At 60.3% G+C, this 44997-nt stretch carries 44 protein-coding genes and 2 tRNA genes (1 of these 46 cut by a window edge); 21 read left to right on the forward strand and 25 right to left on the reverse strand.

Translation table 11 applies throughout. The features are described 5' to 3' along the window. On the reverse strand, window positions 1-431 hold the 5' portion of the coding sequence (locus ACR0NJ_RS02245; RefSeq protein WP_480815496.1) for a hypothetical protein. The gene continues 94 nt to the left of window position 1, outside the view; 431 of the gene's 525 nt are visible here — the first part of the coding sequence; it begins with the start codon at window positions 429-431; the stop codon falls past the left edge of the window. 140 nt (window positions 432-571) lie between these two features. Between ACR0NJ_RS02245 and ACR0NJ_RS02250 the strand changes: the two genes are divergently transcribed. Beyond that, window positions 572-982, forward strand: coding sequence for a SufE family protein (locus ACR0NJ_RS02250; protein WP_480815497.1), 411 nt, complete (start codon window positions 572-574; stop codon window positions 980-982). Window positions 983-995: 13 nt separating this feature from the next. Here the strand turns inward: ACR0NJ_RS02250 and ACR0NJ_RS02255 are convergent, their stop codons facing one another. Both ACR0NJ_RS02255 and ACR0NJ_RS02260 read right to left on the reverse strand, forming a co-directional pair. Continuing rightward, window positions 996-1664, reverse strand: coding sequence for a DUF1638 domain-containing protein (locus tag ACR0NJ_RS02255; RefSeq protein ID WP_480815498.1), 669 nt, complete (start codon window positions 1662-1664; stop codon window positions 996-998). Between the two features lie 85 nt (window positions 1665-1749). Further along, window positions 1750-2448 carry a corrinoid protein gene (locus ACR0NJ_RS02260; RefSeq protein WP_480815499.1) on the reverse strand — a complete coding sequence of 233 codons (699 nt, stop codon included), beginning with the start codon at window positions 2446-2448 and terminating at the stop codon, window positions 1750-1752. Window positions 2449-2759: 311 nt separating this feature from the next. On the opposite strand from ACR0NJ_RS02260, the gene ACR0NJ_RS02265 reads away from it, so the two are divergent. Both ACR0NJ_RS02265 and ACR0NJ_RS02270 read left to right on the forward strand, forming a co-directional pair. Continuing rightward, on the forward strand, window positions 2760-3827 hold the full coding sequence (locus tag ACR0NJ_RS02265) for a PA0069 family radical SAM protein (RefSeq protein ID WP_480815500.1): 1068 nt from the start codon (window positions 2760-2762) through the stop codon (window positions 3825-3827). A 156-nt stretch (window positions 3828-3983) separates the two neighbouring features. After that, entirely contained in the window at window positions 3984-4259 is a 276-nt protein-coding gene (locus ACR0NJ_RS02270; RefSeq protein ID WP_480815501.1) for a hypothetical protein, read from the forward strand. A 115-nt stretch (window positions 4260-4374) separates the two neighbouring features. Here ACR0NJ_RS02270 and gltA read toward each other — a convergent pair whose 3' ends face one another. Beyond that, window positions 4375-5670 (reverse strand): citrate synthase, encoded by a 1296-nt coding sequence (gene gltA / locus ACR0NJ_RS02275; protein WP_480815502.1) that lies wholly within the window; start codon window positions 5668-5670, stop codon window positions 4375-4377. A gap of 123 nt (window positions 5671-5793) precedes the next feature. Continuing rightward, window positions 5794-7194: a glutamate--tRNA ligase gene (gene gltX / locus ACR0NJ_RS02280; protein WP_480815503.1), complete on the reverse strand. Its 1401-nt coding sequence runs from the start codon at window positions 7192-7194 to the stop codon at window positions 5794-5796. A gap of 78 nt (window positions 7195-7272) precedes the next feature. Between gltX and ACR0NJ_RS02285 the strand changes: the two genes are divergently transcribed. After that, window positions 7273-9324, forward strand: a complete 2052-nt coding sequence (locus tag ACR0NJ_RS02285; protein WP_480815504.1) for a ComEC/Rec2 family competence protein — start codon at window positions 7273-7275, stop codon at window positions 9322-9324. Here ACR0NJ_RS02285 and lexA read toward each other — a convergent pair. The 6 genes from lexA to ACR0NJ_RS02315 all read right to left on the reverse strand — a co-directional run bounded on the left by lexA (window position 9318) and on the right by ACR0NJ_RS02315 (window position 14143). Further along, window positions 9318-10016, reverse strand: coding sequence for a transcriptional repressor LexA (lexA, locus tag ACR0NJ_RS02290; RefSeq protein WP_480815505.1), 699 nt, complete (start codon window positions 10014-10016; stop codon window positions 9318-9320). The two genes, ACR0NJ_RS02285 and lexA, sit on opposite strands and share 7 nt — an antisense overlap. 78 nt (window positions 10017-10094) lie before the next feature. After that, window positions 10095-11267 (reverse strand): molybdopterin molybdotransferase MoeA, encoded by a 1173-nt coding sequence (locus tag ACR0NJ_RS02295; RefSeq protein WP_480815506.1) that lies wholly within the window; start codon window positions 11265-11267, stop codon window positions 10095-10097. After that, window positions 11264-11737 (reverse strand): cyclic pyranopterin monophosphate synthase MoaC, encoded by a 474-nt coding sequence (gene moaC, locus ACR0NJ_RS02300; RefSeq protein WP_480815507.1) that lies wholly within the window; start codon window positions 11735-11737, stop codon window positions 11264-11266. Before moaC ends, ACR0NJ_RS02295 begins: the two co-directional genes overlap by 4 nt. After that, window positions 11737-12549, reverse strand: a complete 813-nt coding sequence (gene trpC, locus ACR0NJ_RS02305) for an indole-3-glycerol phosphate synthase TrpC (RefSeq protein ID WP_480815508.1) — start codon at window positions 12547-12549, stop codon at window positions 11737-11739. The genes moaC and trpC overlap by 1 nt, the downstream gene beginning before the upstream one ends. Beyond that, window positions 12546-13565, reverse strand: coding sequence for an anthranilate phosphoribosyltransferase (gene trpD / locus ACR0NJ_RS02310; RefSeq protein WP_480815509.1), 1020 nt, complete (start codon window positions 13563-13565; stop codon window positions 12546-12548). Before trpD ends, trpC begins: the two co-directional genes overlap by 4 nt. After that, the gene (locus ACR0NJ_RS02315; RefSeq protein ID WP_480815510.1) at window positions 13562-14143 is read right to left on the reverse strand and encodes an anthranilate synthase component II; all 582 of its coding nucleotides are present in this window, start codon (window positions 14141-14143) and stop codon (window positions 13562-13564) included. Before ACR0NJ_RS02315 ends, trpD begins: the two co-directional genes overlap by 4 nt. A 196-nt stretch (window positions 14144-14339) precedes the next feature. Between ACR0NJ_RS02315 and ACR0NJ_RS02320 the strand changes: the two genes are divergently transcribed. Further along, complete coding sequence (locus tag ACR0NJ_RS02320; RefSeq protein ID WP_480815511.1) at window positions 14340-15773, forward strand: divergent polysaccharide deacetylase family protein; 1434 nt, start codon at window positions 14340-14342, stop codon at window positions 15771-15773. A 57-nt stretch (window positions 15774-15830) separates the two neighbouring features. On the opposite strand, the gene trpE is transcribed toward ACR0NJ_RS02320, so the two are convergent. The 5 genes from trpE to fabI all read right to left on the reverse strand — a co-directional run bounded on the left by trpE (window position 15831) and on the right by fabI (window position 21837). Beyond that, window positions 15831-17342 carry an anthranilate synthase component I gene (gene trpE / locus ACR0NJ_RS02325; protein WP_480815512.1) on the reverse strand — a complete coding sequence of 504 codons (1512 nt, stop codon included), beginning with the start codon at window positions 17340-17342 and terminating at the stop codon, window positions 15831-15833. Window positions 17343-17354: 12 nt separating this feature from the next. Next, window positions 17355-19196: a peptidyl-prolyl cis-trans isomerase gene (locus ACR0NJ_RS02330; RefSeq protein WP_480815513.1), complete on the reverse strand. Its 1842-nt coding sequence runs from the start codon at window positions 19194-19196 to the stop codon at window positions 17355-17357. A 79-nt stretch (window positions 19197-19275) separates the two neighbouring features. Continuing rightward, window positions 19276-20451 (reverse strand): aminotransferase, encoded by a 1176-nt coding sequence (locus ACR0NJ_RS02335; RefSeq protein ID WP_480815514.1) that lies wholly within the window; start codon window positions 20449-20451, stop codon window positions 19276-19278. 65 nt (window positions 20452-20516) lie between these two features. Further along, window positions 20517-21026 (reverse strand): xanthine phosphoribosyltransferase, encoded by a 510-nt coding sequence (gene gpt / locus ACR0NJ_RS02340; RefSeq protein ID WP_480815515.1) that lies wholly within the window; start codon window positions 21024-21026, stop codon window positions 20517-20519. Between the two features lie 4 nt (window positions 21027-21030). Beyond that, window positions 21031-21837, reverse strand: a complete 807-nt coding sequence (fabI, locus tag ACR0NJ_RS02345) for an enoyl-ACP reductase FabI (RefSeq protein ID WP_480815516.1) — start codon at window positions 21835-21837, stop codon at window positions 21031-21033. A 136-nt stretch (window positions 21838-21973) separates the two neighbouring features. On the opposite strand from fabI, the gene pdxH reads away from it, so the two are divergent. The 4 genes from pdxH to ACR0NJ_RS02365 all read left to right on the forward strand — a co-directional run bounded on the left by pdxH (window position 21974) and on the right by ACR0NJ_RS02365 (window position 23821). Further along, window positions 21974-22579, forward strand: a complete 606-nt coding sequence (gene pdxH, locus ACR0NJ_RS02350; RefSeq protein WP_480815517.1) for a pyridoxamine 5'-phosphate oxidase — start codon at window positions 21974-21976, stop codon at window positions 22577-22579. A gap of 142 nt (window positions 22580-22721) precedes the next feature. Beyond that, complete coding sequence (locus ACR0NJ_RS02355) at window positions 22722-23228, forward strand: cold-shock protein (protein ID WP_480815549.1); 507 nt, start codon at window positions 22722-22724, stop codon at window positions 23226-23228. A 5-nt stretch (window positions 23229-23233) separates the two neighbouring features. Next, entirely contained in the window at window positions 23234-23701 is a 468-nt protein-coding gene (locus ACR0NJ_RS02360; RefSeq protein ID WP_480815518.1) for a DUF192 domain-containing protein, read from the forward strand. A gap of 43 nt (window positions 23702-23744) precedes the next feature. Then, window positions 23745-23821: transfer RNA gene (locus ACR0NJ_RS02365), tRNA-Pro, on the forward strand. A 6-nt stretch (window positions 23822-23827) separates the two neighbouring features. On the opposite strand, the gene ACR0NJ_RS02370 is transcribed toward ACR0NJ_RS02365, so the two are convergent. Next, the gene (locus ACR0NJ_RS02370; RefSeq protein ID WP_480815519.1) at window positions 23828-24265 is read right to left on the reverse strand and encodes a hypothetical protein; all 438 of its coding nucleotides are present in this window, start codon (window positions 24263-24265) and stop codon (window positions 23828-23830) included. Between the two features lie 533 nt (window positions 24266-24798). On the opposite strand from ACR0NJ_RS02370, the gene ACR0NJ_RS02375 reads away from it, so the two are divergent. Together ACR0NJ_RS02375 and ACR0NJ_RS02380 are read left to right on the forward strand one after the other, a co-directional pair. Further along, window positions 24799-28416 carry a vitamin B12-dependent ribonucleotide reductase gene (locus tag ACR0NJ_RS02375; protein WP_480815520.1) on the forward strand — a complete coding sequence of 1206 codons (3618 nt, stop codon included), beginning with the start codon at window positions 24799-24801 and terminating at the stop codon, window positions 28414-28416. Window positions 28417-28946: 530 nt separating this feature from the next. Continuing rightward, window positions 28947-29192 carry an EF-hand domain-containing protein gene (locus ACR0NJ_RS02380; protein ID WP_480815521.1) on the forward strand — a complete coding sequence of 82 codons (246 nt, stop codon included), beginning with the start codon at window positions 28947-28949 and terminating at the stop codon, window positions 29190-29192. 46 nt (window positions 29193-29238) lie between these two features. Here the strand turns inward: ACR0NJ_RS02380 and ACR0NJ_RS02385 are convergent, their stop codons facing one another. Then, on the reverse strand, window positions 29239-30783 hold the full coding sequence (locus ACR0NJ_RS02385; protein WP_480815522.1) for a trimethylamine methyltransferase family protein: 1545 nt from the start codon (window positions 30781-30783) through the stop codon (window positions 29239-29241). A 426-nt stretch (window positions 30784-31209) separates the two neighbouring features. Between ACR0NJ_RS02385 and ACR0NJ_RS02390 the strand changes: the two genes are divergently transcribed. After that, a complete protein-coding gene (locus ACR0NJ_RS02390; protein WP_480815523.1) occupies window positions 31210-31728 on the forward strand; it encodes an outer membrane protein in 519 nt (172 codons plus the stop codon). A gap of 6 nt (window positions 31729-31734) precedes the next feature. On the opposite strand, the gene ACR0NJ_RS02395 is transcribed toward ACR0NJ_RS02390, so the two are convergent. Together ACR0NJ_RS02395 and ACR0NJ_RS02400 are read right to left on the reverse strand one after the other, a co-directional pair. Continuing rightward, on the reverse strand, window positions 31735-32922 hold the full coding sequence (locus ACR0NJ_RS02395; protein WP_480815524.1) for a pyridoxal phosphate-dependent aminotransferase: 1188 nt from the start codon (window positions 32920-32922) through the stop codon (window positions 31735-31737). A 57-nt stretch (window positions 32923-32979) separates the two neighbouring features. Next, on the reverse strand, window positions 32980-33324 hold the full coding sequence (locus ACR0NJ_RS02400; protein WP_480815525.1) for an MmcQ/YjbR family DNA-binding protein: 345 nt from the start codon (window positions 33322-33324) through the stop codon (window positions 32980-32982). 206 nt (window positions 33325-33530) lie between these two features. On the opposite strand from ACR0NJ_RS02400, the gene cysS reads away from it, so the two are divergent. From cysS to ACR0NJ_RS02415, 3 genes are read left to right on the forward strand one after another with little or no spacing between them, the layout of a single operon-like run. Beyond that, entirely contained in the window at window positions 33531-34928 is a 1398-nt protein-coding gene (cysS, locus tag ACR0NJ_RS02405; protein WP_480815526.1) for a cysteine--tRNA ligase, read from the forward strand. Continuing rightward, a complete protein-coding gene (gene cimA / locus ACR0NJ_RS02410) occupies window positions 34928-36562 on the forward strand; it encodes a citramalate synthase (protein WP_480815527.1) in 1635 nt (544 codons plus the stop codon). The genes cysS and cimA overlap by 1 nt, the downstream gene beginning before the upstream one ends. After that, window positions 36559-37341, forward strand: coding sequence for a squalene/phytoene synthase family protein (locus tag ACR0NJ_RS02415; protein ID WP_480815528.1), 783 nt, complete (start codon window positions 36559-36561; stop codon window positions 37339-37341). Before cimA ends, ACR0NJ_RS02415 begins: the two co-directional genes overlap by 4 nt. On the opposite strand, the gene ACR0NJ_RS02420 is transcribed toward ACR0NJ_RS02415, so the two are convergent. Beyond that, the gene (locus ACR0NJ_RS02420) at window positions 37342-38568 is read right to left on the reverse strand and encodes an MFS transporter (RefSeq protein ID WP_480815529.1); all 1227 of its coding nucleotides are present in this window, start codon (window positions 38566-38568) and stop codon (window positions 37342-37344) included. A gap of 96 nt (window positions 38569-38664) precedes the next feature. Between ACR0NJ_RS02420 and ACR0NJ_RS02425 the strand changes: the two genes are divergently transcribed. Genes ACR0NJ_RS02425 through ACR0NJ_RS02435 form a run of 3 tightly spaced genes read left to right on the forward strand, consistent with a single transcriptional unit; the run spans window position 38665 to window position 40450 of the window. Then, window positions 38665-39297 (forward strand): DNA-3-methyladenine glycosylase family protein, encoded by a 633-nt coding sequence (locus tag ACR0NJ_RS02425; RefSeq protein WP_480815530.1) that lies wholly within the window; start codon window positions 38665-38667, stop codon window positions 39295-39297. After that, complete coding sequence (locus tag ACR0NJ_RS02430; RefSeq protein WP_480815531.1) at window positions 39294-39959, forward strand: alpha/beta hydrolase; 666 nt, start codon at window positions 39294-39296, stop codon at window positions 39957-39959. Before ACR0NJ_RS02425 ends, ACR0NJ_RS02430 begins: the two co-directional genes overlap by 4 nt. 2 nt (window positions 39960-39961) lie before the next feature. Then, window positions 39962-40450 (forward strand): N-acetyltransferase family protein, encoded by a 489-nt coding sequence (locus ACR0NJ_RS02435; RefSeq protein ID WP_480815532.1) that lies wholly within the window; start codon window positions 39962-39964, stop codon window positions 40448-40450. Here ACR0NJ_RS02435 and ACR0NJ_RS02440 read toward each other — a convergent pair. Both ACR0NJ_RS02440 and ACR0NJ_RS02445 read right to left on the reverse strand, forming a co-directional pair. Next, on the reverse strand, window positions 40447-40872 hold the full coding sequence (locus ACR0NJ_RS02440; protein ID WP_480815533.1) for a VOC family protein: 426 nt from the start codon (window positions 40870-40872) through the stop codon (window positions 40447-40449). The genes ACR0NJ_RS02435 and ACR0NJ_RS02440 overlap by 4 nt on opposite strands. 32 nt (window positions 40873-40904) lie before the next feature. Continuing rightward, the gene (locus tag ACR0NJ_RS02445) at window positions 40905-41510 is read right to left on the reverse strand and encodes an rRNA large subunit pseudouridine synthase E (RefSeq protein WP_480815534.1); all 606 of its coding nucleotides are present in this window, start codon (window positions 41508-41510) and stop codon (window positions 40905-40907) included. A 213-nt stretch (window positions 41511-41723) separates the two neighbouring features. Here ACR0NJ_RS02445 and ACR0NJ_RS02450 point away from each other — a divergent pair, with 213 nt between their 5' ends. Then, window positions 41724-42308, forward strand: coding sequence for an HNH endonuclease (locus ACR0NJ_RS02450; RefSeq protein ID WP_480815535.1), 585 nt, complete (start codon window positions 41724-41726; stop codon window positions 42306-42308). On the opposite strand, the gene ACR0NJ_RS02455 is transcribed toward ACR0NJ_RS02450, so the two are convergent. Both ACR0NJ_RS02455 and ACR0NJ_RS02460 read right to left on the reverse strand, forming a co-directional pair. Then, the gene (locus ACR0NJ_RS02455) at window positions 42305-42769 is read right to left on the reverse strand and encodes a disulfide bond formation protein B (protein ID WP_480815536.1); all 465 of its coding nucleotides are present in this window, start codon (window positions 42767-42769) and stop codon (window positions 42305-42307) included. The genes ACR0NJ_RS02450 and ACR0NJ_RS02455 overlap by 4 nt on opposite strands. Continuing rightward, window positions 42766-43344: a YqaA family protein gene (locus tag ACR0NJ_RS02460; protein ID WP_480815537.1), complete on the reverse strand. Its 579-nt coding sequence runs from the start codon at window positions 43342-43344 to the stop codon at window positions 42766-42768. The genes ACR0NJ_RS02455 and ACR0NJ_RS02460 overlap by 4 nt, the downstream gene beginning before the upstream one ends. Before the next feature lie 145 nt (window positions 43345-43489). Between ACR0NJ_RS02460 and ACR0NJ_RS02465 the strand changes: the two genes are divergently transcribed. Further along, a tRNA-Leu gene (locus tag ACR0NJ_RS02465) sits at window positions 43490-43575 on the forward strand. Between the two features lie 297 nt (window positions 43576-43872). Continuing rightward, window positions 43873-44841 carry a TAXI family TRAP transporter solute-binding subunit gene (locus tag ACR0NJ_RS02470; protein WP_480815538.1) on the forward strand — a complete coding sequence of 323 codons (969 nt, stop codon included), beginning with the start codon at window positions 43873-43875 and terminating at the stop codon, window positions 44839-44841. The last annotated feature ends 156 nt before the right edge of the window (window positions 44842-44997 follow it).

Raw genomic sequence — 44997 nt, forward strand, 5'->3', positions numbered from 1 at the left:
GACACCATGCGTGTCCGCTCGGACCCCTGCGCGGTCTGATAGTTGGGGTAGTTCACGCGGAATGTGTATTCCAGAACGCCGTTCTTTTCGTTCTCTTCCGACGGCACCAGAACCAGCCGTGCGTTATAGGCCCCCTGACGCTGCGCGGTGCCCGAGACATAAACGATCGCGCCCGTGGGCGTTGGATCAATGCGCAACTCGTCAATCTTGGCAATCGGAATGCTTGTGTCTTCCGCGTCGGGTCGCGTAAACAAGCCGCCGCCCTGGCTTTGCTGGGGCACAAGCAGGTTTGGATCGTCGGGCGATACTTCGACCGGCGCAGAGGTGCTTGAGCCGAACCAGTTTGACGGGTTCACCCGCGAGTCGCGCCAGCCGCTGCAGGCAGATAGGGTCAACGTGGCGAAAACGAGAACAGAAACAGATTTTTGCATGGACCCACGGCTATTGGCACTCATTCAGGCAATGGGTTAGCGCATATTCCGTGCCTTGAAAAGCCACGCCAGGGGCTGGACAGGGGGTGATCCTAGGCATAGGTCACAAATTGTGAACGAAACGGAAGGACCGCCGCATCATGGCAACGCCCGCCTTTGAAGACATCGTAGAGGATTTCGAGTTTCTGGAGGACTGGGAAGACCGGTACCGCCACGTGATCGAGCAGGGCAAAGCGATGGAGCCGCTGGACGATGCCTTCAAAGTGCCGGCCACCAAGGTGCATGGCTGCGCCAGCCAGGTCTGGCTGCATCCGGTGATCGAAGGTGGCGAGTTCCGCTTCGACGGCGACAGCGACGCGCTGATCGTGCGGGGGCTGATCGCGGTTCTGAGGTCGCTTTACAATGGCCTGCCCGTGGCCGAAGTGCCAAAGGTAGATGCCGGAGGCGAACTGGCGCGGCTTGGACTGAATGATCATCTGTCCGCGCAGCGCTCCAACGGGTTGCGTGCCATGATCGAACGCATTCGTGAGGTGGCGCAGGAAAACGCCTGATCCTGCACTCGGGTCAGTCCTGAGCGCCGCGTGTGGCCCAATCCGCCAGAGTGACCTCAAGATCGCCATACCCTGTCAGCCGACGTTCAAAGGCAAGACCCATCCGATCCGCAATCTCTTCTGCCCGCGCAGTTAATTCGGGGTCATCTAGCTGCGCCTGATAGACCACTTTGGTGTAATTGCCGAAATACATATCCCGCAGCTCGGGGTGCCGGTCCAAGCCCATCGGTTTCCAGACAAACGCATCGAACTGCCGGGCGAGAAAATCCGTAAGGTAGAAGGCGGTGATTTCGTCTTCCCCACGGTCCGCGAACGCCTCGTTGCCCTCGAAGAAGGAATAGCAGTGCGGGCCTTTGATCATCTCGACCCCCAGACGTTCACACGCGTTTTGCAACAGTCCTCCGGTGCCGCAATCGGCGTAGACGACGAAGATCTGATCGTACTGGTTGCGGTGCTTTTCCACGGCCTCTTCCACGGCCTGGGTAATCTTTTCTGGGTGGATATGCAGGATCGCGGGAAGGCAGGTCAGCGCCATGTGATCCCAGCCGTTACGCTTTTTGATATCCAGAATCTCACGCGCCAGAGCGCCACAGGCCAGCAACAGGATCTGGCCTTTCTTGCCCTGTTCCTGAAAACCATCAGTCGTCAGGCTGGCGTCATCCGGCAAGTGGTCCTGTGGCATTTGAACGTCCTCTTTCTGGTCGCTTGCGCGGAAACGAAAAAGGCCGCCCGGTGACGAGCGGCCCTTGAACGACTTTTGCGTACCGTCAGCCCGCCAGTTGGTTGTGCTTGCGCGACACGAAATCCTTTGCCATTTCCACCGCCACAGCGGCGTCACGGCAATACCCGTCGGCACCGATGGCCTTGCCGAATTCTTCGTTCAGGGGCGCGCCGCCTACCAGAACGATATAGTCATCCCGCAGGCCCTGTTCGACCATCGTGTCGATCACGACTTTCATATAGGGCATGGTGGTGGTTAGCAGGGCGGACATGCCCAGAATATCGGGTTGTTCGGCTTCCAGCGCTTCCAGATAGTTTTCGACGGGATTGTTGATGCCCAGATCGACGACCTCGAACCCTGCGCCTTCCATCATCATCGACACAAGGTTCTTGCCGATGTCGTGAATGTCGCCCTTAACGGTGCCGATCACCATCTTGCCGACACGCGGCGCGCCGGTTTCGGCCAGCAGAGGCTTCAGGATCGCCATGCCGCCCTTCATCGCGTTGGCGGCCAGCAGAACCTCGGGCACGAAAAGGATGCCGTCGCGGAAGTCATGGCCAACAATCGTCATGCCACCAACCAGCGCCTTGGTCAAAACATCGTAGGGCATCCATCCGCGTTCCAGCAGGATGTTCACGCCTTCTTCGATCTCTTCTTTCAGGCCATCATAAAGATCGTCGAACATCTGTTCGACAAGTTCTTCGTCGTTCAGTTCGGACAGGACGATGTCTTCTTCTTCAGACATGGGCATTTCCCTGAGCTGTGCGGGCCATAGCCCGTGGTGGCATTTTTTCCGTTTTGGCCAAAACGTCGCAGCCTGACTGTGACGATTGCGACCTCGGCGGTTTCGGGACCGACCTATACGTTACTTTATTTGGGCATTCGATGGAAACATATGCATGATCATCCTGCATTTGGCTCAGGATTCATCAACTTTCCGGGAAGGGTGGCTATTTGCACCGGACCCGCCGCGTGTTCTGCTGACCCCCGTTGAACCCCTTGTGCGATAAGCCGATTTCGCTTACCGTTGGACGAGAACAAAAAGCGAACATATAAATGACCCAACAGCCCAATATCCGTGGCCGGGGCACGGCGTCCAACGATGCTGGCCGGTTCGAACGGTTTGCCACCATCGCGGCGGATGACGGCTGGGATCTTGAGGAGGATCTGCCCCCGCTGCGCACCGAGGTTCGGGATGAAGTCGCGCGCAGCCTGATCACCTATAACCGCTCACCGGACCTGCCGTTCGACCGGTCGATCAATCCGTATCGGGGGTGCGAGCATGGGTGTGTTTATTGTTTCGCCCGACCAAGCCATGCCTATCTTGGCCTGTCCCCCGGTCTGGATTTTGAAACCCGCCTGATCGCACGACCAAACGCCGCCAACATTCTACGGAAGGAATTGTCAGCCAAATCCTACCGCGTCGCTCCCATCGCGTTGGGGACGAACACGGACCCGTACCAGCCGGTCGAGAAAACCCAACTGATCACAAGGTCATGCCTTGAGGTTTTGCGCGCTTTCAACCACCCAATTGCGATCGTGACCAAAGGCGCGCTGATCGAGCGGGATCTGGATATCCTCGCCGATATGGCCGCCAAAGGTCTGGCGCGGGTTGGGATTTCTCTGACAACACTGGATGCGGGCCTGTCGCGCCGGATGGAGCCGCGCGCGCCGTCGCCGCAGCGTCGATTGACCATGATCCGACGCTTGACCGGGGCAGGGGTGCCGGTCCGCGTGATGACCTCACCCATTATTCCGGGGCTCACGGATCATGAGCTGGAGGATTTGCTTCAGGCCGGAAAAGACGCCGGCGCAGATGCCGCCAGTTGGATCATGCTGCGCTTGCCGCGCGAGGTCTCGGCCCTTTGGCAGGAGTGGCTAGCAGCGCACGAACCGGCGCGCGCGGAAAAGGTCATGTCCCGGTTGCGCGACATGCATGGCGGGCGGGATTATGACCCGCGCTGGGGTCACAGAATGCGGGGCGAGGGCGAGTATGCCTGGATGGTCGCCAAGCGTTTCAAACTGGCGGTGAAACGGTTTGGACTGGCCACAAAGTCTGACCCTCTGCGGTGTGATCTGTTCGCGAAACCGCCGCAAACCGGAGATCAACTCAGCCTGTTCTGAAGTAAGAAGATCAAGGCCGCCCCCTGGTCAAAGCCTTTGCTTTTTCATGTTTTTCTAAAACCTGATTAATTTTTATCCGTTCGTGAACTCAATCACAGTTATTGCGGGCACGCTGGTTTACACCCCGAGGCAGAGGTAACTTGTAAGGAGAAAAAGATGGGGACCCCTAAGCAAATCGAAGCAGCAGCGAAGAAGATGCAGGCAGCAACGGCGGCCTATCACAAATCGCAGCAGGAGCTGGAGAAGGCCAACCGGGATTTGGTGAAATACGATTCCATCATAAAGGGCGGGAATATCTCGCAGATGGCCCCTGCGACAATTGAACTGTCAAAGATCGCGACCAAGCTCGGAACTCTGCACAAGAAGGTCATAGACAATAAGAAAAAGATGGATGAAGCGATCAAGGCGCTGTCCAAGGTTATGCCCAAATAGACAGTTTTTCTGCCAGAACGCGCCTGCCGCTCACGGGCCGTTGCAGGAACTCACACTAACCGTGGAAACAAAAAACCCCGCCGAATGGCGGGGTTTTGCGTTGCCTCTGATTGTGTCAGCGGTTTTCGATATCGACGTAGTCGCGCAGCGTCTCGCCCAGATACAACTGGCGCGGACGGCCGATCTTGTTCTGCGGATCGGCAATCATCTCTTTCCACTGGCTGACCCAGCCAACCGTACGCGACAGGGCGAAGATCGGCGTGAACATCGAGGTCGGGAAGCCCATCGCCTCAAGGATGATACCCGAGTAGAAATCGACATTCGGGAACAGCTTCTTCTCGGCGAAATACGGATCTTCCAGCGCTTCGCGTTCCAGTTCCTTGGCGACCTGCAGCTTGGGATTGTCCTCGATGCCCAGCAGATCGAGCACTTCGTCCGCCGATTGCTTCATCACCTTGGCGCGCGGGTCGAAGTTCTTGTAAACCCGGTGGCCAAAACCCATCAGGCGGAACGGATCGTTTTTGTCCTTGGCGCGCGCAATGTACTCCGGGATGCGATCGACGCTTCCGATCTCTTCCAGCATTTCCAGACAGGCCTGGTTGGCACCGCCGTGAGCCGGACCCCAGAGGCAAGCGATACCGGCCGCGATACAGGCAAACGGGTTCGCACCCGAGGACGACGCCAGACGCACGGTCGAGGTCGAGGCATTCTGTTCGTGGTCCGCATGCAGGGTAAAGATGCGGTCCATCGCGCGGCTGAGGATCGGATTAACCTCGTATTCCTCTGCCGGGACGCTGAAACACATGCGCAGGAAGTTCGACGCATAATCCAGATCGTTGCGGGGATACACGAAGGGCTGACCGGTGTGATACTTATAGGCCCAAGCCGCAATGGTCGGCATTTTCGCGATCAGCCGGTGCGAGGCGATTTCGCGCTGGCGCGGGTCGGCGATATCGGTCGAGTCGTGATAGAAGGCCGACATTGCACCGACGACCCCAACCATGATCGCCATCGGATGCGCGTCGCGGCGGAACCCGCGATAGAAATACTGCATCTGTTCATGCAGCATGGTGTGGCGCGTGATGGTGGTTTCGAATGTTTCCAGGTCCTTGGCGACCGGAAGCTCTCCGTACAGCAACAGATAGCAGACTTCGAGGAAATGAGACTTCTCGGCCAGTTGGTCGATCGGATAGCCCCGGTGCAGCAACTCTCCTTTTTCGCCATCGATATAGGTGATGGTGCTGTCGCAGCTAGCGGTCGAGGTAAAGCCGGGATCGTAGGTAAACACGCCCGCGTCGCTGTACAGCTTGCGGATATCAACAACATCAGGGCCAGCGGTCGGTGAGTGGACCGGCAACTCATACTCTTTGCCATGAACGGTCAGAGTGGCTGTTTTGTTGCTTTCAGTCATGGTTGTCCCTTCTTCATTCATGCGCAGTTCGGCACGCTGTCCGACCTAGCGGGCAACGGCTGCGCGTTTGACGCGCAGTCCGGGTGTTATTGGAGCAGCGTTACCCGATTATGAAGATTGGGTTTAATTCGCTGCGTCAGAAAGACGGGCCAAGGTTTCATCCCGACCCAGTACTAGCATCATGTCAAACACCGAAGGAGTAACCGCGCGTCCCGCCAGCACAGCCCGAAGTGGCCCCGCCAGCTTACCGAACTTTAGCCCCTTTGCCTCGGCAAAGGAATTCAAGGCCTCCTCCAGTTCGTTCCGAGACCAGCTAACATTTTGCAACTGCGGCGTCAATTCTTCCAGTATACCGTCGGATACTGAACCAAGGGCCTTAGCCGCCTTCTCATCCGGGGCGAGTGGGCGTTCTGTCAGTGCAAAATGAGCCTTTTCAAGCAGTTCCGGGAAAGTGCGCGCGCGATCCTTGAGGCAATACATCGCACGTTCCAGATCACCGGATTGTGTCTGTGTGAGAGGCGGCAGGTTCGCTGCAGCCAGGTATCCTTCGATTTCCTGCCGCAATGCAGCATCATCCGAGATCGCGATATGCTGGCCGCACAGGTTTTCCAGCTTTTTCAGATCGAAACGCGCGGGGCTTTTGCCGATTCCCCCCAGGTCGAACCATTCTTTGGCTTGCTCGTCGGTGAAGAATTCCTCGTCACCGTGGCTCCAGCCCAATCGCGCCAGATAGTTGCGCATACCAGCGGCGGGATAGCCCATGGCCTGATATTCCTGCGCGCCCAAAGCTCCGTGACGTTTGGACAGCTTCTTGCCGTCAGGCCCGTGAATCAGCGGGATATGTGCCCAGACGGGGACGTCCCAGCCCATCGCCTGATAGATCATCATCTGACGCGCGGCGTTGTTCAGGTGATCGTCGCCGCGGATCACATGGGTCACCCCCATGTCGTGGTCGTCCACTACAACGGCCAGCATATAGACCGGCGTTCCGTCCGAGCGCAGCAGGATCATGTCGTCGAGTTGATCGTTGCGGATGGTCACATCGCCCTGCACCTGATCGCGGATGACGGTCGCTCCGTCTTGCGGGGTTTTTATGCGGATCGCGAACGGGGCATCCGGATGCGTTAAAGCATCCGCATCGCGCCACGGGCTGCGGAACAGGGTGGATTTCCCCTCGGCGCGCGCTTGCTCGCGGAACGCCGTGATTTCTTCCTGTGTCGCAAAGCACTTGTACGCCTTGCCCTCGGCCAGCAACTGATGCGCGACCTCGGCGTGACGCGCGGCACCTTCGAACTGAGAAATAACGTCGCCATCGTGATCCAGACCCAGCCACGCCATGCCCTGAAGGATGGCGGTAGTGGCCTCAGGCGTTGAGCGTTCCCGGTCGGTGTCTTCGATCCGCAGCAGGAATTTACCGCCGCGCCCGCGCGCATAGAGCCAGTTGAACAGAGCAGTGCGCGCGCCACCGATATGCAGAAAACCGGTGGGCGAGGGGGCAAAACGGGTGACGACCTGATCGGACATTGTGTTGATTAACCTTTTGGTAACCGCGTTGGGCATAGTTTGGCGACTATCTAACCAGCCCGAAAGACGGGGGCAACCATGCGTGTTCTGGCACGGGTCGAGACCGCGCTTTTGTATCAGGCCGGGTATCTGTTTCCATGGTCCCCGGTCTGTCTGGCCATCGGCATCGGACTGTATTTCGGCGTGCGGTTCGAGCCGGATTGGCTGGTCTACGCTGGTCTGGTTGCACTTGCGGTGGTGTTCATCGGCCTGCGCTTTGTTCTACCGTCAGGGTGGGGCTCGTTGATGATCGGGGGCGCTCTGGTCATCGCCGGGTTCGCTCTGGCAGGCGCACGGGCGCATCAGATGGCAGAACCGGTTTTGTCATGGCGATACTACGGCCCGGTCGAGGGGCGGGTCGTTGCCATTGACCGCTCCGCCTCGGATGCTTTGCGACTGACGCTGGATCAGGTGCGCATTGGGGATGTCCCGCCGGACCGCAGGCCGCAGCGAGTTCGATTGTCGGTTCACGGCGGCTCGGGGCCGATCAGCCCGGGCCAAAGGATCATGACAACCGCCCACCTGTCGCCACCGCAGGGGCCGGTCGAACCCGGCGGGTTCGATTTCCGCCGTCATGCCTGGTTTCAGAGACTGGGCGCGTTGGGATACTCGCGGGTGCCGATCATGACTGTCGCACCGCCCGAGAATGGGATCGAGGGTGTCCGGATCACAGCATGGCGCATGGCCATCTCGCACCGGGTGCGCGAGGTGCTTCCGGGCGAGGTCGGGGGCTTTGCGGGCGCGGTCACCACCGGAGACCGCAGCGGCATGGGGCAGGAGACGCTGAACGCACTTCGGGTTTCGAACCTTGCCCATTTGCTGGCTATTTCGGGCCTGCATATGGGCCTGCTGACCGGGTTCGTCTTTGTCGCCTGCCGGATTGGCCTGTCGGCGATTCCTGCATTGGCCCTGCGCGTGCCGGTGCGCAAGATCGCGGCCGTCTGCGCTTTGATCGCTGCGGTCATTTATCTGATGCTGTCCGGCGGCAATGTAGCGACCGAGCGCGCGTTCATCATGGTCAGCGTCATGTTCGCAGCGATCCTGATCGACCGCCGTGCGATATCATTGCGGGCGGTCGCCGTGGCCGCACTGATCGTTCTGTTTCTAAGGCCCGAATCCCTGCTCAGCCCGGGGTTCCAGATGTCTTTTGCCGCCACAACCGCGCTGGTCGCCGTGTTCGGAGCGCTGCGCGACTGGGGCCCCGCGCCCGGCCCGAAATGGTTAAAACCCGTCATTGGCGTTCTGATGTCCTCGGCCATCGCAGGGCTGGCGACGGCCCCAATTGGGGCTGTGCATTTCAACACCATGTCGCATTTCGGCTTGCTGGCAAACATCCTGTCCGTGCCGGTGATGGGCAGCATTGTGGTCCCCTCTGCCGTCCTCGCCGCGCTCTTGGCACCGTTCGGGCTGGAGGCGGTGGCCCTGACCCTCATGAGCGTCGGATTGCGCTGGATTCTCTTTGTGTCCGAGTGGGTTTCTGGCCTGGACGGCGCGCAGGGCTTTGTCGTCAGCCCGCCGTGGTTTGTCTTGCCGGTCCTCGTGATGGGGGGCTTGGGGCTGGCGCTGTGGCAGGGCCGGGCGCGGTGGGTCGGGGTTATGCCGGTGATTGGCGCGCTGCTGCTGTGGCAGCCAACCAGCCGGCCTGATGTTCTGGTGGCAGAATCCGGTGGGCTGGTCGGGGTCATGACCCAGCAGGGACGGGCGCTGAGCAAGGAAAAAGGCAGCGGCTTTGTTGCAACCGTGTGGCTTGAGAATGACGGTGACGGTGTTGACCAGACGCAGGCCTCGCAAAGATGGCCGCAAGAGGATGGGCTGGTTCAGCGCTTTGCGTTCAAGGGTAAAGAACTGGTCCACATCACCGGAAAGCGGGCGGCGCGCGGGTTCGATGAATGCCGCGAGGATCAGATCATCGTGTCCTCAGTATCATTGAACCTGCAGGGCAAATGCGGGTTGTTCGACCCCGAGCGCCTGCTTGAAACCGGCAGTCTGGCGTTTTCAGGTGGAAAGCTGACGACAAGCGCCCAGATGACGGGGCACCGTCTGTGGTCTCCAAAATCCCCGGCGGTCCGACGTGGGAAACAGGATCAGTAGGTGCGGATCAGGCCCACCAGTCGCCCCTGAACCTTGACCTTATCCTCGGGTAGTACCCGCGTTTCATAGGCTGGGTTCGCGGCTTCCAGCGCTATGGCGTTGCCACGGCGGAAGAAGCGTTTCAGCGTGGCTTCCTGATCCTCGACCAGCGCGACGACGATATCGCCATTATCGGCAACGCCGGTTTCGCGGATCACCACCACATCGCCATCATTGATCCCGGCGTCGATCATCGAGTCGCCGCGCACCTCAAGCGCGTAGTGCTCCCCTTTGCCCGACACCATGGTACCCGGCACGGCAACCCGGTGCGAGACATGGCTGATCGCCTCAATCGGAACACCGGCGGCGATCCGGCCCATCACAGGCAGTTCCATCGCATCCACCGAAACCGGCTCAAAATTGGCGGGGCGCGGGCCAGAGGGCTTGTCGCCTTCGATCACACGCGGGCTGAATCCGGCTGTGGGTTCGCCACCCAGACTTTCGGGCAGCTTCACAATCTCGATGGCGCGGGCGCGGTGGGCGAGGCGGCGGATAAAGCCGCGCTCCTCCAGCGCGGTGATCAGCCGGTGAATTCCGGATTTCGAGCGCAGGTCCAGCGCCGCCTTCATTTCATCAAAACTGGGCGGAACACCGTCCGCCTGCACGCGTTTGTGGATGAATTCCAGTAAATCCAACTGCTTCTTGGTCAACATCGCTCATACCTCGTCGCTCATGCGTTTTCTTTTGTTCTACGCATGTTCACGTTTTGTGTCAACGGATTTGGCGCGATGTCAAATTGGTAGGTATGAAACCTGATCCCCGACCTTTAGCGGCGGATCATTCGGGGGACGCACCAGCAGCGCACCGGCCTGCGCCAGCACGCTTAGCAGCGAGCTATCCTGATCCGCACAGGCGCGGATGCCGTTTTCGTCCAGGTTGGCGCGCATATAATGTTCACGCGGACCATTTGCATCCAACGGTTCCGACAGCACAGCCTGCTGAAGTGGCGGCAGTACCTGAGTCAGCCCCAGGATGCGACGCACCATAGGCGCAAGGAACAAATACCCGCAAATCATTGCACTGACAGGATTTCCGGGCAGTCCAACCATCGCCGTATCGCCCATCCGACCCGCCATCAGAGGTTTGCCGGGGCGCATACGGACTTTGTAGAAGGACCGCTCCATCCCCAAACTCTGCGACACCTCCGAGACCAGATCGTAATCACCAACCGAAGCCCCACCAATTGTCACCACCAGATCGGCACCTTTTGCCAGACCAAAGGCCGTTTCCAGCGAACTGATCGTGTCCCGCGCAATCGGCAAGACCCTGACATTGGCCCCCAAACCTTCTAGCAAGGCCTGAAGGCCAAAGGTGTTTGATGCGATGATCTGATCGGGGCCGGGCGTTTCGCCGGGCATCACCAGCTCATTCCCGGTCGAGATCAAGGCAACGACCGGCTTTCGCGTCACGGGGACTTGCGGGATGTTCATCGCCGCCATCAGCGCAACATCCTCAGCCCGGATCAGACGCGGGGCCCGGACGCGTGTGCCCTTGGTAAAATCCACACCAGCATGCCGGATATTGGACTTGGCACTGGGCGTTTCGCTGATTGTGATCAGATCGCCCTTTTGGTCCACGTTTTCCTGAATGACGATGAAGTCCGCGCCTTCCGGGACGGGGGCCCCGGTGAAGATGCGAACAGCTTGCCCTGCACCCACGGCCCCGTCGAACCTGTGGCCCGCCGTCGCCTCGCCTATGACTTTGAACATGGCGTGCAGTTCGACCTCGGCCGCCTTGACGGCATATCCGTCCATTGAAGACGCCGCGAACGGAGGTTGATCCAGCGTCGCCATCACGTCTTGCGCCAGAACGCGACCGGTGGATTTCTCCAGCGGAACATGTTCAACCGGCAGGGGTGACGCCAGATCGAACAGCAGCGCGCGGGCTTCTTCTACGCTAATCATGTTGCCTCGTAACGTCCTGATTTTCCGCCGTCTTTCAAAAGAACGCGGATACCGCCGATCTCCATCGCTTTGTCCACGGCCTTGGTCATATCATAAACCGTCAGCGCAGCAGTCGAGGCTGCTGTCAGCGCCTCCATCTCAACCCCGGTTTGGCCCGAGGTTTTGACCGTTGCCTCGATCTGCACGCCGGGAAGGTCGGGATCGAGGGTCAGCTCGACCGCAACCTTGGTCACCGGCAGCGGATGGCAGAGCGGGATCAGATCCGGCGTCTTTTTTGCACCCATGATGCCCGCCAGGCGCGCAACACCCAGAACATCGCCCTTTTTGGCGCGGCCTTCCGAGATGAGGTCAAAAGTTTGCTGTGCCATTTTGATGTGCCCTGCGGCAACGGCCACACGATCCGTAAAGGCCTTATCCGAAACATCCACCATATGCGCCTGTCCTTGCGCGTCGAAATGGGTCAGCGGCATCACATCACTCCGGGTATCAGGGGGTTAGTCAGCAGGTGCCGGGTCGCCGAGGTGACATCGTCCTGCCGCATCAAGCTTTCACCGATCAAGAAGCAGCGGGCACCGTATCGAGCGATATCCGAAAGATCCTCGGGCGTGCTCAGGCCGCTTTCGCAGACGATGGTCCGGTCGCCTGGGACCAGTTTCGACAGCCGCCGCGTGGTATCAAGAGTGGTCTCGAACGTCTTGAGATTACGATTGTTTATCCCGATCAAGGGGCTTTTCAACTGTGTCGCGCGCTCCACTTCGGCCTCGTCATGAACCTCGATCAGAACATCCATGCCCCAGTCAAAGGCGGTTTGTTCCAGTTCGGCGGCCTGTTCATCCTCGACCGAGGCCATGATGATCAGGATGCAGTCTGCGCCCAATGCGCGGGCCTCCACCACCTGATAGGGGTCGTACATGAAGTCCTTGCGCAGCGCGGGTAGCGACGTTGCCGCGCGGGCCTGGGTCAGAAAGTCCTTGGCCCCCTGGAAACTGGGCGTATCGGTCAGAACGGACAGGCAGGCCGCGCCGCCTTCTTCGTAGGCTTTTGCCAGTACGGGCGGATCAAAATCGGGGCGGATCAGACCTTTGGAGGGGCTGGCTTTCTTGACCTCGGCAATCAGGCCGTACCCCTGACGGGAAGCAGCCTGCAGCGCCTTGGCAAACCCGCGCACTTCGGATGCGCTGCGGGCTTCGCCTTCGACCTCGTCCAGCGATTTCTGCGCCTTGTCCGCCGCAACTTCTTCCAGCTTGTAGGCTTTGATTTTGTCCAGAACAGTCTCGGTCATGCGGCTTCCTGTGTGATGCGGGCCAGGGCGGTGATCTTCTCTTTGGCCTTGCCGCTGTCTATGCTTTCTGCAGCTTTTGCAACACCTTCGCGCAAATCGTTTGCCGCTTCTGCAACGACCAGAGCCGCCGCCGCGTTCAGCAATACAGCGTCCCGATAAGCCGAGGGTGCGCCGTCCAACAATGCGCGGAAGGCTGCGGCGTTTTCCTCGGGAGTACCGCCGACGATGTCGTCGAAGGGATGAACCGGCAATCCCGCGTCTTCCGGGTGCAGTTCCACCTCTTTGACCCTACCGTCTTCTAGCGCGGCGACCCAACTGACGCCGGTGATCGTCAACTCGTCCGTACCGTCCGAGCCATGCACCAGCCACGCGCGGTCCGAGCCCAGCAAGCCCAGCGTTTCCGCCATCGGGCGTATCAACTCGCGGCTAAAGGCCCCGGTTAGTTGGCGTTTCACACCCGCCGGGTTGGTCAGTGGCCCGAGAATATTGAAGATCGTGCGTGTGCCAAGTTCCTGCCGCGAGGGCATCACATGGGCAATCGCCGGGTGATGCATCGGGGCCATCATGAAGCAGATCCCCGCGTTGCTCAGCGCCTTTTCCACGGTCTCAGGGCCGACCATCACGTTGATGCCCATCTGCCCCAACGCATCCGCCGCCCCGGATTTGGAACTGAGGTTCCGGTTGCCGTGCTTGGCAACGGTGACGCCCGCGCCGGCCACCACAAAGGCAGTCGCGGTCGAGATGTTCAGCGTACCCTTGCCATCGCCACCCGTGCCCACGATATCCATCGCGCCGGCCGGGGCCGAAACCGCGTTGCACTTGGCACGCATCACAGCGGCGGCTGCGGCGTATTCATCCACCGTTTCACCGCGCGTGCGCATGGCCATCAGCAGACCGCCGATCTGGCTGGGGGTGGCCTGGCCGTCGAACAGAATGCCAAAGGCCTGTTCGGCCTCGGCACGGGTCAGGGGCCGGTCGGCGGCGGCTCCGATCAGCGGTTTCAAAATGTCGCTCATGCGGGGACTTTCAGTTCTTGCAGGAAATTCTTGAGCAGGGCGTGGCCGTGTTCCGAGGCGATGGATTCCGGGTGGAACTGGACGCCGTGGATCGGAAGCTCTTTGTGCTGCAGGCCCATGATCGTGCCGTCTTCCAGCTCTGCCGTGATCTCAAGGCAGTCGGGCAGGGTTTCGCGTTCGACGATCAGAGAATGATAGCGCGTCGCCTCGAACGGCGAGGGAAGGCCAGCGAACACGCCTTTGCCGGTGTGATGCATCGTGCCCATCTTGCCATGCACGATCTCATGGCAGCGGATCACCTTGCCGCCAAAGACTTGACCGATGGTTTGATGGCCAAGGCAGACGCCCATCAGCGGCGTTTTGGTCTCGGCTGCGGCTTCGGTCAGGGCCAAGCAAATCCCGGCCTGATCCGGGTCACAGGGGCCGGGGCTCAGCAGGATGCCAGCGGGGTTCATCGCCATCGCTTCCTGCACATCCAGCGCATCGTTCCGGCGAATGACCATTTCGGCGCCAAGTTCGCCCAAATAATGTACCAGATTGTAGGTAAACGAGTCGTAGTTGTCGATCAGCAGCAGCATTTGGGCACTTATCTCGGCTTGGGCATTTCGGGCTGGCGGTACAGCCCCGGGCCACGGTATAATGTCGGGACATACATGCTCAGGCTTGTGCGGCAGCGTCAAGAGGACATCCCCCTTCGACGCACCATCAGGTCGAGCGTCGCGGGAGACGGCGCAGGGATGAGCAGAGCAGTAGATGAGGCGAAAGGCAAAAGTAATGGGCGGATTTATCGGAGGAATGATCGCTGGCGCGGTCGTTGTTTTGATTGCGGGCGCGGTTTTGTCACTGAACACTCCGCTGAACAGCAAACCCCAGATCGCAACGAAAGCGCCTGAACCTGCGCCGGTCGAACCGGCAGAGGTGCCGGATGAGGTCGCAGCGGCTGGATCAGACGCCGATCTGGTCGAATTGCCGCCCCGTGGGCCAAAAGTCGCCGAAGAGGAAACCGATGATCTGGCCGATCTGGCCGGGGTCGAAAAGGCCCCCGACAGCCAACCCGCGCTGGAGAATGAGGTTCAGGCGCTTGACCAGCCTGACTTGGCCGAGACGACCGAGGTTGCCGTTGCCACCGACGCGCCCGTAGCACCTCCGGCCCCGGTTGCGGTTCCGGCTTCTCTTGAAAAAGAGGTGGAGCCGGTTGTCATCGATCAGGCACCTGAGCCGCCCGCGCCGGAAACGACCGAGATTGCCTTGCTTGAGCCTGAGCCCGAGCCGCAGCCGGAACCCGTCGCGTTGCCCGAGGTTTCGGAACCCACGCAGGAGCCCGAGGAAGAGAACCCGTTCGAGAACAGCCCGATTGCGGTTGAAGGCGACGAAGACGCGCTGCCGCGCAAGCTGCCCCGGATCGCCGCTTTGCCGCAGATTGGTGGAGAGCAGGCTGCCGAGGGCAGTTCCACCGTTGGAACCCGGGTGGTTCCTCTGACGGAACGGGACGAAGAACCGATCACCACCGAAGCACCTGCGGAAGTGCCGGTTGGCAAACCGATTGAAGCGTTCGCCGCGTCATTCCAGAACCCCGAAGCCAAACCGCTCATGTCGATCATTCTGATTGACGACGAAGGCGCGTTCGGGGCCGAGGCGCTGCAGGATTTCCCATATCCGATCAGCTTTGCTGTCAGTCCGTCTGACCCGGCCGCCGCCGAAAAGATGGCCCGCCACCGCGCCGCCGGTTTCGAAGTTCTGGCGATGGCCGACCTGCCCGAGGCCGCAAGCGCACAGGATGCCGAGGTGTCGATGGCCGTCTGGCTGGACACTCTGCCCGAGACGGTCGGAATTCTGGAAGGGACCAGCACCGGTATTCAGGGCAACCGCAAACTGGCCGATCAGGTTGCTGCGATTGCCGGTGGAACCGGGCGTGGCCTGATCACGCAGGACAATGGTCTGAACACGGTGCAAAAGCTGGCGGCCCGCAACGGCGTGCCCTCGGGCGTGGTGTTCCGCGACATTGATGGCGCGAGGCAGGATCCGAAGATCATGCGTCGCTTTTTGGATCAGGCCGCGTTCCGCGCTGGTCAGGAGGGGACGGTCGTGATGCTGGGCCGCGTGCGCCCCGAGACCATTTCGGCCCTGTTGTTGTGGGGTTTGGAAGATCGCGGCAGCCGGGTGGCGATGGCCCCCATCTCGGCAGTCATGATGCGGGAAATTCAGTAGTACCGACTGCGAAAAACAGTTTGAGGGCGGTGGTCAGCGAACCTGCCGCCCTTTTTCTTAGCTGTTGCCCGAGCCGGTAAACCGCGCCGCATCCGCAGCAGCGCGGCGGATGGCGTTGGATTTGTGCACTGTCTCCATATACTCAGCCTCGGGGTCGCTGTCATACACAACGCCTCCACCGGCCTGAATATAGAGCTTGTGATCCTTCACGATGGCCGTGCGCAAGGCGATGCACATATCCATGTCGCCGCCCGCGCTGAAATAGCCGACACCGCCGCCATAGACACCACGCTTTTCGGGCTCTAGCTCGTCGATGATCTCCATCGCGCGGACTTTCGGCGCGCCTGATACGGTGCCCGCAGGCATCCCGGCAAAGAAGGCATCCAGCGCGTCTTTATCCTCAGCCAGTTCGCCCACCACGTTGGACACAATGTGCATGACGTGGCTGTAGCGCTCGATGATGAATTCCTCGGTCGGGCGCACCGTTCCGATCTTGGCCACGCGGCCCGTGTCATTGCGGCCAAGGTCAAGCAGCATCAGGTGCTCGGCCAGTTCCTTTTTGTCGGCCAGCAGATCGACCTCGTTCGCCTTGTCCTCTTCCGGCGTTGCACCGCGGGGGCGGGTGCCTGCGATGGGGCGGATGGTGACTTCGTTGCCGAAAACGCGCACCAGAATCTCGGGGCTTGCGCCCACGACCTGAAAACCGCCGTGATTGAAATAGAACATGAACGGAGACGGATTGGTCCGCCGCAGCGAGCGGTAGAGCGCAAAGGGCGGCAGCGGGAAATCTTGCGTCCAGCGTTGCGCTGGCACGACCTGAAAGATATCGCCTGCGCGGATATATTCCTTGGCCCTTTCAACCGCCTCCATATAGCCCGGTTTGGTGAAGTTCGACACCGGCGGCGCGACCTCAGAGGCATCACCCAGATCGCGGGTTTCGGCGGGCATCGCACGTTCCAGATCGCGCACGGCGTCCATCACCCGTTCAGCGGCCTGAGCATAAGCCGCCTTGGCCGACTGCCCGTCACTGACCCAGGCGGGGGACACGACCGTGACTTCGCCCTTCACCCCATCCAGCACCGCAACAACCGACGGGCGCAGCATGATCGCATCGGGCAGGCCCAGCGGGTCGGGGTTGACGTCCGGAAGATGCTCGACCAGCCGCACCATGTCATAGCCCAGATAGCCAAACAGCCCCGCCGCCGCCTGAGGCAGATCGTCTGGCAACTCGATCCGGCTTTCGGCCAGCAAAGCGCGCAGGTTGTCCATCGGGTTGCCGTCCTGCGGCGCAAACGCGTCAGCGTCGAACCGGGCCGAGCGGTTCAGTTCCGACGTCTCACCCCGGCACTGCCAGATCAGGTCGGGCTTCATCCCGATGATCGAATACCGCCCGCGGACCTCGCCGCCTGTGACGGATTCCAGCATGAACGCGTCTTTCTGCGCGCCGGTCAGCTTGAGCATCAGCGAGACCGGCGTGTCCAGATCGGCCGCCAGACGAGTGTAAACGACCTGATTTTCGCCCGCCTCATAGGCGCGCGCAAACGTGTCGAAATCGGGGGTCAGCGCCATGTGGGCCTCGTGTTAATAGCTCGCCTGCACGGCGTTCAGGGCCTGCTGGTCGATGACCGGGCGCGCGCGGGTCTGGGCATCGCGGACATAGGCGTCGAAGATGTTTTGCGCCAAGGCCTGATCCAACTGGGCGGAAAGCGCCTGTTGCATCTGGCGCAGTTCGTCGGTTTCGGCGGGGGGCAGAATTTCGTCCAGACGCACGATCATGGCCGCGCCGTTGCCGCCAATTACGCGCAACTCGCCGGGCTCCATCTGAAAGACCTCGGTCATGAAGTTCGGCGGAACATCGTCAAGGAACGCGGTCCGTGTCAGGGCGTTTTCAACACGGAAGGGCAGACCGGTCTCTGCGAAGTCCCCATCTGTAGCCAGTTGTGTCAGAACGGAATTCGCTTGCTCCTGCAACGCCTTGCCGGTTTCCTCCTGCACCCAGGCGGCGGCAACGCGGTCGCGAGCGCTGTCCAGCGGTTCGGGACGGCGGGGCAGGGTTTCGTTCAGACGCAGCGCGAAGATCGAGCCGTCTTCGAGGAAGCCAATCTCGGGGAAATCTCCGTCCCGCACGGCTTCGGCAGCGGTGCGGAACCCGTCATAGGCGGCAACACCGTCCGAACTGTCGCGGGTCCAGTCGATTTGGCCCAGTTCCATTTCGGTCTCGGCGGCCAGTTCTTCCAACGTTGCGCCACCGGCCAGCATGTCGTTTATGTCCTCGGACTGCGCCTCGATCAGACGGCGGGCGCGATCAGAGGCGAGTTCTTCGCGCAGGGCGGGTTCGGCTTCCTCAAACGGCACGTTGTTTGCGGCCAGCGAGCCGTTGATGCGGAACAGGGCGGGGCCGAAGACTGAAGGAAGCGGGCCGACGACGGCATCAATATCGGCGGCAAACACCGCGTCCGCAGCATCGCCAAGGTCTTCCCGCGTCACATCGCCCAGATCAATATCGCTGAGTTCCAGGTCCCGGTCGCGCACCAGTTGTTCAAAGGTTGTACCGCCGACCTCTAGCTGGGCCTTGGCGTCGTTTGCAGCCGCTTCATCGGGGAAGTTCAGGCGCTCGACCAGGCGGCGTTCCGGCTGCTGGAATTCGGCGATGCGCTGGTCATATAGACGGCGCAGCGAGTCCTCGTCGACCTCGACCGTGTCAACCAGCATCTCGGGCGAGAGAAGGGTATAGGTCAGGCGTTTGGTGCGGGGCAGGGTGAAGCGATCCGTGTTTTCGTCGTAAAAGGCCTGAACTTCGGCGTCGGTGGGGTCGGCGACGGGCGTGGCCAGTGCATCGGCACCGACTGTCGCAACGGTAAAGCTGCGCCGTGCGCCGATGTAATCGGTCAGAGTGTCTGTCAGCGTGGCAGGCATCGTCACCCCGCCCATCAGTGCACTCTGAACGATGGTACGGGCCGATTCCTTGCGCAGATCATCCTCGAACTGGGAATCGGTCATCCCAGCCTGTTCAAGTTGGAAGCGATAGGTTTCGCGGTCGAACGTTCCGTTGACGCCCTGAAACGCAGGGATCGAGACGATTTCGTCTTGCAGGTTTTCGTCGCCAATCGAGATACCAAGCTGCGCGACCTCATTATCCAGAGCTGCCACCGCTGTCAGCCGCGACAGGGCGAGTTGTTCAAGGCCCAGTTCGCGCGCCTGTGACATCTGCATGGTCTGGCCGGTCTGTGCCTCAACCGCGCGGATTTCGCGCTGCAACTCGCGTACATAAGCGTCGACGGACACACTTTCGTCCCCAACCTGCGCAACCGTGCGGATGGTGCCGGTCAGGCTGGTCGCACCAAATCCGGCAAGGCCCAGAAACAGAAGGCCCATCAGAATCCAGACAAAGGTTTTCGAAAGACTTTTAACGCCTGCGGCCATGGTGCCCTCTTGTTTATTGGCAGGTTGCTGCCCTGTCGGTTGCGGCCCTGAATACGATGCGCGCCGCCGAGGGGCAAGCTTAGAAGGACAGCGCCTGCAAACGGTCAAACAATTGGTCGATGCCCGCACGATCAAGGTTGGCAAACGCAACCCGGACCTGACGCTGTCCCGCCGGGTCGTGGTCCGGCATGAACATGGTGCCGGGCAGCAGCAGAATACCGGCCTCGGCCACCAAGCGCCGCGCCAGTTCGTCCGAGGGTATGTCGTAAGGGTGTTCCAGATAGGCGAAGTAGGCGCCAAGCCCCAGCAACCGCCAGCCCTTGGCGGTCAGCTTTGGCATGCCGTCAGCAATCGCCGCGCGCCGATCGAGGATTTCGTCGCGCTCACCAGCCACCCATTGCGACAGGTTTTCCATCCCCCAGAGCGCTGCGTACTGCCCGATCTGGCCGGGGCAGATGGCGACGGTATCAAGGAATTTCTCGACCTCAGCCAAAAGCGCGGCGCTTGTGGCGATGGCCCCGACGCGGTGCCCGGTCAGGCGATAGGCCTTGGAGAAGGAATAGAGGTGAACCAGCGTCTCGTCCCAGCCCGGTTGCTGGAACAGTTCGTGCGGCGGGCCGCTGCGGCTGTCGAAATCGCGATAGGTTTCGTCCACCAGCAACCGGATGCCGGTTTCGCGTGCCAGATCGTAGAAGGCTTTGACGAGGTCCGAGGGGTACTCGACCCCGCCCGGATTGTTCGGCGTGACCAACGCAATGGCGCGGGTTTTGTTAGTGATCAACTGCCGCGCGGCTTCGGGGTCGGGCAGAAGGTCATCGCCGGTCGGCAGGTCCACGGTGTGAACACCGGCCATATCCAGCCACATTTTGTGGTTGAAATACCATGGTGTCGGCAAAATGACCTCATCCCCTTCGTCGGTGAGGGCAGAGATGACCGAGGCAAATGCCTGATTGCACCCCGAGGTGATGCCGATCTGTTCTGGCGCAATCTGCGCGGCGTAATGCACGCCGATCTGCTGTGCCAGCGCTACGCGCAGGTCGGAGTTGCCCAAAACAGGGCCATAGAGATGCGCGCTGTCTTCGTTCACCGCGAAGTCGGCCATGGCCTGCCGCAGCGCCAGCGGCGGCGGATCGACCGGGGCTGCCTGGCTGACATTGATCAGCGGGCGGTCGGCAGGGAAGGTGACGCCTTCGAGCCAGCGCCGTGCCTCCATCACCGGAGGGGGAAAGGTGGCGCTGGTGCGGGTCTGGGTCATGAGGGGGCTTTTGCGAGGCTCTGCCTCGCGCTCCGAGGTATTTTTGAACAGAAGAAGTACTGAGGTCAGTCCGTGCCCCGGTAGGGCTCGACATATTGCAATGCCATGTCCCACGGGAAGAAGATCCATGTATCTTGGCTGACCTCGGTAATATAGGTGTCGACCATCGGGCGGCCTTTGGGCTTGGCGTAGACGGTGGCGAAATGGGCTTTGGGGTACATGTCGCGCACCAGTTCCAGCGTTTTGCCGCTATCGACCAGATCGTCGATGATCAGGACACCCTCACCGTCGCCCATCAGATCGGCGTTGGGCGCTTTGAGCACCTCGGCCTCACCCTGTGCCTGATGGTGGTAGGATTTCACGCTGACCGTATCGACGGTGCGAATGTCCAACTCGCGGCTAACGATCATTGCCGGGGCCATGCCGCCGCGGGTGATCGCGACGACGGCTTTCCATGCGCCATCATCCGGGCCTTGGCCATCCAAGCGCCAAGCGAGGGCGCGCGAGTCGCGGTGAATCTGGTCCCAACTGATGTGGAAGCCTTTTTCGTGGGGCAGTCGGTCCTTAGCGCTCATGATCTTAGCCCTTTTCGACGTCAGGCGCGTCAACAGCTTTCATGCCGACGATATGATAGCCCGAATCTACGTGCAGGTTTTCCCCGGTGACGCCGCTACTGAGGTCGGACAGCAGGTACAAAGCCGATTTGCCCACGTCATCGATGGTCACGTTGCGGCGCAGGGGCGAGTTATATTCGTTCCACTTCATGATGTAACGGAAATCGCCGATGCCGCTGGCGGCCAGCGTCTTGATCGGACCGGCCGAGATCGAGTTGACGCGGATGCCGTCCTTGCCCAGATCCTCGGCCAGGTATTTGACCGAAGCTTCAAGCGCGGCCTTGGCGACGCCCATGACATTGTAATGGGGCATGACCTGTTCTGCGCCGTAATAGGTCAGCGTGACGGCGCTGCCGCCCTCGGACATCATTTTCTCGGCGCGCTGCATGACGGCGGTAAAGGAATAAACCGAGATATCCATCGTCAGCTTGAAATTCGCCCGGCTGGTGTCGACGTAGCGACCGCGCAGCTCGTTCTTGTCCGAGAACCCGATGGCGTGGACGACAAAATCCAGCTTGCCCCATTTTTCCTCGAGCGATGTGAACAGCGCATCAATCGATGCTTCGTCGCTTACATCGCAGGGCAGTACGATTTCGCTGCCCAGTTGCGCCGCCAGCGGATCAACCCGCTTTTTCAGCGCATCGCCCTGATACGAGAAGGCCAACTCGGCCCCCGCGTCGGACAGGGCGCGGGCAATGCCCCATGCGATTGATTTGTCATTGGCCAGTCCCATGATGAGGCCGCGTTTCCCGGCCATCAACTGATTTGACATGTTTGGTTCTCCGCCTGTCCTTCGCGATGTGTTGCGTTGGTTTATGCCATTGGATGCGCTGCATCAAGGCCGTGCGCTCTTGCCCGCAGCGGGTTATCGCCTTAGGCTCCGGTTCAGGACGTTCCAGGGGATGGAAATGGGCGAACGCGATGGCATCTTTGCCGGCACCGATCCGTTTGAAATAGCGGCACGGTGGCTGGAAGAGGCCGAAAAGACGGAACCGAATGACCCGAATGCGATTGCACTGGCGACCGTTGATTCTGATGGTATGCCAAATGCGCGGATGGTTTTGCTGAAGGAAATCGAGCCGGGCGCGTTTGTGTTCTACACCAATTACGAGAGTGCCAAGGCGGCCGAGTTGGACAGCGCTGGTAAAGCTGCATTTGTAATGCATTGGAAATCTTTGAGACGCCAGCTACGTGTTCGTGGTACAATCACCCGCGAAAGTGGACCAAAGGCTGATGAGTATTATGCATCGCGGTCGCTCAAAAGTCGTTTGGGGGCGTGGGCTTCACGCCAGTCACAACCCCTAAGCAGCCGGACAGCCCTTATGGCCGAGGTTGCCAAAGTGACGGCGAAACTGGGTGCCAATCCACCGCGTCCCCCATTCTGGGGCGGGTACAGGTTGACGCCGATTGAAATCGAATTCTGGGCCGATGGTGCGTTTCGTTTGCACGACCGGTTCAGGTGGCAAAGGGATGCGCCAGGTTCCAAGTGGCAGGTACAGAGGTTGAATCCATGACGTTCACGTGTCGCGAAATGCAGTGGTCGGAAAACAAAAGATTTTTTCAGCTTGAATTTGCCTGCCATTCCCATAAACAACAAACCCTTAACGAAACGATAAAACTCGCGATGGGACAACCGTGCCTGACGATATGAACAGCATGTACCGCGTCCGTGGACACGTTAAATGGTTCGATCCCGCCAAGGGGTACGGATTCGTTGTGTCCGACGCAGGCGGTCCGGATATTCTGTTGCATGTGAATGTGTTACGGAACTTCGGCCAGAGCTCGGTCGCCGACGGGGCCGGGATCGAGATCATGACCCATCGTACCGATCGCGGCGTTCAGGCGGTTGAGGTGATTGCCGTCGACCCCCCCGCACGGGCCGATACGATGCTGCTGGCGGACTTTGCCGAGCTTGATCCGGCCGAGATCGCGGCAGCTCCGCTGGAAGCCGCGCGGGTCAAGTGGTTCGACAAGGGCAAGGGATTCGGTTTTGCGAATGTCTTTGGCCGGGGCGAGGATGTTTTCCTGCATATCGAGGTTCTGCGCCGGTCCGGCCTTGCCGATCTGCAGCCGGGTGAGGCGCTGGCGATGCGCGTGATCAACGGCAAACGTGGGCGCATGGCGGCACAGGTGCTGGCGTGGGAAGCGGCTCTGGACGACTGATCAACATGAGGCTGCGTCTGACACTTCTGGCTCTGCTTTCAGTGCTTTGGGCCGGAAGTGCAATGGCGGCCTGCAGTGCTGGGCGCGTTGATCTGCGCAACGACAAGTCTCAGGTCCGGTTTGATGTTGAGCTTGCGATTACGCCGCAGGAACGGTCGCGTGGTCTGATGTTTCGGGAATCGCTGCCCAGCCGCTCGGGAATGTTGTTTGTGTTCGACCCACCGCAACCGGTTGCGTTCTGGATGAAGAACACTCTGATTCCTCTGGACATGATTTTTCTGGACCGCACCGGGACGGTGACGCGCGTGCATGCCGATGCGATTCCCGGCGATCTGAGCATGATCGAAGGGGGCGAGTCGGTCTTTGCGGTACTGGAAATCAACGCAGGTCTGGCGGCCCGGTATCTGATCACACCGGGAACCCAGATGCGGCATAAGATTTTTTCACAAGGCCCTGCAATTTGGCCCTGTTAGGGCTTTTCAAATCAGATTGTCCCGTTTAGGAAGGCGCACGGTCCGGGGCGTGGCGCAGTCTGGTAGCGCACCTGTTTTGGGTACAGGGGGTCGTAGGTTCGAATCCTGCCGCCCCGACCACTTTTCCTATAACGCTGGTGATCCACCCATGTGCTGGTAAAGGGCGCCCAAGGCCTGATCCACGGCCTCGCTTTCTACGGGCACCTCTACCGTCGCACCGTTTCTCTGCGGCACATCGAAGAAAAGCCGCGCATCCACCCGATAACCGCCATCAGTCTTTGTTGATGTCAGGCGCATCACGCTTTGGGGCAGGTCTTGCGGGTCGCCGTCATAGTTCAGAATCAGATAGGCAGTCGCGTCCGGCGGCAACAACTCACGGCACTCATAGGTTCGGTTGCCGAGTTTTCGAAAGGACTCACCGGGCCCGGAACAGCCGGTTTCGAAGGTGTCGAACAACCGCTTGGGGTGTTGGTCGAACTCAGCGCTACGTGACGCAGGCGGCACATCTTGTTGTGCACAGGACACTAAAACAGCCAGTAGGGGAATGAAGCGAAATACCAGCATCTGTTTGTTTGCCCTCAATTCTTTGCACACCGCACGGGGTTTTTGGGTCGCCAATGCACCAGGTTTGGAGTGATTCTGTCCAAGCCTACCCAGTCGGCCACTGGTTGATCAAACGCTGATAACTATGCTGGTAAAAACGGCAATTTCATCTGGAACCCTCGAAAATAGGCGGAAATTTGCCGTGGATGAAGTTGTGGAGGAATCGTGTCCGTAAGAATCCGGTTCCACTCTGATAGTCCGGTCAACCGAAAAGATTTCAAAAATGACTGAAAAAGGCCGTTGACCTTGTATGGGTTCATACGCCAGATTGTATGAGCCGAAAGTGACTCCACTACATCTGGTAGAAAAGCCGGGGATGGGCACAGGGCAAGGGACGGAAAGCACACCAGACTATCGTGCAGCCGCTTAGCCGGTTCTGCGCTGTTATCGGCAGCGCCCTGTCCTCTGCGTCCGTCATTTTTGGCATGGTGGATAGCTCGGTATTTTCGGGCTCGAAGCTTGGACAAAAGGCTTTTGAATATAGGGCGGCGGACATGAAGATTGACAGGAAATTTACTAAGACAGGGCAGGATGCATACGCAGAGCTTGATTTCGTGTCGGCCACGTCCGAAATCCGCAACCCGGACGGCACGATTGTGTTCCGGCTCGACGAGATCGAGGTCCCCTCAAGCTGGAGCCAGGTCGCCAGCGACGTCATCGCGCAAAAGTACTTCCGCAAGGCAGGTGTTCCGTCCAAGCTGAAAAAGGTCAAAGAGAAGGACGTTCCCGAATTCCTGTGGCGCTCGGTTCCCGCAGAAGGCGCTGAATTCGACGGCGAAACCTCGTCCAAGCAGGTGTTTGATCGCCTGGCGGGTGCATGGGCTTACTGGGGCTGGAAGGGCGGCTATTTCTCGACCGAGGAAGACGCGCGCGCTTACTTCGACGAGATGCGCTATATGTTGGCGACCCAGCGCGCCGCACCGAACTCGCCGCAGTGGTTCAACACCGGTCTGCATTGGGCTTACGGCATCGATGGCCCGGCGCAAGGGCACCACTATGTCGACTACAAAACCGGCAAGCTGACCAAATCGAAATCCGCATACGAGCATCCGCAGCCGCACGCGTGTTTCATCCAGTCCGTCGATGATGACCTAGTGAACGAAGGCGGCATCATGGACCTGTGGGTGCGCGAGGCGCGCCTGTTCAAATACGGCTCGGGCACTGGCACCAACTTCAGCCATCTGCGCGCGGAAGGAGAAGCGTTGTCGGGTGGCGGCAAGTCCTCGGGCCTCATGGGCTTTCTCAAGATCGGCGACCGCGCTGCTGGCGCGATCAAATCAGGCGGGACAACCCGTCGAGCAGCGAAGATGGTGATCGTTGACGCAGATCACCCCGATATCGAGCAATTCATCGAATGGAAAGTGCTCGAAGAACAGAAGGTGGCCTCAATCGTTGCCGGATCGAAGATGCACGAGAAGATGCTGAACGGCATTTTCGAGGCCATTCGCTCGTGGGATGGGTCCGCCGATGACGCCTATGACCCGAACAAGAACGACGCGCTGAAGACCGCGGTGCGTGAGGCTAAAAAGGTCGCGATCCCCGAGACTTACATCAAGCGCGTGCTGGACTATGCCAAGCAGGGCCACGACAGTATCGAGTTCCCGACCTACGACACGGACTGGGATTCGGAAGCCTATAGCTCGGTTTCGGGCCAGAACTCGAACAACTCGATCCGTGTAACCAATGCGTTCCTGACTGCCGTTGAGAAAGATGCCGATTGGGAACTTATCAACCGCACCGATGGGAAGGTCGCCAAGACCGTCAAGGCGCGCGATCTGTGGGAAAAGGTCGGCCACGCCGCGTGGGCCTGCGCGGATCCGGGCATCCAGTTCCACGATACCGTTAATGAATGGCACACATGCCCCGAAGATGGCGAGATTCGCGGCTCGAACCCGTGCTCGGAATATATGTTCCTGGACGACACGGCCTGTAACCTGGCGTCGATGAACCTGCTGACCTTCCTCAAGGATGGTGAGTTCCAGGCGGCGGACTATATGCACGCCTCGCGTCTGTGGACCCTGACGCTGGAAATTTCGGTGACGATGGCGCAGTTCCCGTCGAAGGAAATCGCGCAGTTGTCTTACGACTTCCGCACGTTGGGTCTGGGTTATGCCAACATCGGCGGGCTGCTGATGAATATGGGCTACAGCTATGACTCGGATGAGGGTCGAGCGATCTGTGGCGCGCTGACCGCGATCATGACGGGTGTGGCCTATGCGACCTCGGCTGAGATCGCCGGTGAGCTGGGCGCGTTCAAAGGCTACGAGCGCAACGCCGATCACATGCTGCGCGTCATCCGCAACCACCGCCGCGCGTCGCAGGGCGTCACGACGGGTTATGAGAAACTGGCCGTCAAGCCGGTGCCTCTGGACCACGGCAACTGCCCGGACAAGCGCTTGGTCGATCTGGCCATGTCGGCTTGGGATGAGGCGCTGAGCCTTGGTGAGAAAAACGGTTATCGTAACGCGCAGGCCACTGTGATTGCGCCCACCGGCACCATTGGTCTGGTGATGGATTGCGACACCACGGGGATTGAGCCGGACTTTGCTCTGGTCAAGTTCAAGAAGCTTGCGGGTGGCGGTTACTTCAAGATCATCAACCGCTCGGTGCCGTCGGCGCTGGAAAAGCTGGGCTATTCGTCGGCGCAGATCGAAGAGATCGTGGGATATGCCGTCGGTCACGGCACCATCGGCAACGCGCCGGGCATCAACCATACCTCGCTGACCGGCCACGGCTTTGGCCCGAATGAACTGGCTAAGGTGGATGTTGCACTGGAAAGCGCCTTCGACATCCGGTTTGTCTTCAACCAGTGGACGCTGGGTGAGGATTTCTGCACCGGCGTTCTGGGTATCCCGGCAACCAAGCTGAATGACCCGACCTTCGATCTGCTGCGCCATCTGGGCTTTACCAAGGCGGATATCGACGCGGCCAACGACCACGTCTGCGGAACCATGACGCTGGAAGGTGCACCGCATCTGAAGGAAGAGCACTATTCGATCTTCGACTGCGCCAACCCGTGCGGCAAGAAAGGCAAGCGTTTCCTTGGGGTTGATAGCCACATCACCATGATGGCCGCCGCGCAGAGCTTCATCTCGGGTGCGATCTCGAAAACGATCAACATGCCGAATGATGCGACCATCGAGGATTGCCAGAAGGCTTATGAACTCAGCTGGTCGCTGGGCGTGAAAGCCAATGCGCTCTATCGTGATGGCTCGAAACTGTCACAGCCTCTGGCCGCAGCGCTGGTCGAGGATGACGACGAGGCGGCGGAGGTGCTGGAAAGCGGCTCGACGCAGGAAAAAGCCGTCGTTCTGGCCGAGAAGGTGATCGAGAAGGTTGTGGTCAAGGAAATGATCCGCAGCCACCGCGAGAAACTGCCCCATCGTCGCAAGGGCTATACCCAAAAGGCGATCGTGGGCGGCCACAAGGTCTATCTGCGCACGGGCGAATTCGAAGACGGCAAGCTGGGTGAGATATTCATCGACATGCACAAGGAAGGCGCTGGCTTCCGGGCGATGATGAACAACTTTGCTATCGCTGTGTCGGTTGGCCTGCAATACGGTGTGCCGCTGGAGGAGTTCGTGGATGCCTTCACATTCACCAAGTTCGAACCGGCTGGAATGGTGCAGGGCAACGACTCGATCAAGAACGCGACGTCGATCCTGGATTACATCTTCCGCGAACTGGCCGTGTCCTATCTGGACCGCACCGATCTGGCGCATGTGAAACCCGAAGGCGCAACCTTTGACGATCTGGGTCGGGGCGAAGAGGACGGTTTGTCGAACGTCTCGGAAATCAGTGAAAGTGCGGCGACCAAGTCCTTGGAAGTGCTGAAACAAATCAGTTCGACCGGCTATCTACGCAAACGCCTGCCGCAAGACCTGATGGTGTTCAATGGCGGTCAGACCGATCTGACCGGCATGGCAGAACCCGCTGCACCGTTCGAGGCGCAGTCGGAAACCGCCGTCGCAACCGGCATGGACGCGCGGACCAAAGCCAAGATGCAAGGGTATGAGGGTGATCCCTGCGGCGAATGCGGAAACTACACGCTGGTGCGCAACGGCACCTGCATGAAATGCAACACCTGCGGCGCGACAAGCGGGTGTAGCTGAGTTTAGCGCCCCGGCAACCCGGGGTGCAGGGGTCGGATCGCTGCCACAGGCACCGACCCCGACGAATACGGATCAAGGCGCCGAGACTTACCAAGTTCGCCTTGATCCACTCGGCCGACATGCCCGTGTTGGCCGGGAACAGGGTGGGGCGGAATACTTGCTCCCTCCCACTCTTTCAGGGGACGGGTGCGCTCGTCCCAGACGACGTCCAGGCCGCAGGCAAAAAAACACCGGGCGGTCAACGATATGAGCCTGGATGGCGAAACTGACAGGGGGCTTCGGCCCCCTTTCTTTTTGCGACGCGTGGGCAGAGCCTTGCCGGATCACCTGCGCCGGATCGGGTAAGACCCGCCGACAGGGCGAAGGCCGATTTCACGCGGCGGATGGTTGCGAATGCGACTCGGCCAAACACGCAAAGATTGGCGCGATTTCTCTGAAATCCCGCAAAACGGGTGACGGCCCTAGGTGCTTGGGTGTTTGTGATGCCTGTCCGGACGCAAACATCAAAAACTCATTCAGGAGGCAAACAAATGAAACCGCAAAATCTGGCCGCTATTTTCATCGCTATTGCGGCCCTTCCGACTCTGGCCACGGCGCAGTCCACAGCCGACGCAAATGGAGACGGGGTTCTGACGATTGAGGAAGTGCAGGCCGTTCTGCCCGATGTGGATGCTGACGGCTTCTCGGCGATGGACGCGAATGGCGACGGTGCCTTGGACGCGGACGAAATTGCCGTTGCGCAAGAGGCAGGCTTGCTGCCGCCCAGCAACGGCTAACGCAAACGGCGGCCCGGACTCGTTCGGGCCGCCTTTTTTCAACGGGTTACGCAGGCAGGTGAATGTTGAACCTGCCGCGAATTTCCGCGTCCAAAAGTGGGTCGAATTTGGCCGCTGACGGACGCGCCAGAATCTCTTCTTTCCGCGCGGTGGCTTTTGCAATCAAATCCGGCTTGTCTAACTCGGCCCACTCTTTCGGCGAGGTACGGTCGCCGAGCGCCGGGTAAACATAATCCGCCTGCATCCGGCTGAGCGTCGCGTCGGTTCCCAGATAGTGACCGGGGCCGCCAAGGCACACCTCGGCCATTTGATCCAGCGCCAGCGTTTCATCGCTGACCTCGATCCCCCGGACGCAGCGCTGCGCCTGTCCTATCAGATCGTCGCCCAAGATGAGGCTTTCAAGGCAGAAACCCAGCAGCGAGGCATGCATTCCAGCCGCCTCGTAGACCATGTTCAACCCGGCCAGCCCGGTCATGACGTTTGAACACATCTGCTCCCACCCGGCCTGCATGTCAGGCAGTTTCGAATCCGATGCTCCGGCGGCGGCACCGCCCGGCAGGTTGTAAAACTTGTGCATCTGGGCGCAGCCCGCGCTCAATAGCGCCTGTTCGCCCGATCCGACCGACATGGCCCCCGTACGCAGGTCCAGACCGAAGGGCCATGTGCCAAAAACCGCAGGTGCTCCGGGACTTACGGCGTTTACATAAACCAATCCGGCCAGACATTCCGCCGTCGCCTGCGTTATCGCGCCCGCAATAGTCGACGGCGCCGTGGCCCCGGCCATTCCGGCGGACAGCAGCAGGACCGGCATACCGGCTTTGATGCATTCCTCCATGACCTGACAGCTTTCGGTCGCGAATTTCATCGGCGGGACAACGAAACAGTTCGAGTTCGACACGAACGGACGCGCGCGCCATTTATCCTCGCCACCCGCGATCATGTGCAGCATTTCCACCGCCGGGGCAACGTAGCTCGGATCGGTGAACGACGTTCCGATATGCTTGTAAGTCCCTGAACAGCAAGCGTAAACCGTGTTCAGGTCCATCTCCATATTGTCGAGGATATCCCGGCAGACCATGGGCCGCTGAACGAAGTGGATATTGTCCAACTGATCGCTGATCCGCGACGCATCGTGCAGGTCCTGCACGGTCGAATCCCGGTATTCGCGACCATGAACATCGACGATGCTGACGGCGGCCCCGGCCGTTCCGTAATGTACTTTGGACCCCGATAGGTCCAGATCGGTTTGGCCATCGCGGCTGAACAGTGTGACCGAGCGGTTTGCTTTGGCAATCGTGTCCTCAACCAGAGCCCGGGGGAATCGGATGCGGCCATCATCGCCCAATGTACAGCCCGCACCGACCAGATAGTCGATGCCGCTTTGGGGGGCGTCGGCCAACCCGATCGTTTCAAGCGCCTGCAGCGCAGCCTGATGAATTCGCTCTACCTGAGGTTGGGTCAGCGGTTTATATGTCCCGCCCTTCAGCCCAGGCCGCACCGGACGCAGATGTTCGGGCAGGGCAGAGGAGCGGGCAGCACGGCGCGCGGCGCGTCCACCGCTGCGCGAAGTGTTCCGGGGTTGATCGTTCATAGTCTGAAATCCGATAGTTGAGCAGTCCTAGGGGTGGCAGATGCTATGCCCCGCACGGACGCCCACGCGCAGCACGGCCCCGATCTGCCCCGATTGTGCGGCTGATCAGTCGGATTTTCCAGACTTCGTTGTGCATACATGCCCTCAACTTCTGGCCTTCAGTATCCGGGCACAGACCGTCGCAATCTGTTCTGTTTGCGACTTGCAGGCGAAAAACCTGTTGGGACGCGGTGTTGCGGCGGGCAACCTGAGAAAAAGTCTGAGTTTTTTTTCCGTTAAGGAAGAAATCTGTTATAGTTGGATCACTTAGTTTGGAATAACCTGTGATGTTAATTGAATTTTGGGAATTAGAGGCCATGTTCGACACATTGGTTCGCTGATGTCCGAAAGCAGCCAAAACCCGGGCAATGTGTCTTGGAGACGTGTATGAAACTCTGTTCGGCCCTGATTGTCGCACTGGCTGTGACAAGCGCCGCACCGGCTCTGGCCGAGGATTGGACAGGGGCCTACGCCGGGTTCAGCTTTGGATATGCTGACGCCAGTGGTCCTGCCGGATCCAGCGGCGATGACACGGCCTTTGGCGCGCATCTTGGGTATGATCGGGATTTCGGCAATTTCGTTCTGGGCGGAGAACTGGAGTACAACCGCCTGTCTCTCAACCTTAGCCAGAATCAGGGAAGTCTGGACAGCATGACAAGCGTCAAGCTGCGCGGTGGGTATGATTTCGGCGGGGCGCTGGGATATGTGGTTGTGGGCGCGGCGCGGGCCGATACGTCGGTCGATAACGATACCGCGGCTGTCTATGGGATCGGCGTTGCTTATCCGATCACCGATAACTTCGTCATCAGCGGTGAAGCCCTGCGGCAGAACTTCGACGATGTGACGCGCTCGAACGGCAGCCTGGATTCGAACGTCTTTAACCTGCGCACCACGTTCCGGTTCTGATCCGCCTCACTCTGCCGCGTGACGGCTGGCCAGTTTGGCGGCGAAATCGCACAGGGTTTGCAGGGCAGATGCAAACCGATCATCATCCACTGTCATCGCAACGCGAACATGTCCGGCGGCGGCCTTGCCGAAGCTTTCACCCGGCATCACGGCGATCGAGTGCGCGTCGAGCAGTGCGTTGGCGAAGCCTTCGCCGTTCAGGCCCGTGGCGCGGACATCCAGCATCAGATACATCGCGCCCTGCGCGGGAACCAGCCCGACGGTGTTTTGCGCCTCAAGCAGTTTTACGGCCAGGGACCGGCGGCGGCGGAAGGGGGCGGCGATGTCATCCTCGAGTGCCGCACCCGAACTCAGCGCGAAACTGGCCGCATCCTGAATGAACCCCGGAACGCCATAGGTGGTGTGCGTGGCGAGGTTGATCAAATGGTCGATGACCTCCTCTGGGCCGACGATCCAACCGCAACGCGAGCCGGTCATGGCATGGGATTTGGACATGGAGCCAACCACCAGTGTCCGTTCAGCCATGCCGGGCAGGGTGCGGGGCGAGATGTGCTCGCCCTCCCAGACCTGAGTGTCATAGACCTCATCCGAGATGAGCCACAAATCGCGTTTGCGGCAGATTTCGGAAATGTCTTCAAGCGTTTGGCGTGAATAGACGGCTCCGGTCGGATTGTTAGGCGTGTTGATCAACAGCGAGACGGCCCCGTCTGCGGTCGCGTCAATCTGCGCAGCGCGCGGCTGAAACGCGTCCGCGGCAGAGGTCTGAACTGCGCGCGCAACCGCTCCGGCACCGCGGATCGTGCCGGGATAGGTGGCGTAAAACGGGTCGAGGAACAGGCCCACATTGCCCGGGTCACACAGCGCCACGTGTGACGCGAACAGCGCGGACTGGCCGCCGGGGGTGATCATGACGTTGTTGCGGGTCGTCGGCACGCCGGTTCGCATCTGAACCCGTGCGGCCACGGTATCGCGCAAAAGATCGGTTCCCGGCACCATCGCGTAACCGGTATGCCCGGCGCGGGCCGACATATCCATCGCTTCGAGGATCGACGGATCGGTCAGCACATCATGCTCGCCGATGGTAAGCTCGGTCACCGCACGACCTTCGCTGACCATACGTCGCGCCCGGTAAAACACATCCCATCCGTCGCTGCCGCCACCGTTAAGCTGAGTGATACGCTGAGACAATTTCATGCCGTAGCCCCTTGTAAAGTCACCGCCGAATGGGGCACCGCAGATCGGATTTGTCAATCAGCTTCGCGGCGGCAGTGTTGCCTGCAGTTTCTTGGTCAGAGACCCGCGCACCAGATCGTAGGAGGCGGTTAAACGGTGGCGCAACTCATCCAAGTCGGCGTCAAAGGGCAGGCGGACCCAGCTTCGATGGAAGTAAGGCGCTTTGACCGCGATTCCGGCATCAATCAGCATCTGCGCCGTTTCGACATCGGGCGTTTTGACGGAAACCCCGTCATTTGCCGTGCCGATACAGGCAAACATCTTGCCCCCGATTTTCCATGCATCATGCCCGCCACCCCAAGGGTCCGACCACTCGGCCCCGGGCAACTCGCGGCAGATTGCGTTAACGGCATCACGGCTCATAGCGGCAGAGTGCCGGTCGGCGCGCGCGAACTCAAGCCTTGGCGTTGGGCGCGTCTCGTGCTAAGCGAGGGGCATGAACCGCATGAGCTGCATCATTATCTGCTGCATTACCTGCTGATTTATCAAGCGGGCCGGTTTCTTTCGTTTTCATCTCTGAGACAAGTTGCTAAGCCCGCGCCAACGCGCAAGCTTTAGGAGCCAGACCGATGACACACATCAAGCTGCACAATACGAGGACGCGGGCGAAGGAAGATTTCGTTCCGATTGATCCCGAAAACGTGCGGATGTATGTCTGCGGACCCACCGTTTATGACCGCGCCCATCTGGGCAACGCGCGGCCTGTGGTGGTGTTCGATGTTCTCTACCGCTTGCTGCGGCACGTCTATGGCACCGATCACGTGACCTATGTGCGCAATTTCACCGATGTGGATGACAAGATCAACGCCACGGCGCTGGCGCGCAAACAGTCCGGGGCCGAGGGGTCGTTGGAGCAGCTTGTTCAGGAACGCTCGGACGAGACCATTGGCTGGTATCTGCACGATATGGGCGCTTTGGGCGCGCTGGAGCCCAACGAGATGCCGCGCGCAACGCAGTATATCGACCAGATGGTCGCGATGATTGAGGATCTGATCGCCAAGGGCCATGCCTATGCGGCGGAAGGTCATGTGCTGTTTGCGGTCGATAGTTGGAAAGAGGACTACGGCAAGCTGTCGGGTCGGTCTGTCGACGACATGATCGCGGGCGCTCGGGTTGAGGTTGCGCCCTACAAGAAGAATCCGATGGATTTTGTGCTGTGGAAGCCCTCGACGGATGAGCTTCCGGGTTGGGACAGTCCTTGGGGTCGCGGGCGTCCGGGCTGGCATATCGAATGCTCGGCCATGAGCTATGAGTTGCTGGGCGAGAGTTTCGATATCCACGGTGGCGGCAACGATCTGATGTTCCCGCATCATGAAAATGAGATCGCCCAAAGCCAGTGCGCTCATCCGAATGGAGAATTCGCAAAGGTCTGGATGCATAACGAAATGCTGCAGGTCGAGGGGAAGAAAATGTCCAAATCGCTGGGCAATTTCTTCACCGTGCACGATCTGTTGGAGAAAGGCGTGCCGGGCGAGGTGATCCGGTTTGTCTTCCTGCAGACACATTATCGCAAGCCGATGGACTGGACCGAGAAAAAGGCGCGTGAGGCCGAGGCGACGTTGCGCAAGTGGCGGGCGCTGACAGCGGGCATCGAGCCCGCCGCCAGCGCGGCACCCTCGGTGATTGCGGCGCTTGGCGATGACCTGAATGCGGCGGGTGCCCTCGCCGAGCTCCACCGGATCGCGGCGGAGGGGGATGCGTCTGTGTTGCTGGCCAGTGCGCAGGTGCTTGGGTTGCTGACGGAAGAGATGGGCGCCTGGGCGGAAACCGGTACGGTGGATTTGACCTCGCACGCCGAGCGGTTGGCCAGTGCGCGGGCAGAGGCGATGCAGAACAAGGATTTCTCGGAAGTGGATCGTCTGAAATCCGCGTATATTGCCGCCGGGCTTGAGGTGCGGATGAGCAAAGAGGGGGTCGAGCTGGTGCCCGGAACCGGGTTCGACGCCGCCAAGCTGGAAGAAGTCTGATGAGCAAAGAGCGCCTTTACCTCTACGACACCACGCTGCGGGACGGGCAGCAGACGCAAGGCGTGCAGTTCTCGACCGCTGAGAAGGTGCAGATCGCGCAGGCTTTGGACTCGCTGGGGGTCGATTACATCGAAGGCGGATGGCCGGGGGCGAACCCCACCGACAGCGCGTTTTTCGACGCTGCCCCCAAGACCTCGGCCCGGTTGACCGCGTTTGGGATGACCAAACGTTCTGGCAGATCGGCTGAGAATGACGATGTGCTGGCTGCGGTGATGAATGCAGGGACGCAGGCGGTATGTCTGGTGGGTAAGTCGCATGATTATCACGTGACCCATGCGCTGGGTATTTCGCTGGAAGAGAACGTCGAAAACGTGCGCGCCTCGGTCGCGCATATCGTGGCGCAGGGGCGCGAGGCGTTGTTCGATGCCGAGCACTTCTTTGACGGCTACAGGGACAATCCCGACTACGCCACGCAGGTTTGTCGCGCTGCCCTAGACGCAGGCGCGCGGTGGGTCGTTCTGTGTGACACCAATGGTGGGGCCTTGCCGGCTGAGGTCGGGCGCATCGTCTCGGACCTGATCGCGGCGGGATTGCCGGGTGATCGGCTGGGGATTCACACCCACAACGACACGGAAAACGCGGTGGCCTGTTCGCTGGCTGCCGTGGATGCCGGTGCGCGCCAGATTCAGGGCACGCTGAACGGCTTGGGGGAGCGCTGCGGCAATGCCAATCTGACCGCATTGATCCCGACGCTGTTGTTGAAGGAACCCTATGCTTCGGGCTTTGAGATCGGAGTAAGCGCCGATGCATTGGCCGGGCTGACCCGGATCAGCCGGATGTTGGACGACATCCTGAACCGGGTGCCCAGCAAGCAGTCGGCCTATGTGGGGGCTTCGGCCTTTGCGCATAAGGCCGGGTTGCACGCCAGCGCGATCCTCAAGGACCCGTCGACCTATGAACATGTCGATCCTGCGACGGTCGGCAATGCGCGGATCATTCCGATGTCGAACCAGGCGGGGCAGTCGAACCTGCGCAAGCGCCTGACCGAAGCGGGGCTGACGGTCGAGGCGGGCGACCCGGCGCTGGGGCGCATTCTGGAGCGAATCAAACAGCGCGAGGCCGAGGGCTATTCCTACGACACCGCCCAGGCCAGTTTCGAGTTGCTGGCGCGGGATGAGTTGGGGCAATTGCCCGAGTTCTTCGAGGTCAAGCGCTACAAGGTGACGGTCGAGCGGCGCAAGAACAAGTACAACAAGATGGTCAGCCTGTCCGAGGCCGTCGTGGTCGTGAAGGTGGATGGCGAGAAGAAGCTGTCGGTCAGTGAATCGCATGACGAACAGGGCAGTGACAGGGGACCTGTGAACGCCCTGGCCAAGGCTTTGGCAAAGGATCTGGGACAGTATTCGCGGATACTGGACGACATGCATCTGGTCGACTTCAAGGTGCGCATAACGCAGGGCGGCACCGAGGCCGTCACCCGCGTGATCATTGACAGCGAAGACGGACAGGGGCGTCGGTGGTCCACGGTGGGGGTCAGTGCGAACATAGTGGACGCCTCGTTCGAGGCGCTGCTGGATGCGATCCAGTGGAAGCTTGTCCGGGATTGCGGCCCGCAAAAGGCTGCAGCCGAGTGAGTGTTTCCTTTGACGAAGACGTCAAAGCCTGCGCCGCGTTGGTGCACAAGGCCGACCCTGACCGTTTTCTCGCCGTCATGGCAGCACCGGTCTCCGCTCGCCCGATCCTGTTTCCGATCTACGCCTTGAATGTCGAGGTCGCGCGGGCCCCGTGGGTGACGCAAGAGGCGATGATCGCCGAGATGCGCCTGCAATGGTGGCGCGATGCGCTGCAGGAGATTGCCGAAGGTCCGCGGGCGCGGCGGCATGAGGTCGTGACGCCTCTGTCCCGTGTGTTGTCGCCGCATTTGGCGGCTATGCTGGATGAATATGTGGCCGTAAGACGTTGGGATATCTATCGTGATCCGTTTGAGGATCAGGCACATTTCGACGCGTATATCAACCACAGTTCTGGGTCTTTGTTGGTCGCGGCAACACAGGCTTTTGGGACGGCGGATGAAGAGGTTATACGCGATTTCGGCTACGGCGTTGGCGTCGCGAATTGGCTAAGGGCCATTCCCGAACTTGAGGCCCGGGGGCGTATTCCTTTGCTGGATGGCACGCCTGAGGGCGTACGGAGTTTGGCGCAATCGGCACTTGAGCGTTTGATCAGGGCGCGGGCGCAGCGAAATGCCGTATCCGGAAAAGCGCGACCGGCGATGTACGTGGGATGGCAGGCCGAGTGGATTTTGCGACAGGCCATCGCGCGACCCGATCGGGTCGCCTCGGGCGCACTGATCCAAAGCGAGGCGCGCCGACGATTGTCGCTGATGTGGATGGCGGCCTCGGGGCGGTGGTGATCAGGCGGTTCTGGTGTCTGCTGGTTTGAGGACCAGCCACAGCAACGCGCCGCCCGCCAATGTCAGCAACGGGATCATGGCTAGATTCACCGCCGTCCACCCTTCGACCGGCGAGCCGCCGGAACAGTTCATCAACCCGCCCGACGCCAGTGACGCGACCGTTACTCCGCCAAACACCAATAGGTCGTTCAGGCCCTGCATCCGCCCGCGTTCGTGAAGTTCGTGCGAGGCCGCCAGCATGGCGGTGGCTCCGATAAAGCCAAAGTTCCAGCCAATGCCCAGCAAGATCAGAGCGGCGAAGAAATTGCCTAACTCGACCCCTTGTAGGGCGACAACTCCGGCCCCGGCGAGGATGGCTAGACCGAGGGCCACGATCTTCTCTACCCCGAACCGCGCGATCAGGTGCCCGGTAAAGAAGCTGGGGATATACATCGCCAGAACGTGGCTTGTGACAACATCCGCCGCATCATTGGCCGAAAACCCGCAACCCACGACCGCCAGAGGGGTCGAGGTCATCACAAGGTTCATCAACGCGTAAGACACCATGGCGCAGATGATGGCCACGGCTATGCGCGGCGTTTTCAGCAACTCCAAGCGCGTCCGGCCTTTTGGGGTGTCTTCGGTCGGTTTGGGCGGCGTTGGAATGTCGAGGAAAAAGAACAGGGCCGAGCCGAAGACGTTCAGCGCGATCACCGCAAGGTAGGTGCCTAGAAACGGGATCACATAGGCCTGCGAGGTCAGCTTGACGATCTGAGGCCCAATGATCGCGGCGGCCAGCCCTCCGGCCATGACGTAAGAGATCGCCTTGGGGCGAAAGTCATCGGACGCCGTGTCGGCTGCGGCGAAGCGGTAGAAGCCGTGCGCGCTCATATAGATACCGGTCAGCAGGCTGCCCAGCAGGAAGATCGGGAAGGACCCCAGATACAGGCCATAGGCCCCGACCAGTCCACCACAGGCCCCTGCGGTTGCGCCCACCAGAAAGCCCGCCCGGCGGCCCCAGCGCTGCATGATGGCCGAGATCGGTGTGGCCGCCAGCATCGAGCCCAGAACGATCAGCGAAATCGGTAGCGTGGCAAGGCAGGGGTTGCTGGCAAGGGATTGACCGGCCAGCCCTCCGACGATGAAAATCATTGGCATCTGCGCGCCCAGAATGGACTGCGCCGCAACCAGAACCGCAACGTTGCGTTTGGCCTGAGAATTGTCCGGGGTCGCGGTGGTCAATGTCATGCGCCATGGGTAGCCGCGAAAAGTCCCGCATACAAGCGGCTTGCATATGCGGCACAGCCGCCTAACGTGCGGATAAATTCACAAAGCGGAGAGCGCATGACCGTTGGACGTATCATCGAAACGCCGGATTGCGTTGCCGAAGGGGCCGAATGGCTGGCCGGGGCATGCCCGCGCATGGCTTATGCGATGGATCAGACCGGCCCGCTGCCCCTGCGCCGCCGTCCGGATGGGTTTGCCCAGTTGCTGAGCGCGATTGTCAGTCAGCAGGTCAGCGTGGCCTCGGCCAATGCGATTTGGAAGCGATTGAAAGACGCGAAACTGACTGGGCCGCGCAAGATCATATGGGCCACGGATGATGACCTGCGGGCCGTGGGGCTGAGCCGTCAGAAAATCCGCTATGCCCGGGCGCTGGCCGAAGCACGTATTGATTACAAAGCCTTGCGCGACGTTTCTGACGCAGAGGTTGTTTCAGTTCTGACCGAGGTTCCGGGCATCGGCGTGTGGACCGCTGAAATCTACGCCATATTCTCGCTGGGCCGTGCGGATGTGATCGCGCCTGGCGATCTGGCCCTGCAAGAGGCCGCGCGGATCCTCTACGATCTGCCCAAGCGCCCCACGGACAAAGAGCTGCGCCAGATGGCCGAAGCGTGGTCGCCCTGGCGATCGGTTGCGGCGCGGGTGCTGTGGGCCTATTACCGGGTGGCCAAGGAACGAGAAGGGATCAGATGACTCGAGTTTTGAATGCGCTCCGAAAAGAGCCGGTTTCGGGCGATACACGCTCGGTCGTGGTGTTCGTGCATGGCTATGGCGCGAACGGCGCCGACCTTCTGGGTTTGGCCGATCCGCTGGGCGAACATTTGCCCGACACGCTGTTCGTCGCCCCCGATGCGCCCGAGCAGATCCCCGGTATGCCCAACGGATTTCAGTGGTTCCCGATCCCATGGATCGACGGCTCGTCCGAGGAAGAGGCGCGCCGGGGCATGGAGATGGCGGTCGAGGATTTCAACGCCTTTCTGGACGCGCTGATGGTCGACGAAGACGTACTGCCCGAGCAGGTCGTGCTGTTCGGTTTCTCTCAGGGTACGATGATGAGCCTGCACGTGGCCCCGCGCCGTGAAGACCCGGTGGCGGGGATCGTTGCCTTCTCGGGCCGTTTGCTGGAACCCGATCTACTGCCCGACGAAGTGGTCAGCCGGATGCCCGTATTGCTGGTGCATGGCGATGTGGACGACGTGGTGCCGCCGCAATCGCTGCCCGAAGCCGCCGAGGCTCTGCAGGGCGCAGGGTTCAAAGAGGTCTACGCCCATGTCATGAAAGGCACCGGCCACGGCATCGCCCCCGATGGCCTGAGCGTGGCGCTGGCCTTCATGCGCGACAAGCTGAGCCTGTGACCATGATCGCTGTCCGCCCGATGATGCGAGAAGATGTGGCCGAGGCCTGCCGCATCCTGAATGACATCATCGCCGCTGGAGGCACCACAGCGCATGAAATCCCGTTCTCGGACATCCTGTTTGCGCAGAGTTATCTGGACGGGGCCGACAAGATTTGCTGCCACGTTGCGCTGGATGATCAGGGCGACGTGGCCGGTTTCCAATGGCTGGGAACCCACGAAGATTTGCCCGACACCTGCGCCGATATCGCAACCTTCACCCGCCGCCACCCCGTCCTACGCGGGGCGGGGCGAGCGTTGTTCGATGAGACGGTGAAAACAGCCGGTGCACTGGGGCTAACGGCGATCAACGCGACCATCCGGGCGGACAACGTTCTGGGCCTGAGTTACTACGACAAGATGGGGTTTCGGGATTATTCCGTCGCTTACGGCGTTCCGCTGCGTGATGGCACCCCGGTTAACCGCATCTCAAAGCGGTACGAGCTGTGTTAGTCCCACAGGTGCGCTTCGGCAAACTCAACCGAGTTGCCTGCCGGATCGCGCACGTACAAGGATCGCGCTCCGCTGGGCCAGTCGAATTCAGCGTCGATGGGAATGTTCCAGTTCAGCAGGTGCTTGCGCATTAGGTCGATCTCATCCCGTGTCAGCACAAGGCAGACATGCCCCGCGCCCCGTGCGCCGTGTGGCGGCACAGGCAGGTCCGGGTTCTGGGGTGGTTGCTCCGTTTCATCCGCGTTGAACAGCAACAGAACGGAACCGCCGATCCGGTAGAATACATGGCGTTCCGCGACGCGTTGAATGCGGTCCAACCCCAGCGTTTCGCCATAGAACCGTTCGGCGGCGTCCAGATCATCAACATATAACGCTGCTTCCAGAATGGCCGACGGAACAGGAGTTTGGGGCGCGACTTTCATAGCCCCAGTCTATCAGATCAGGGCCTAATGTGTCACCGCCTCGCCCGTCGGTCGCGTTTGCGCTGCGGAGCCGTGCTTGGCGCAGGCATCGGCAGACTGTCCCAATGACCCGGCTCCAGATCGTCCAGCGTCCAATCCCCGATCCGATAGCGGATCAGGCGCAGCGTCGGCAGGCCGACAGCCGCCGTCATCCGGCGCACCTGACGGTTCTTGCCTTCGCGTATCGTCAACTCGATCCAACTGTCGGGCACGGTCTTGCGCTCGCGGATCGGTGGGGAGCGCGGCCACAGCCTGTCGGGCTCGTCGATCTGGCGCACTTTGGCGGGTCGGGTCAGGCCGTCCTTTAACTCTACCCCGTCCCGCAAGGCCTTCAGCGCGGCGGCATCGGGCTCGCCCTCGACCTGCACCCAATAGGTCTTGGCCATCTTGTGCCTGGGGTCCGAAATCTGCGCCTGCAGCCGACCCACATCGGTCAGCAGCATCAACCCCTCGCTGTCGCGATCCAGCCGCCCGGCGGGGTAGACGCCGGGCAGGTCGATGAAATCCGACAGTGTCCTGCGCGGCGACTCCGCATTCGCGCGGTCGGTGAATTGCGGCAGCACGTCGAAGGGTTTGTTGAAGCGAATGAACCAGGACATGACCCGCCCATAGCCCGAAGGGTACAGCAGGTGCAACCTGTGGATAACTGTCACGTGTTTGTTACGGAACAGGCGTACCCAGTCTGCGACATATAGTGGAAAATCAGGGCTTGTCAGAGTTTTACCACGATATATAGTCATCATAAGGCCGGGGCGGGTGCTCCCCGCTCTGGTGTCACAAACGGGCAGCTGAGAGCGAGGAGCGATTCTGTGATGGACGGAGACTTCAGGACCGAATTTGTCAGGGAGCCAGGTGCGCTCAAGCATCACCCGGCGTTGGTTTTGAATGCCGATTACCGCCCCTTGTCCTATTACCCGCTGTCACTGTGGCCCTGGCAAGAAGCGATCAAGGCCGCCTGGCTGGACAGGGTCGACATCGTGGCCGAGTACGACGAGGTCGTTCGAAGCCCGAGTACCGAGATCCGAATACCCTCGGTCGTTGTTTTGAAAGACTATGTAAAACCCAGAAAGCGCGTGGCCTTCACGCGCTTTAATTTATTTCTGCGGGATGAGTTCTGCTGCCAGTACTGCGGCAGCCGGGGTGATCTGACATTTGACCATGTCGTGCCGCGTGCCGCCGGCGGTGTCACAAGCTGGCAGAACGTGGTCGCGGCGTGCAGCCCGTGCAATCTGCGCAAAGGGTCGAAATCGCTGCGACAGGCCGGGATGACCCTGCGCAAGCCACCGCGGCAGCCGGATGCCGAGGCCTTGCGCAATATCGGGCGGAAGTTCCCGCCGAACCACCTGCACGACAGCTGGATCGACTTCCTGTACTGGGACGCCGAACTGGACGCTTAGCGCGCGCGCCAGGCCGCGATCCAAATCAGGGCCAGACCGGCGGAAATCACTGCGTTCCATCCCGCCATCGACAGGCCCAGCATCTCCCACGGGATGTCATCGCAGCGGACGAGCGGGGCGGACATGATCTGGTCCATCAGCTCTTGCGTGGACAACCCGCCGATATCGCCCGACGTACAGCTAGAGGGGCCTTCCCACCATTTACGCTCCACCCCCGCATGAAACACGCCGATGCCAGCGGTGATCAACGCGGCCATCGCCCCCAGCGCGGGCAGCAACCGAACGTGTGGCGCAGACAGGGCCAGAGCCCCAATCACCACCGCGGCCCCATGCGGATAACGTTGCCAGATGCACATCTTGCAGGGCGCCAGCCCGCCCAGATACTGAAAGGCCAAGGCACCCAGCAGCATTGCCGCCGATCCCCCGGCGGCCAACAGCACATAGCTTGTTCGTTTTGTCATAGGTAACGCACTACCAAAAACCCGCCGAAGAGCAAGATGATGAATAGTGTGAACATCAGGCCAAGGCGCTTTTCGATGAATTCCCGGATGGGTTCGCCAAATTTCCACAGCAAACCAGCCACCAGAAAGAACCGCATCGCCCGCGCCAGAATCGAGGTCGCGATGAATGTACCAAGCGGCATCCCGGTCCAGCCGGACATGATGGTGATGACCTTGTAGGGGAAGGGCGTGACTCCGGCGGCCAGAACGGCCCAGAAGCCGAAATCGTTGAAGCGAGTGTTGAACTCCTCCATCGCATGCGCCTTGCCCATGGATTCGAGGATGGGTTGACCGATGCTTTCATAAGCGAACGCGCCGATGGCGTATCCCAGCAAGCCCCCCAGAACCGACGCCACCAGAGCGACCCCAGCAATCAGCCAGGCGCGGGAAGGCCGCGCAATAATCATCGGGATCATCAGAACATCAGGGGGAATTGGAAAGAACGAGCTTTCGATAAAGGCCACAATCGCCAGCGCCCAAAGGGCATGCGGATGTTCGGCTAGTCGAATAGTCCAATCGTAAAGCGCTCGTAACATATGATACTCAAATCCCGTTCTCTAACCGTGCAAGCCAAACCATGCGCCTGCAGACCCGTCAACCACCGTCACGGAAACAAACAGTTCACTGCTTTATTTTTGCCTCTGGACCTTCTCTTTTTTGGGCGCTAATCCAGTGATCGTGGCCCAAGTGGCGGAATGGTAGACGCAGGGGATTCAAAATCCCCCGCCTTCACGGGCGTGAGAGTTCGAGTCTCTCCTTGGGCACCACATCCAGCGTTATTTCGATCTTTCGGCTCAACATTCGCATGGATCACTGCGCGCCTTCAGGTTGCCTTTCCCTTTCGCTGACGGGGAAAATCCACCGGATACCTTCAAAACTGAGGCTTTTGCTGTCGCGTGCCGGGGCTACACTTGACAAGTGCTGTCTCTGAATGAAACCTCGTATTCGTTGGGAGACTTTGGAAAAAATCAGATACTGACATGCTTTATGTTTCCAGGGCGGCACAAGTGCCTGCCTTCGGTTTTCGTCAAGTCTGCCGAAAAAAGACGACAGGGAGAACAGAAATGAAGAACAACGTTAAAGTCAGCCTCACCGCCTTCGCCACGGCTGCTTTTCTAGCGCCTGCTGCGTATGCAGAGGAGTTTATCACGATTGGGACGGGTGGTGTTACGGGTGTTTACTATCCGACCGGTGGTGCGATTTGCCGTTTGGTGAACAAGGGTCGCAAGGAACATGGGGTTCGGTGTTCGGTGGAATCGACGGGTGGGTCGGTTTACAACATCAACACCATCCGCGAGGGCGAGCTGGAGTTTGGTGTGGCGCAGTCGGACTGGCAGTACCATGCGTATAACGGCACCTCGAAGTTTGAAGACGCGGGCGCGTTCGAGAATCTGCGGGCGGTGTTCTCGGTGCATCCGGAACCCTTTACCGTTGTGGCGCGTGCCGATGCGGGGATTTCCAGCTTTGAGGACCTCAAGGGCAAGCGCGTGAACATCGGTAACCCGGGCTCGGGTCAGCGCGGCACGATGGATGTTGTGCTGGAAGCGATGGGCTGGACCATTGATGATTTCGAACTGGCTTCGGAACTGAAAGCGGCCGAGCAGTCGGCGGCGCTGTGCGACAACCAGCTGGACGCGATGATCTACACCGTGGGTCACCCGTCGGGGTCTATCCAGGAAGCCACTACCGCGTGCGACTCGGTTCTGGTGAACGTGACCGGTGACGCGATCCAGGGTCTGATCGACGGCAATTCCTATTACCGCACCGCGACCATTCCCGGTGGCATGTATCGCGGCTCGGACGGGGATACCACGACCTTTGGTGTGGGCGCGACCTTTGTGACCTCGGCGGATGTGTCGGATGATGCGGTCTATGCGGTTGTCAGCTCGGTCTTTGAAAACTTCGACGACTTCAAAAAGCTGCACCCGGCATTTGCCAACCTGAAGCCGGAAGAGATGATCTCGGACGGTTTGTCGGCGCCGCTGCATCCGGGTGCCGAGAAGTACTACAAGGAAAAAGGCTGGCTGCAGTAAGCCGGACCTGATGCGGGGCGCGCCTGTGACGGGCGCGCCCCTTTTGCACCCGCAGGAGAGGGTGAGAATGAGGCCGAAACGGTCCGACAAGATCGCAGAGCGACGGGGAGACGCCAGATGAGTTCCGACACCCAATCCAACCGCCCGCTATCCGAA

Source organism: Ruegeria sp. F11 (genome assembly GCF_056533855.1).

What these genes read in the sequence shown, in the direction of transcription:
- ACR0NJ_RS02270 (WP_480815501.1), top strand. Translation starts at nt 3,984, where the DNA reads ATGGGGACCCCTAAGCAAATCGAAGCAGCAGCGAAGAAGATGCAGGCA.
- ACR0NJ_RS02455 (WP_480815536.1), bottom strand. Translation starts at nt 42,769, where the DNA reads ATGACAAAACGAACAAGCTATGTGCTGTTGGCCGCCGGGGGATCGGCG.
- ACR0NJ_RS02320 (WP_480815511.1), top strand. Translation starts at nt 14,340, where the DNA reads ATGGGCGGATTTATCGGAGGAATGATCGCTGGCGCGGTCGTTGTTTTG.
- ACR0NJ_RS02425 (WP_480815530.1), top strand. Translation starts at nt 38,665, where the DNA reads ATGACCGTTGGACGTATCATCGAAACGCCGGATTGCGTTGCCGAAGGG.
- fabI (WP_480815516.1), bottom strand. Translation starts at nt 21,837, where the DNA reads ATGTCAAATCAGTTGATGGCCGGGAAACGCGGCCTCATCATGGGACTG.
- ACR0NJ_RS02295 (WP_480815506.1), bottom strand. Translation starts at nt 11,267, where the DNA reads ATGATTAGCGTAGAAGAAGCCCGCGCGCTGCTGTTCGATCTGGCGTCA.
- trpC (WP_480815508.1), bottom strand. Translation starts at nt 12,549, where the DNA reads ATGACCGAGACTGTTCTGGACAAAATCAAAGCCTACAAGCTGGAAGAA.
- trpE (WP_480815512.1), bottom strand. Translation starts at nt 17,342, where the DNA reads ATGGCGCTGACCCCCGATTTCGACACGTTTGCGCGCGCCTATGAGGCG.
- ACR0NJ_RS02395 (WP_480815524.1), bottom strand. Translation starts at nt 32,922, where the DNA reads ATGAAATTGTCTCAGCGTATCACTCAGCTTAACGGTGGCGGCAGCGAC.
- ACR0NJ_RS02440 (WP_480815533.1), bottom strand. Translation starts at nt 40,872, where the DNA reads ATGAAAGTCGCGCCCCAAACTCCTGTTCCGTCGGCCATTCTGGAAGCA.
- ACR0NJ_RS02260 (WP_480815499.1), bottom strand. Translation starts at nt 2,448, where the DNA reads ATGTCTGAAGAAGAAGACATCGTCCTGTCCGAACTGAACGACGAAGAA.
- cysS (WP_480815526.1), top strand. Translation starts at nt 33,531, where the DNA reads ATGACACACATCAAGCTGCACAATACGAGGACGCGGGCGAAGGAAGAT.
- trpD (WP_480815509.1), bottom strand. Translation starts at nt 13,565, where the DNA reads ATGAGCGACATTTTGAAACCGCTGATCGGAGCCGCCGCCGACCGGCCC.
- ACR0NJ_RS02460 (WP_480815537.1), bottom strand. Translation starts at nt 43,344, where the DNA reads ATGTTACGAGCGCTTTACGATTGGACTATTCGACTAGCCGAACATCCG.
- ACR0NJ_RS02420 (WP_480815529.1), bottom strand. Translation starts at nt 38,568, where the DNA reads ATGACATTGACCACCGCGACCCCGGACAATTCTCAGGCCAAACGCAAC.
- ACR0NJ_RS02400 (WP_480815525.1), bottom strand. Translation starts at nt 33,324, where the DNA reads ATGAGCCGTGATGCCGTTAACGCAATCTGCCGCGAGTTGCCCGGGGCC.
- ACR0NJ_RS02335 (WP_480815514.1), bottom strand. Translation starts at nt 20,451, where the DNA reads ATGACCCAGACCCGCACCAGCGCCACCTTTCCCCCTCCGGTGATGGAG.
- gltX (WP_480815503.1), bottom strand. Translation starts at nt 7,194, where the DNA reads ATGTCCGATCAGGTCGTCACCCGTTTTGCCCCCTCGCCCACCGGTTTT.
- ACR0NJ_RS02450 (WP_480815535.1), top strand. Translation starts at nt 41,724, where the DNA reads ATGGACGGAGACTTCAGGACCGAATTTGTCAGGGAGCCAGGTGCGCTC.
- gpt (WP_480815515.1), bottom strand. Translation starts at nt 21,026, where the DNA reads ATGAGCGCTAAGGACCGACTGCCCCACGAAAAAGGCTTCCACATCAGT.
- pdxH (WP_480815517.1), top strand. Translation starts at nt 21,974, where the DNA reads ATGGGCGAACGCGATGGCATCTTTGCCGGCACCGATCCGTTTGAAATA.
- gltA (WP_480815502.1), bottom strand. Translation starts at nt 5,670, where the DNA reads ATGACTGAAAGCAACAAAACAGCCACTCTGACCGTTCATGGCAAAGAG.
- ACR0NJ_RS02380 (WP_480815521.1), top strand. Translation starts at nt 28,947, where the DNA reads ATGAAACCGCAAAATCTGGCCGCTATTTTCATCGCTATTGCGGCCCTT.
- ACR0NJ_RS02370 (WP_480815519.1), bottom strand. Translation starts at nt 24,265, where the DNA reads ATGCTGGTATTTCGCTTCATTCCCCTACTGGCTGTTTTAGTGTCCTGT.
- ACR0NJ_RS02330 (WP_480815513.1), bottom strand. Translation starts at nt 19,196, where the DNA reads ATGGCCGCAGGCGTTAAAAGTCTTTCGAAAACCTTTGTCTGGATTCTG.
- ACR0NJ_RS02360 (WP_480815518.1), top strand. Translation starts at nt 23,234, where the DNA reads ATGAGGCTGCGTCTGACACTTCTGGCTCTGCTTTCAGTGCTTTGGGCC.
- ACR0NJ_RS02470 (WP_480815538.1), top strand. Translation starts at nt 43,873, where the DNA reads ATGAAGAACAACGTTAAAGTCAGCCTCACCGCCTTCGCCACGGCTGCT.
- cimA (WP_480815527.1), top strand. Translation starts at nt 34,928, where the DNA reads ATGAGCAAAGAGCGCCTTTACCTCTACGACACCACGCTGCGGGACGGG.
- ACR0NJ_RS02445 (WP_480815534.1), bottom strand. Translation starts at nt 41,510, where the DNA reads ATGTCCTGGTTCATTCGCTTCAACAAACCCTTCGACGTGCTGCCGCAA.
- ACR0NJ_RS02430 (WP_480815531.1), top strand. Translation starts at nt 39,294, where the DNA reads ATGACTCGAGTTTTGAATGCGCTCCGAAAAGAGCCGGTTTCGGGCGAT.
- ACR0NJ_RS02250 (WP_480815497.1), top strand. Translation starts at nt 572, where the DNA reads ATGGCAACGCCCGCCTTTGAAGACATCGTAGAGGATTTCGAGTTTCTG.
- ACR0NJ_RS02355 (WP_480815549.1), top strand. Translation starts at nt 22,722, where the DNA reads ATGTACCGCGTCCGTGGACACGTTAAATGGTTCGATCCCGCCAAGGGG.
- ACR0NJ_RS02315 (WP_480815510.1), bottom strand. Translation starts at nt 14,143, where the DNA reads ATGCTGCTGCTGATCGACAACTACGACTCGTTTACCTACAATCTGGTA.
- ACR0NJ_RS02435 (WP_480815532.1), top strand. Translation starts at nt 39,962, where the DNA reads ATGATCGCTGTCCGCCCGATGATGCGAGAAGATGTGGCCGAGGCCTGC.
- ACR0NJ_RS02265 (WP_480815500.1), top strand. Translation starts at nt 2,760, where the DNA reads ATGACCCAACAGCCCAATATCCGTGGCCGGGGCACGGCGTCCAACGAT.
- ACR0NJ_RS02390 (WP_480815523.1), top strand. Translation starts at nt 31,210, where the DNA reads ATGAAACTCTGTTCGGCCCTGATTGTCGCACTGGCTGTGACAAGCGCC.
- lexA (WP_480815505.1), bottom strand. Translation starts at nt 10,016, where the DNA reads ATGTTGACCAAGAAGCAGTTGGATTTACTGGAATTCATCCACAAACGC.
- ACR0NJ_RS02285 (WP_480815504.1), top strand. Translation starts at nt 7,273, where the DNA reads ATGCGTGTTCTGGCACGGGTCGAGACCGCGCTTTTGTATCAGGCCGGG.
- ACR0NJ_RS02375 (WP_480815520.1), top strand. Translation starts at nt 24,799, where the DNA reads ATGAAGATTGACAGGAAATTTACTAAGACAGGGCAGGATGCATACGCA.
- ACR0NJ_RS02385 (WP_480815522.1), bottom strand. Translation starts at nt 30,783, where the DNA reads ATGAACGATCAACCCCGGAACACTTCGCGCAGCGGTGGACGCGCCGCG.
- moaC (WP_480815507.1), bottom strand. Translation starts at nt 11,737, where the DNA reads ATGCCGCTGACCCATTTCGACGCGCAAGGACAGGCGCATATGGTGGAT.
- ACR0NJ_RS02255 (WP_480815498.1), bottom strand. Translation starts at nt 1,664, where the DNA reads ATGCCACAGGACCACTTGCCGGATGACGCCAGCCTGACGACTGATGGT.